The sequence below is a fragment of the Mycobacterium sp. GA-1199 genome (assembly GCF_001500045.1).
In the GTDB taxonomy this organism is placed as follows: Bacteria; Actinomycetota; Actinomycetes; order Mycobacteriales; family Mycobacteriaceae; genus Mycobacterium.
This window is the reverse complement of record NZ_LQIX01000054.1, coordinates 57,044-114,714: the sequence shown is the minus strand read 5'-3', so window position 1 is coordinate 114,714 and position 57,671 is coordinate 57,044. Positions and strand designations below refer to the sequence as shown.

The 57,671-nt window shown below is 67.1% G+C and carries 51 protein-coding genes (2 of these 51 running past the window's edge); 23 read left to right on the top strand and 28 right to left on the bottom strand.

Annotated features, from left to right (window positions below):
• From ruvB to AU198_RS22730, 4 genes are all read left to right on the top strand, one after another.
• Positions 1 to 595, top strand: partial view of a Holliday junction branch migration DNA helicase RuvB gene (ruvB, locus tag AU198_RS22745; RefSeq protein ID WP_064350840.1) — the 3' portion only. It extends 470 nt beyond the left edge of the window; the window shows 595 of its 1,065 coding nt (coding positions 471-1,065); its start codon lies beyond the left edge, outside the window; its stop codon occupies positions 593 to 595.
• Positions 596 to 606: 11 nt separating this feature from the next.
• Entirely contained in the window at positions 607 to 1,245 is a 639-nt protein-coding gene (locus AU198_RS22740; RefSeq protein WP_064350839.1) for a hypothetical protein, read from the top strand.
• Complete coding sequence (locus AU198_RS22735) at positions 1,245 to 1,631, top strand: DUF1304 domain-containing protein (RefSeq protein WP_064350838.1); 387 nt, start codon at positions 1,245 to 1,247, stop codon at positions 1,629 to 1,631. The genes AU198_RS22740 and AU198_RS22735 overlap by 1 nt, the downstream gene beginning before the upstream one ends.
• A 269-nt stretch (positions 1,632 to 1,900) precedes the next feature.
• Positions 1,901 to 2,638 carry a hypothetical protein gene (locus tag AU198_RS22730; protein WP_064350837.1) on the top strand — a complete coding sequence of 246 codons (738 nt, stop codon included), beginning with the start codon at positions 1,901 to 1,903 and terminating at the stop codon, positions 2,636 to 2,638.
• Positions 2,639 to 2,699: 61 nt separating this feature from the next.
• Here the strand turns inward: AU198_RS22730 and AU198_RS22725 are convergent, their stop codons facing one another.
• Positions 2,700 to 5,987, bottom strand: coding sequence for a LuxR C-terminal-related transcriptional regulator (locus AU198_RS22725; RefSeq protein ID WP_231744759.1), 3,288 nt, complete (start codon positions 5,985 to 5,987; stop codon positions 2,700 to 2,702).
• Between the two features lie 278 nt (positions 5,988 to 6,265).
• Between AU198_RS22725 and AU198_RS22720 the strand changes: the two genes are divergently transcribed.
• Positions 6,266 to 6,574: a cytochrome P450 family protein gene (locus AU198_RS22720; protein WP_064350836.1), complete on the top strand. Its 309-nt coding sequence runs from the start codon at positions 6,266 to 6,268 to the stop codon at positions 6,572 to 6,574.
• A gap of 68 nt (positions 6,575 to 6,642) precedes the next feature.
• Here AU198_RS22720 and AU198_RS22715 read toward each other — a convergent pair whose 3' ends face one another.
• Together AU198_RS22715 and AU198_RS26850 are read right to left on the bottom strand one after the other, a co-directional pair.
• Complete coding sequence (locus tag AU198_RS22715; RefSeq protein WP_064350835.1) at positions 6,643 to 8,085, bottom strand: gamma-aminobutyraldehyde dehydrogenase; 1,443 nt, start codon at positions 8,083 to 8,085, stop codon at positions 6,643 to 6,645.
• On the bottom strand, positions 8,082 to 8,207 hold the full coding sequence (locus AU198_RS26850) for a hypothetical protein (protein WP_286141480.1): 126 nt from the start codon (positions 8,205 to 8,207) through the stop codon (positions 8,082 to 8,084). The genes AU198_RS22715 and AU198_RS26850 overlap by 4 nt, the downstream gene beginning before the upstream one ends.
• Before the next feature lie 296 nt (positions 8,208 to 8,503).
• On the opposite strand from AU198_RS26850, the gene yajC reads away from it, so the two are divergent.
• The 7 genes from yajC to AU198_RS22680 all read left to right on the top strand — a co-directional run bounded on the left by yajC (position 8,504) and on the right by AU198_RS22680 (position 17,097).
• Positions 8,504 to 8,839 carry a preprotein translocase subunit YajC gene (gene yajC, locus AU198_RS22710; RefSeq protein WP_064350834.1) on the top strand — a complete coding sequence of 112 codons (336 nt, stop codon included), beginning with the start codon at positions 8,504 to 8,506 and terminating at the stop codon, positions 8,837 to 8,839.
• A 78-nt stretch (positions 8,840 to 8,917) separates the two neighbouring features.
• Entirely contained in the window at positions 8,918 to 10,720 is a 1,803-nt protein-coding gene (gene secD, locus AU198_RS22705) for a protein translocase subunit SecD (protein ID WP_064350833.1), read from the top strand.
• Positions 10,721 to 10,723: 3 nt separating this feature from the next.
• The gene (gene secF, locus AU198_RS22700) at positions 10,724 to 12,004 is read left to right on the top strand and encodes a protein translocase subunit SecF (protein WP_064350832.1); all 1,281 of its coding nucleotides are present in this window, start codon (positions 10,724 to 10,726) and stop codon (positions 12,002 to 12,004) included.
• A 3-nt stretch (positions 12,005 to 12,007) separates the two neighbouring features.
• Positions 12,008 to 13,699 (top strand): ABC transporter substrate-binding protein, encoded by a 1,692-nt coding sequence (locus AU198_RS22695; protein WP_082691164.1) that lies wholly within the window; start codon positions 12,008 to 12,010, stop codon positions 13,697 to 13,699.
• A complete protein-coding gene (locus tag AU198_RS22690) occupies positions 13,666 to 14,232 on the top strand; it encodes an adenine phosphoribosyltransferase (protein WP_064350831.1) in 567 nt (188 codons plus the stop codon). Before AU198_RS22695 ends, AU198_RS22690 begins: the two co-directional genes overlap by 34 nt.
• 83 nt (positions 14,233 to 14,315) lie before the next feature.
• Complete coding sequence (locus AU198_RS22685) at positions 14,316 to 16,670, top strand: RelA/SpoT family protein (RefSeq protein ID WP_064350978.1); 2,355 nt, start codon at positions 14,316 to 14,318, stop codon at positions 16,668 to 16,670.
• 133 nt (positions 16,671 to 16,803) lie between these two features.
• Positions 16,804 to 17,097: a DUF4333 domain-containing protein gene (locus AU198_RS22680; protein WP_064350830.1), complete on the top strand. Its 294-nt coding sequence runs from the start codon at positions 16,804 to 16,806 to the stop codon at positions 17,095 to 17,097.
• 4 nt (positions 17,098 to 17,101) lie between these two features.
• Here AU198_RS22680 and AU198_RS22675 read toward each other — a convergent pair whose 3' ends face one another.
• The 3 genes from AU198_RS22675 to AU198_RS22665 are packed head-to-tail and all read right to left on the bottom strand — an operon-like array spanning position 17,102 to position 20,086.
• Positions 17,102 to 18,085 (bottom strand): peptidylprolyl isomerase, encoded by a 984-nt coding sequence (locus tag AU198_RS22675; protein ID WP_064350829.1) that lies wholly within the window; start codon positions 18,083 to 18,085, stop codon positions 17,102 to 17,104.
• Positions 18,082 to 19,212 (bottom strand): SecDF P1 head subdomain-containing protein, encoded by a 1,131-nt coding sequence (locus AU198_RS22670; protein WP_064350828.1) that lies wholly within the window; start codon positions 19,210 to 19,212, stop codon positions 18,082 to 18,084. The genes AU198_RS22675 and AU198_RS22670 overlap by 4 nt, the downstream gene beginning before the upstream one ends.
• 4 nt (positions 19,213 to 19,216) lie before the next feature.
• A complete protein-coding gene (locus AU198_RS22665; RefSeq protein WP_064350827.1) occupies positions 19,217 to 20,086 on the bottom strand; it encodes a peptidylprolyl isomerase in 870 nt (289 codons plus the stop codon).
• Positions 20,087 to 20,190: 104 nt separating this feature from the next.
• Here AU198_RS22665 and AU198_RS22660 point away from each other — a divergent pair, with 104 nt between their 5' ends.
• On the top strand, positions 20,191 to 20,877 hold the full coding sequence (locus AU198_RS22660; RefSeq protein ID WP_064350977.1) for an MBL fold metallo-hydrolase: 687 nt from the start codon (positions 20,191 to 20,193) through the stop codon (positions 20,875 to 20,877).
• Between the two features lie 9 nt (positions 20,878 to 20,886).
• Positions 20,887 to 22,152, top strand: coding sequence for a histidine--tRNA ligase (hisS, locus tag AU198_RS22655; protein ID WP_064350826.1), 1,266 nt, complete (start codon positions 20,887 to 20,889; stop codon positions 22,150 to 22,152).
• An 84-nt stretch (positions 22,153 to 22,236) separates the two neighbouring features.
• On the opposite strand, the gene AU198_RS26765 is transcribed toward hisS, so the two are convergent.
• From AU198_RS26765 to urtA, 7 genes are all read right to left on the bottom strand, one after another.
• Positions 22,237 to 22,779: a hypothetical protein gene (locus AU198_RS26765; protein WP_064350825.1), complete on the bottom strand. Its 543-nt coding sequence runs from the start codon at positions 22,777 to 22,779 to the stop codon at positions 22,237 to 22,239.
• Positions 22,776 to 23,306: a hypothetical protein gene (locus AU198_RS26500; protein ID WP_197416198.1), complete on the bottom strand. Its 531-nt coding sequence runs from the start codon at positions 23,304 to 23,306 to the stop codon at positions 22,776 to 22,778. Before AU198_RS26500 ends, AU198_RS26765 begins: the two co-directional genes overlap by 4 nt.
• A 103-nt stretch (positions 23,307 to 23,409) precedes the next feature.
• Complete coding sequence (gene urtE / locus AU198_RS22640) at positions 23,410 to 24,102, bottom strand: urea ABC transporter ATP-binding subunit UrtE (RefSeq protein WP_064350824.1); 693 nt, start codon at positions 24,100 to 24,102, stop codon at positions 23,410 to 23,412.
• The gene (urtD, locus tag AU198_RS22635) at positions 24,102 to 24,920 is read right to left on the bottom strand and encodes an urea ABC transporter ATP-binding protein UrtD (protein ID WP_064350823.1); all 819 of its coding nucleotides are present in this window, start codon (positions 24,918 to 24,920) and stop codon (positions 24,102 to 24,104) included. Before urtD ends, urtE begins: the two co-directional genes overlap by 1 nt.
• Positions 24,917 to 26,035: an urea ABC transporter permease subunit UrtC gene (urtC, locus tag AU198_RS22630; RefSeq protein WP_064350822.1), complete on the bottom strand. Its 1,119-nt coding sequence runs from the start codon at positions 26,033 to 26,035 to the stop codon at positions 24,917 to 24,919. The genes urtD and urtC overlap by 4 nt, the downstream gene beginning before the upstream one ends.
• Positions 26,032 to 26,916, bottom strand: coding sequence for an urea ABC transporter permease subunit UrtB (gene urtB / locus AU198_RS22625; protein WP_064350821.1), 885 nt, complete (start codon positions 26,914 to 26,916; stop codon positions 26,032 to 26,034). Before urtB ends, urtC begins: the two co-directional genes overlap by 4 nt.
• Positions 26,917 to 26,923: 7 nt before the next feature.
• The gene (urtA, locus tag AU198_RS22620) at positions 26,924 to 28,189 is read right to left on the bottom strand and encodes an urea ABC transporter substrate-binding protein (RefSeq protein ID WP_064350820.1); all 1,266 of its coding nucleotides are present in this window, start codon (positions 28,187 to 28,189) and stop codon (positions 26,924 to 26,926) included.
• A gap of 254 nt (positions 28,190 to 28,443) precedes the next feature.
• Here urtA and AU198_RS22615 point away from each other — a divergent pair, with 254 nt between their 5' ends.
• On the top strand, positions 28,444 to 28,863 hold the full coding sequence (locus tag AU198_RS22615) for an Rv2576c family protein (protein ID WP_120271057.1): 420 nt from the start codon (positions 28,444 to 28,446) through the stop codon (positions 28,861 to 28,863).
• Between the two features lie 27 nt (positions 28,864 to 28,890).
• Here AU198_RS22615 and helR read toward each other — a convergent pair whose 3' ends face one another.
• A complete protein-coding gene (gene helR, locus AU198_RS22610; protein ID WP_197416197.1) occupies positions 28,891 to 31,065 on the bottom strand; it encodes an RNA polymerase recycling motor ATPase HelR in 2,175 nt (724 codons plus the stop codon).
• An 81-nt stretch (positions 31,066 to 31,146) separates the two neighbouring features.
• On the opposite strand from helR, the gene AU198_RS22605 reads away from it, so the two are divergent.
• A complete protein-coding gene (locus tag AU198_RS22605) occupies positions 31,147 to 32,166 on the top strand; it encodes an Rv2578c family radical SAM protein (RefSeq protein ID WP_064350818.1) in 1,020 nt (339 codons plus the stop codon).
• Between the two features lie 27 nt (positions 32,167 to 32,193).
• Here AU198_RS22605 and AU198_RS22600 read toward each other — a convergent pair whose 3' ends face one another.
• From AU198_RS22600 to AU198_RS22585, 4 genes are all read right to left on the bottom strand, one after another.
• Positions 32,194 to 33,456, bottom strand: a complete 1,263-nt coding sequence (locus AU198_RS22600) for an acyl-CoA dehydrogenase family protein (RefSeq protein WP_064350817.1) — start codon at positions 33,454 to 33,456, stop codon at positions 32,194 to 32,196.
• Positions 33,453 to 34,601, bottom strand: coding sequence for an acyl-CoA dehydrogenase family protein (locus tag AU198_RS22595; RefSeq protein WP_064350816.1), 1,149 nt, complete (start codon positions 34,599 to 34,601; stop codon positions 33,453 to 33,455). Before AU198_RS22595 ends, AU198_RS22600 begins: the two co-directional genes overlap by 4 nt.
• Positions 34,602 to 34,674: 73 nt before the next feature.
• The gene (locus AU198_RS22590; protein WP_064350815.1) at positions 34,675 to 35,898 is read right to left on the bottom strand and encodes an amidohydrolase family protein; all 1,224 of its coding nucleotides are present in this window, start codon (positions 35,896 to 35,898) and stop codon (positions 34,675 to 34,677) included.
• 110 nt (positions 35,899 to 36,008) lie between these two features.
• The gene (locus AU198_RS22585) at positions 36,009 to 36,659 is read right to left on the bottom strand and encodes a TetR/AcrR family transcriptional regulator (protein ID WP_064350814.1); all 651 of its coding nucleotides are present in this window, start codon (positions 36,657 to 36,659) and stop codon (positions 36,009 to 36,011) included.
• A 76-nt stretch (positions 36,660 to 36,735) separates the two neighbouring features.
• On the opposite strand from AU198_RS22585, the gene AU198_RS22580 reads away from it, so the two are divergent.
• Entirely contained in the window at positions 36,736 to 37,620 is an 885-nt protein-coding gene (locus AU198_RS22580) for an acyl-CoA thioesterase (protein ID WP_064350813.1), read from the top strand.
• Positions 37,621 to 37,722: 102 nt separating this feature from the next.
• Here the strand turns inward: AU198_RS22580 and AU198_RS22575 are convergent, their stop codons facing one another.
• The 5 genes from AU198_RS22575 to ypfJ are packed head-to-tail and all read right to left on the bottom strand — an operon-like array spanning position 37,723 to position 42,595.
• Positions 37,723 to 38,550, bottom strand: a complete 828-nt coding sequence (locus AU198_RS22575; RefSeq protein WP_064350812.1) for a mycofactocin-coupled SDR family oxidoreductase — start codon at positions 38,548 to 38,550, stop codon at positions 37,723 to 37,725.
• A gap of 13 nt (positions 38,551 to 38,563) precedes the next feature.
• Positions 38,564 to 39,310 (bottom strand): SDR family oxidoreductase, encoded by a 747-nt coding sequence (locus AU198_RS22570; protein ID WP_064350811.1) that lies wholly within the window; start codon positions 39,308 to 39,310, stop codon positions 38,564 to 38,566.
• 56 nt (positions 39,311 to 39,366) lie between these two features.
• Complete coding sequence (locus AU198_RS22565; RefSeq protein ID WP_064350810.1) at positions 39,367 to 40,041, bottom strand: MBL fold metallo-hydrolase; 675 nt, start codon at positions 40,039 to 40,041, stop codon at positions 39,367 to 39,369.
• A gap of 9 nt (positions 40,042 to 40,050) precedes the next feature.
• The gene (locus AU198_RS22560; protein WP_064350809.1) at positions 40,051 to 41,709 is read right to left on the bottom strand and encodes a DUF885 domain-containing protein; all 1,659 of its coding nucleotides are present in this window, start codon (positions 41,707 to 41,709) and stop codon (positions 40,051 to 40,053) included.
• Positions 41,702 to 42,595, bottom strand: a complete 894-nt coding sequence (gene ypfJ / locus AU198_RS22555; RefSeq protein ID WP_064350808.1) for a KPN_02809 family neutral zinc metallopeptidase — start codon at positions 42,593 to 42,595, stop codon at positions 41,702 to 41,704. The genes AU198_RS22560 and ypfJ overlap by 8 nt, the downstream gene beginning before the upstream one ends.
• 31 nt (positions 42,596 to 42,626) lie before the next feature.
• On the opposite strand from ypfJ, the gene AU198_RS22550 reads away from it, so the two are divergent.
• Positions 42,627 to 44,132 (top strand): carboxylesterase/lipase family protein, encoded by a 1,506-nt coding sequence (locus AU198_RS22550; RefSeq protein WP_064350974.1) that lies wholly within the window; start codon positions 42,627 to 42,629, stop codon positions 44,130 to 44,132.
• Between the two features lie 71 nt (positions 44,133 to 44,203).
• On the opposite strand, the gene AU198_RS22545 is transcribed toward AU198_RS22550, so the two are convergent.
• From AU198_RS22545 to AU198_RS22535, 3 genes are all read right to left on the bottom strand, one after another.
• Positions 44,204 to 44,704 carry an SRPBCC family protein gene (locus AU198_RS22545; RefSeq protein ID WP_064350807.1) on the bottom strand — a complete coding sequence of 167 codons (501 nt, stop codon included), beginning with the start codon at positions 44,702 to 44,704 and terminating at the stop codon, positions 44,204 to 44,206.
• A gap of 19 nt (positions 44,705 to 44,723) precedes the next feature.
• Positions 44,724 to 47,876 (bottom strand): ATP-binding protein, encoded by a 3,153-nt coding sequence (locus AU198_RS22540; protein WP_064350806.1) that lies wholly within the window; start codon positions 47,874 to 47,876, stop codon positions 44,724 to 44,726.
• 72 nt (positions 47,877 to 47,948) lie between these two features.
• A complete protein-coding gene (locus tag AU198_RS22535; RefSeq protein ID WP_064350973.1) occupies positions 47,949 to 48,836 on the bottom strand; it encodes an oxidoreductase in 888 nt (295 codons plus the stop codon).
• Between the two features lie 78 nt (positions 48,837 to 48,914).
• On the opposite strand from AU198_RS22535, the gene aspS reads away from it, so the two are divergent.
• Together aspS and AU198_RS22525 are read left to right on the top strand one after the other, a co-directional pair.
• Positions 48,915 to 50,681 carry an aspartate--tRNA ligase gene (gene aspS / locus AU198_RS22530; RefSeq protein ID WP_064350805.1) on the top strand — a complete coding sequence of 589 codons (1,767 nt, stop codon included), beginning with the start codon at positions 48,915 to 48,917 and terminating at the stop codon, positions 50,679 to 50,681.
• Positions 50,682 to 50,727: 46 nt separating this feature from the next.
• On the top strand, positions 50,728 to 51,594 hold the full coding sequence (locus AU198_RS22525) for a DUF8686 domain-containing protein (RefSeq protein WP_064350804.1): 867 nt from the start codon (positions 50,728 to 50,730) through the stop codon (positions 51,592 to 51,594).
• On the opposite strand, the gene AU198_RS22520 is transcribed toward AU198_RS22525, so the two are convergent.
• Both AU198_RS22520 and AU198_RS22515 read right to left on the bottom strand, forming a co-directional pair.
• Entirely contained in the window at positions 51,595 to 52,389 is a 795-nt protein-coding gene (locus AU198_RS22520) for an SDR family NAD(P)-dependent oxidoreductase (RefSeq protein WP_064350803.1), read from the bottom strand.
• 54 nt (positions 52,390 to 52,443) lie between these two features.
• The gene (locus AU198_RS22515) at positions 52,444 to 53,625 is read right to left on the bottom strand and encodes a thiolase family protein (protein ID WP_064350802.1); all 1,182 of its coding nucleotides are present in this window, start codon (positions 53,623 to 53,625) and stop codon (positions 52,444 to 52,446) included.
• 94 nt (positions 53,626 to 53,719) lie between these two features.
• Here AU198_RS22515 and AU198_RS22510 point away from each other — a divergent pair, with 94 nt between their 5' ends.
• The 3 genes in view from AU198_RS22510 to AU198_RS22500 are tightly spaced (at most 53 nt apart) and all read left to right on the top strand, a layout consistent with a single transcriptional unit that may run on beyond the window.
• Positions 53,720 to 54,187, top strand: a complete 468-nt coding sequence (locus AU198_RS22510; RefSeq protein ID WP_064350801.1) for a winged helix-turn-helix transcriptional regulator — start codon at positions 53,720 to 53,722, stop codon at positions 54,185 to 54,187.
• 37 nt (positions 54,188 to 54,224) lie between these two features.
• Positions 54,225 to 56,885, top strand: coding sequence for a circularly permuted type 2 ATP-grasp protein (locus AU198_RS22505; RefSeq protein ID WP_064350800.1), 2,661 nt, complete (start codon positions 54,225 to 54,227; stop codon positions 56,883 to 56,885).
• Positions 56,886 to 56,938: 53 nt separating this feature from the next.
• Positions 56,939 to 57,671 carry the 5' portion of a transglutaminase family protein gene (locus tag AU198_RS22500; protein ID WP_156431727.1) on the top strand. 143 nt of this gene lie beyond the right edge of the window, so 733 of the gene's 876 nt are visible here — the first part of the coding sequence; its start codon is at positions 56,939 to 56,941; its stop codon lies beyond the right edge, outside the window.

Sequence of the window (57,671 nt, the reverse complement as noted above, 5' to 3'; positions counted from 1 at the left end):
GCTCGATGTCGCACCGTTCACGCTCGTGGGGGCGACCACCCGTTCGGGCGCGCTGACGGGGCCCCTGCGTGACCGGTTCGGTTTCACCGCCCACATGGACTTCTACGAGCCCGCCGAACTGGAGCGGGTTCTGGCGCGTTCGGCGGGGATCCTCGGTATCGAGTTGGGCGCCGACGCGGGCGCGGAGATCGCGCGCCGGTCGCGGGGCACGCCGCGCATCGCCAACCGGCTGCTGCGCCGGGTCCGCGACTACGCCGAGGTGCGCGCCGACGGGGTGATCACCCGCGATATCGCCAAGGCGGCGCTGGAGGTCTACGACGTCGACGAGCTCGGGCTCGACCGCCTCGACCGCGCCGTGTTGTCCGCGCTGACACGCAGTTTCGGCGGGGGACCGGTCGGCGTCTCCACGCTGGCGGTCGCGGTCGGCGAGGAGGCGACGACCGTCGAAGAGGTGTGTGAGCCGTTCCTGGTGCGCGCCGGGATGATCGCGCGCACGCCGCGGGGACGCGTGGCCACCGCGCAGGCTTGGACGCATCTGGGACTGCCCCCGCCGAGCGGAGTCACGGGTCTCGGGCAAGTGGGTCTTTTCGACTGAGGAGGGCGGCGATGGGCAGCGGCACGATCCGGCTGGGCGGGTTGTTCGGCGTGGCGTGCGCCGGGGCGGCCGTACCGGCGTATCTGGTCGGCTCGCCGGAGACGCCGAAGGACGCCGCCGGGATAAACGCGTATTTCGACAGCGCAGCAACGTTTCTCACACTCAACGGCACGCTTCCACTGCTGCATCTCCTGTTCGGCCTGCTCTTCCTCGGCGTGCTCGTGTCGATGCTGCGGTCGGCGGCCGGGCCCACCGGTGCGGTGTACACCGCGGCGATCGGTGGAACGGTGTTTCTCGCACTGACCGCGGCCGGTCTTGCCGCCGAGGTCGCCGTGCCCGCAGCGATCGTGCGGTTCGACGACTTGACCGTGACGTCGTATTCCCAACCGTTCCTCGGCCTGGCGGTCTGGCTGTACCACTACAGCCACATCGGTTCGGCGGCAATGATATTCGCCGCCGCGTACATCGTGTGGCGTACCGGTGTGCTGCCGAAGTGGTCGGCAGCGCTGGCCGCGCTCGGCGTGCCCGCGCTGCTGCACACCTGGATCGGGCTGCCCGGTGCGTACTGCGTGGTGGCCTGGATCGCGTTGACCGGCCTGGTGATGTTGGCCATACCGCCGGTGGTGCGAGTGGAAAGCGTGGTGGCGTAATGGGTTTCGTCGGGCTGTTCTTCGCGGGTCTTGCGGCCCTGCTGCACATCTACATCTGGGTGATGGAGTCGCTGACGTGGACGTCGGCGCGCACCAGAGCGACCTTCGGTCTGACCGAGGAAGAAGCGCTGGCCACCAAGGAGTTGGCCTTCAACCAGGGTTTCTACAACCTGTTTCTCGCGGTCATCACTCTTGCTGGAATCGTGATCGGCGCCATCGGCTACAACTGGGTCGGCATCGCGTTGATCTTCGCCGGCGTCGGCTCGATGCTGGCCGCGGCGTTGGTGCTTCTGCTGTCCTCACCGGACAAGGCGAAGGCCGCTGTCACCCAGGGCATCTTCCCGCTGATCGCGATAGTGCTATTGGCGGTGGCGGTCACGCTGTAGCCGCGTGCGTCGCCTCACAGCAGCCCAACAGTTCCAGGTCGGTGGCGTACTTGACGATGACCTCGCGCGTCACGCGCGGAGTGTTCTTGCCAGGGCCGCTCTTCGCATCCTGCGGGGGCGCCGTGCGTCCACCAAGAACATCGATAGCCGATAAAACTATTCCCAGCCTGGCTGGGAGCTTGCTATGAGTGCCGGCAGTGCCTTTCCCGCTGACGCCGGTTACGGATGCGTCAGCGCGGGTAACCACGCTTCACGACCAAGGAGGCATCATGACCGATACGCAAGTACGCCCCCGAGGTGGGCGTATGCGAATGCCGCGCAGCCGCGGCGCCACGAGTGGATTCCTGTTGATCTTGTTGGGCGCGTGGGGCGCACTGGCTCCGTTCATCGGGCCCCTGTTCAACTTCGCGTACAGCCCCGACCAGGCGTGGACGTGGACGACCGGCCGGGGTTGGCTGGAGGTACTACCGGGCGTGGTGACCGTGCTGGGCGGCCTGCTCCTGCTGATGTCACGAAACCGTGCGACCGCATCGCTCGGCGGGTGGCTCGCCGTGGCAGGCGGCGTCTGGTTCATCATCGGCCGCGCGATGGCGGGCCCGTTGGGGATGGGTGACGCGGGTGTGCCCGTCGCCGCCACCGAGGGCAAGCGCATCGCACTGGAGCTGACGTTCTTCTACGGCCTGGGAGCGCTGATCGTGTTCCTGGGCGCGGCGGCGCTTGGACGCATCTCGGTGCGAAGCGTGCGCGACGTCGAGTGGGCAGATCGCCCGGTGGCCGCGCACACAGTCGCCGACGAACCCGCGCCGGCCACCGCCGCTCCGGTCGCTGCGGCCGAACCCGCTCCGGTCGCCGGCCACACTCCCCACACCGCAGGGCAGCCGGCGATGGCGGAGCAGCGAACCGAGGTCATCGGGCCCACGGCCGAGGCCGCAAAACCGCGTCGCCGCGGCTTGCTTGACAGGTTCCGCTCTCGCGGCCATCGCGGCGGCCGGCTCGCACACCGGTAAGCATCAGTGCGACCACAAAGCGCCCCACAACCTTGTGGGGCGCTTTGCGTCTGATCGCTTCTCAGTGGCGGCCCGCCTCCTGAGCGAGCTGCACCCTCGACCTGACGTCGAGCTTGTCGTAGATGTGGCGCAAGTGCGACTGGACGGTGCGAGGCGAAACGAACAGGCGTGAGGCGATGTCCTTGTTGGACAGTCCTTCCCGCACCAGGCCGGCAACCTGAAGTTCGGTGGGAGTGAGGGCGGCCCAGCCGCAGGACGGCCGCTTACGGTCGCCGCGTCCGCGGAGCGCATACGCGACCGCCTCATCGACCGTCATCGCCTGTCCCTCTGTCCACGCGGTGTGGAAATCGGAGTCGCCCAACGCATTCTGCAGCTTGCTGGCCAGCGAGCGGTGCGGCGAATCGAACGCTGGGAAGCGGGTCACGCGCATCGCTCGACGTGCTGCGTCCGCGGCGGCCAGCAACCGCACCGCGTCGCGGTGACGATCCCCTCTGCAGGAGAGCTCAGCGACGCAGTCGAGGGTGTCGGGAACCGTGATGCGGGCCCCGGCCTTCGCAGCAGTGTGGAGCGCCTCGTAAGCGTCCGACTCAGCTTGGTCGAGATTGCCTGTCGCAAGGTGTAGCTGAGCGCGCGTGGTCGATGCCGCTGACAACCACCAACCCTGCACGGTGCTGACAGCCTCGTCGAGCCAACGCAGGGCGGTGGCAAACTCGCCGCAAGCGAGCCCGATCTGGCCGAGCAGCGCTCTGTTGGTCATCTCGGCCGGCGGATTCATCGGCAAAGTCAGCGATTTCTGCGCGGCTTCCCACGCCGCAACAGTGTCGCCGGCCGCCAGATGAGCCAAGCCAATGGTGACGTGGATGCCCTGGTCGAACACACCGGCCATCTCCTCGCTGACGTGCAGTGCCCGCCTACCGGCCGCGAATGCGCCAGCGAAGTCGCCGTGCCAGGCCCGCAGGGTGGTTCCGTTCATCAGGCCGATCACACTGTTTACCGGGTCATTCGCGGCGGTGGCCTCGGCGATGAACTCTGCGTTCTGCTCGAGCGCGCCCACCAGATCACCCCCGATGGCCTGGGCATTCACCAAGACCCATCGGCACTGACGGGCATTGAAGCGGTCCCCGATGGTCTCGGCGACCTCGCGTCCCTCCAGTCCGACGGGTTCGATCGCATGCACATCGCCCGCCATGAAGGCGCCATAAGCCTGACGGCTGAGAATCTGGCTCAGCCGCCACGAATCGCCCAGTGCGCGAGCCAGCTTGGTCGCCTCCGCGAAGTATGGCTGTGAGCGTGCGGGGTCATGGGCGGTGATGCAGGCGCATGCGGTCAGTGCTCGGGTGGTCAACGCCGGGTCGTCGACCTCGCGGGCGATCTGAAGCGCCTCCAGAGCATGATCGAGGCTGGTGCTGATATCGAGCCATGAACTCAAGACGGCCTTGTCGGCCAGCGCACGGGCGCGCACCGCGGGATGGCACGCGCGGCGGCTCTGGCCGTGGGCTGTGAGCGCGGAGTCGAGCCATGCCTGCCCCTCGACAAGGCGACCTCGCGTCAGCCATAGTGGCTGAAGCGAGGAGGCCAACTCCAGACACCCTGCGGGGTCATCGCTTTCGTAACTCCACGTGAACGCCGAACGCATGTTGTCGATCTCGAGACCGACTTGCTCGACGAGTCGTTCGTAGTCGTCACGGGCGGGTGTGTCCAAGCGTCTTGCCATCGCGGTGTAATGCGCGCAGTGTCGATCACGCACATCGTCGGCCTCGCCGGACTCGCCGAGCTTCTCGAGGGCGTACTGACGCACCGTTTCCAGCAGCCGGTAACGCGTTGGGCCGCAATCGGACTCCGCGACGACGAGAGACTTGTCGACGAGCAGACTCAGTTGGTCGAGGACTTGAAAGCGCTCCACTTCGGTGGACGCTGCGACAGCTTGGGCCGCGGAGAGATCAAATCCGCCCATGAAAACGGCCAACCGGCGGAACAGCACACGTTCAGGGTCGGTCAACAGCGCGTGAGACCAGTCGACCGAGGCGCGAAGCGTCTGCTGTCGCCGCACCGCGGTGCGGGCGCCACCGGTCAGGATCCGGAACCGGTCGTGCAGACTGTCGGCGATCTCAGTGAGCGACAACGCCCGGACCCGCGCCGCAGCGAGTTCGATGGCCAACGGCATTCCGTCGAGACGACGGCAGATTTCGGCGACGGTCGCGACTGTCTCATCGCCTTCGTCACCGAGCGTGAAGGTCGGTCGCGCCCGGCGCGCCCGGTCGGCGAACAGTTCGATGGCCTCGTCGGCGATCGCCAACGAGGGGACGCTCCAGTTCACCTCGCTGGGGACCAGTAGCGGCTCACGGCTGGTCGCCAGAACCGTCACGGTCGCACATGCGGCCAAAATGTCGCCGACAAGTTCAGCGCAGGCCTGTAGGAGGTGTTCACAGTTATCCAACACCAGCAACAGATGACGGTTGCGGAGGTATCCCTGCAAGGTGTCGCTGATCGAGCGGCCCGGTTGGTCCGGCAGTCCGAATGCTCGAGCGACGGAGACCGGAACCACTTCCGCATGCGTCACCGGCGCGAGGTCTGCGTACCACGCCCCATCCGGGTAGCGCGCGGCCAACCGCGCCGCGACTTCGATGGCGAGCCTGGTCTTGCCGGCGCCACCAGCACCGGTCAACGTCACCAGGCGGTTGTCGTCCAGGAGCTCGGCGATCTCGTCCATCTGGGCTTCGCGGCCGACAAACGTGGTCAACTGTGCGGGAAGATGTTGTGTCGCAACGTTGGACATCGTCCGCAGTGGAGGGAAGTCGTTGCGTAGATCGCCGTGGCATAGCTGAGCGATGCGTACCTGCTTGGCGAAATCGCGCAAGGCATGCTCACCGAGATCGGTCAGCCAAGCTCCTTCGGGCAGTCGGTCTTCGACCAATTCCTCGGTGACGCTGGACAACACCGTCTGCCCACCGTGGGCCAGATCGCGTAACCGGGCAGCCTTGTTGATCGTGCGCCCGGCATAGTTGCCTTCGTCGCGCAACTGAACTTCGCCGGTATGCAGCCCGATGCGTACCCGGATCGGCCCGAGGTCCGTCCGCTGGAGCGTGAGCGCACACGCCAGCGCGTCGCCGGCACATGCGAAGGCCGCCACAAAGCTGTCACCCTCACCCTGTTCAACAGGTCGAACCCCGGCGTAGTGGGGGATGAGCGCATCGACGGTCGCGTTCAGACGTGCGATGGCGTCGGTCATCGCCGCAGACTGGGTTTCCCACAGTTGCGTTGAACCCTCGACATCGCCGAGCAGCAGCGTGACCGTTCCGGTCGGAAGCAGCTCGGCCATCTCAACCTCGCTCAATTCGGCTGTGCTCATGGTGCCAGCATGGGGAGGTCGATACCGGTGAAACATCCGCCTTATGGCGCATATTGGTTCGTCCGCGACACATGCGGCGTCTGCACCGCGGGTGACGCGCATCTCTACCTGCCGCTCATGCGACGAGATTCACGCAGACGTTGTGAGCTACATGACTGCCTGCGCGCCCGGCTGAAGATAGCCTGGCTATCTAACCATTTCGGAAATGCGCCGCTCGGCGGATGAAGTCTGCAGGCGGTCATTCGATAGTGACTTAAGTCTTTGTCAGGAGGCCACCCATGTCCGACAGGCCTGGTATCACCGATTCCACTGTCGCGCGCCAGAATTCGGCTACCGCGGTGTGTGAGGCGTTCGGCTTCCCCCAGGAGGACTGGCCGCTGTTCGCGCGGTTGGCCGGCGGCCCGACGACGCCACACGACGAAGAGGCGCTGTACCAGTACATCGACGTCAAGATCGCCGAGCGTTGCTGGAAGCCGACCGACGACCTGTTGTCCAACTTGATCGACGTGGAGGTGGACGGCATCGAACTGACCGTCGACGACATCTACCGCTTTGTCTCCACGCTGATCGGCGTCAGGGTCTTCTGACCCATTGGCGATTCGTGGAGCCGCACCGGCGGTCAGCGCCGCTGACGCTCCACAAATCGCGCGGAACGTCAGCCCGTGTAGGCCATGACGTGCTTGATGCGGGTGTAATCCTCGAACCCGTACATCGACAGGTCCTTACCGTGGCCCGACGACTTGAACCCGCCGTGCGGCATCTCGGCCACCAGCGGGATATGCGTGTTGATCCACACGCAGCCGAAATCGAGGGCAGCCGAAACCCGTAGCGCGCGCGACACATCGCGCGTCCACACCGACGATGCCAATCCGAATTCGGTGCCGTTGGCCCACGCGATCGCCCCATCCTCGTCGGAGAACGCCTGCACCGTGATGACCGGCCCGAAGATCTCCTGCTGAACCAACCTGTCGTCCTGCCGCAGGCCGCCGATCACCGTCGGTTCGACGTAGAAACCCCTGTCGCCCTGGCGTCCTCCACCGACCGCGACCGAGGCATGTGACGGCACGTCTCCCAGAAACCCGAGCACCCGCTCCAACTGAGCGGAGTTGTTCACCGGCGGCACCCACGCGTCCTCGTCGTCGGCGGGCCTGCCGTACGTCGTCGTCGCGGCGCGCGCCTGCTCGGCCAGCGCCTCGGTCAGGTCCGTGGCCACCCGCGCCGTTGCGAGCACGCGTGTTGCCGCTGTGCAGTCCTGTCCGGCGTTGAAATAGCCCGCCGTCGCGATGCCTTCAGCGGCCGATGCGATGTCGCTGTCGTCGAACACGATCACCGGCGCCTTGCCGCCCAACTCCAGGTGCGTGCGCTTGAGGTGTCCGCCGGCGCTGACCGCCACCGCACGCCCCGCGGCGACCGAACCGGTGATCGACACCATCTGCGGAGTCGGGTGCGCCACGACTGCGGCGCCCGTTTCCCGGTCTCCGCAAACGACATTCAGCACTCCGGGCGGAAAATGCCTGGCGGCGATCTGGGCCAGCATCACCGTCGTCACCGGGGTGGTGTCGCTGGGCTTGATGACGACGGTGTTGCCCGCCGCAACGGCGGGCACGAACTTCCAGATCGCCATCATCATCGGGTAGTTCCACGGCGCCACCTGCCCGATGACCCCGACCGGTTCGCGGCGGATCCACGAGGTGTGGTTCTCCATGTACTCGCCGGCGGACTTGCCTTCGAGCATTCGCGCCGCGCCCGCGAAGAAGCGGATCTGATCCACCATTGGGGGAATCTCTTCGGCCATCGTCACGTGGTTGGGCTTACCGGTGTTGCGTCCTTCGGCCTCGACCAGCGCCTGGGCACTTGCCTCGACGTCGTCGGCGAAGTCGAGCAGCGCCTTCTGCCGCACCGACGGCGTAGTGCGCTTCCAGTCGGTGAACGCCTTCGACGCGGCGGCGTACGCGTTGTCGATGTCGGTTTCGTTGGAGATCGGTGCGGTGCCGTACCGCTCACCGCTCGACGGATCGACCAGCGGCATGGTGGCACCGCTGACCGAGTCGACGTTCTCGCCGCCGATGAAGTTCTGGACTTTGAAGTCGCCGGTCATTCGATCCTCTCTTCGGTACCGGGTTTGGAGCGCATCCGCTGACGGTCGTCGACCGGTACGTCGCTGGTCGTCAGGGGCGGACGGGAGCGCAGCGCATCGCCGAAGGTCCGCGAGACAACCACCGGCTCTCGTCGACGGTGCTCATCGAGCAAGAGCCTAACCAAGACGGCACCGATACGGTTGATAACGACGGGCGAGTGCGGGGTGATCCGCGGTTACACGGCGCGAACACGACGGAATTCGTTGAACACGGGTGTCTCGGAGCGCTCCGGCCCGGTCGCGGCAGAGACGATTCACGGTCTCATCGCGGTGGGCTGGTCGCCGCGGAAGCCCGCAATGGCACACTGGTCACTTATGGGTGCGCGCCTGAACCGGCGCTGCGCCGTGACCATATGACCTAACGAAAGACTCTGCCGCCATGGATTTGGTTGTCTTCCTTCCCCTGCTCATCGTGCTGGGCGCATTCATGTTCTTCGCGTCCCGCCGACAGAAGAAAGCCATGCAGGCCACCATCGACCTGCACGAATCGCTCCGGATCGATGACCGTGTGCACACCACATCCGGTCTGGTCGGAACCGTCAAGGGCATCACCGACGATGAGGTCGAACTGGAGATCGCGCCCGGTGTCGTGACCACCTGGATGAAGCTGGCGGTGCGCGACCGCATCAGCGATGACGACGAGTTCGAGGTCGACGAGCCCGAGTCGACCGCGACCGAGCTCACCGAAAGCCCCAACACCAAGACCGACGGCTGAGTCCGCGGGCATCTTCACAGCCCGAGCCCGTAGTCTCTGCGGTGCTGACGAACCGATTCCGAGGAGACCTGACAAAACGTGGCATCGTCTTCGACGCCGGTGCACCCTGCCCGCTACCTCTCGCTCTTTTTGGTGTTGCTCGTCGGCGCCTACTGCCTGGTCTTTTTGACCGGAGACAAGAAGCCCGAACCCAAACTCGGCATTGATCTGCAGGGCGGTACGCGCGTCACCCTCACCGCCCGCACGCCCGACGGGTCGCCTCCCACGCGCGAGGCGTTGGGCCAGGCGCAGCAGATCATCAACGACCGGGTCAACGGTCTCGGCGTGTCGGGCTCCGAGGTGATCATCGACGGCAACAACCTCGTCATCACCGTTCCGGGCAGCGAGAGCAGCGACGCCCGCAACCTCGGCCAGACGGCACGCCTGTACATCCGCCCGGTCGTGCATGTGATGCCCGCCGAGGTGCCGGGCGAGCAGCCGCCGACGGAGGGGCCTGCGGGTGCGCCTCCGGGCGGTCCGATTCCCGGGATGCCGGGCGGAGTGATTCCGGGTATGCCGGGCACCGAACCGCCGCCCGGTGAGCAGCCTCCCGCCGGCCAGCAGCCGCCGGCCGAGCCCGCCGCTCCACCGGCTCCGCAGCCGCGTCCGTATCCTCAGGAGCCGCCCGCGCAGCCCGCACCGGAGCCGCCTCCGACACCGGGCAGCCCAGAGCCGTCACCCGCGCCGGAGGCTCCCGAACCGACGACCACGCCCACGTCCCCCGAGGACATTCCGCTCGCGCAGCGCATCGCCGACGAGAAGCAGTTGCGGCAGAGCACCGAACAGCAGGTTCAGATCCTGGCATTGCAGTTCCAAGCCACGCGCTGCCACGAGGACGACGTGCTCGCGGGTAACGACGACCCGAACCTTCCGCTCATCACCTGCTCGGCCGACGGCAGGGAGGTGTACCTGCTGGACAAGTCGATCATCAACGGAGAGCAGATCCAGGACGCCACCTCCGGTCTCGACCAGCAGCGCGGTGAGTACGTCGTCGACCTCCAGTTCAAGAGCGACGGGGCGAAGATCTGGGCGGATTTCACCGCCGCGAACGTCGGGACGCAGACCGCGTTCGTGCTCGACACGAAGGTGATGAGCGCACCCGAGATCCGGGAGCCGATCCCGGGTGGACGCACTCAGATCAGCGGCCAGTTCACTCAGCAGTCGGCCCGCGAGCTGGCCAACGTGCTCAAGTACGGTTCGCTGCCGTTGTCCTTCGAGTCGTCGGAGGCTGAAACCGTCTCCGCCACATTGGGTCTGTCGTCACTGCGCGCGGGCCTGATCGCCGGTGCGGTCGGGCTGGCGTTGGTGTTGGCGTACTCGTTGCTCTACTACCGGATGCTGGGCGTGTTGACCGCGCTGTCGCTGGTCGCTTCCGGTGCAATGGTTTACGCGATACTGGTGCTGCTCGGCAGGTGGATCGGCTACACGCTGGACCTCGCCGGTATCGCCGGTCTGATCATCGGTATCGGTATGACGGCCGACTCGTTCGTGGTGTTCTTCGAACGCATCAAAGACGAGATCCGCGAAGGGCGTTCGTTCCGGTCGGCGGTGCCCCGCGGTTGGGCGAGGGCCCGCAAGACGATCGTGTCCGGCAACGCGGTGACGCTGCTCGCCGCGGCGGTGCTCTACGTCCTCGCGGTCGGACAGGTCAAGGGCTTCGCGTTCACCCTGGGGCTGACCACGATCCTCGACGTGGTCGTGGTGTTCCTGGTGACGTGGCCGCTGGTGTATCTGGCGTCGAAGTCGCCGACACTGGCCAAGCCTTCGCTGAACGGCCTCGGTGCGGTGCAACAGATCGCCAGGGAGCGACGAGCGGCCGCGCACGCGACGGGACGGGACTGACATATGGCGCCCAAACAGTCATCGGACGAACCGCAAAGCACCGCCGTGGAGGCGCCGGACCTCGAGTCCGCCACGCCTCGCCACGGCTTCTTCGTCCGCCTCTACACCGGCACCGGGGCCTTCGAGGTCATCGGCAAGCGCAAGCTGTGGTACGCGGTCAGCGGTGCGATCGTCCTGGTCTGCCTGGCCAGCATGCTGCTGCGCGGCTTCACCTTCGGCATCGACTTCGAGGGCGGCACCAAGGTGTCGATGCCGACCGCGACCGAATCGGGCACCGTGACCACCCAGCAGGTCGAGGACGTCTTCAGCCAGACGCTGGGCAAGAGCCCGGAGTCGGTGGTCGTGGTCGGCAGCGGCGGATCGGCCACCGTGCAGATCCGGTCCGAGACGCTGACCAACGAGGAGACCGAGGAGCTGCGCACCGCGCTGTTCGACGCGTTCAAGCCCAGGGGGGCGGACGGGCAGCCCAGCAAGCAGGCCATCAGCGATTCCGCGGTGTCGGAGACGTGGGGCGGGCAGATCACCCAGAAGGCGCTGATCGCGCTGGTGGTCTTCCTCGTGCTGGCGACCATCTACATCATGCTGCGCTATGAGCGCTACATGTCGATCGCGGCGATGGCGACGCTGGTGTTCGATCTCGTGGTCACCGCCGGCGTCTACTCACTCGTCGGCTTCGAGGTCACCCCGGCCACGGTGATCGGCCTGCTCACGATTCTCGGCTTCTCGCTCTATGACACCGTCATCGTGTTCGACAAGGTCGAGGAGAACACCCACGGCTTCGAGCACACCACGAGACGCACCTTCGCCGAACACGCCAACCTCGCCGTCAACCAGACCTTCATGCGGTCCATCAACACCAGCCTCATCTCCGTGTTACCGATCGTGGCGCTGATGGTCGTGGCGGTGTGGCTGCTGGGCGTGGGCACGCTGATGGACCTGGCGCTGGTGCAGTTGGTCGGCGTCATCGTCGGTACCTACTCGTCGATCTTCTTCGCGACCCCGCTGCTGGTGACGTTGCGCGAGCGCACCGACCTTGTGCGCAACCACACCCGCCGGGTGATGAACCGTCGCAAGAACGCGGCGGCCAGGGCCTCCCAAGCAGAGGGAGCGGACGAAGACTCCGACGAGCCCGAGACCGTCGGGGCCACCGCGTCCGCGCGTGTCGAGGCCGCCACGCGGACTACGCCGCCGCCGGACAAACCCGCGCCGGGGGCGCGTCCTGTGCGACCGACCAGCAGCCGGACCGGACGTCCGTCGGGTAAGCGCGACACGCGGCGGCGGTAGGGGATGAGCGCCGGCAAGCGGGCGGGCACACAGCCCGCGAGGGCAGTGAACCCGATCCGGCGTTGCGGTGTCCTGGCGGCGGTACTGGTGCTCGCGGCGTCGTTGGCGTCGGCGTGCACGCGCAGCCCTGCCGACAGCATCGACTACGCCGTCGACGGCACGCTGATCACCTACAACACCAACACCGTCGCCGGCGCCGCTTCGGCGGGTCCGCAGGCGTTCGCCCGGGTGCTGACCGGCTTCAACTACCACGGACCCGACGGCCAGATCGTCGGCGATCACGACTTCGGGACCATCTCGGTGGTCGGCAGACAACCGCTGGTGCTCGACTACGAGGTCAACGCGAATGCGGTGTACTCCGACGGCAAACCAATCACCTGCGACGACGTCGTGTTGGCGTGGGCGTCGCAGTCCGGGCGGTTCCCGGACTTCGACGCGGCCAACCGCGCGGGCTACAGCGATATCGCGACGGTGGACTGCACGCCGGGGCAGAAGAAGGCGCGGGTGTCGTTCGCCCCCGATCGTGGTTTCGTCGACTTCGGGCAGCTGTTCTCCGCGACGTCGATGATGCCGTCGCACGTCATCGCCGACCAACTGGGTTTGGGCGACGGCGGAGTCACCCGGGCCATTCTCGAGAACGACGGCGCCGCGGTGGAGCGCATCGCCGCGGTCTGGAACACCGGCTGGGACCTCAAGCCTGATCTCGACCTGAAGCGGTTTCCCTCGTCGGGGCCCTACAAGCTGGACTCGGTGACCGAGGACGGGGCCGTGGAGCTGGTGGCCAACGACAGGTGGTGGGGCGCCGAGCCGGTCACCAAGAAGGTCACCGTGTGGCCGCGCGGCGCCGACATCCAGGAGCGCGTGAATCAGGGCGCCTACGACGTCGTCGACATCGCCACCGGATCATCGGGCACGCTGAACATGCCCGATGACTACGTGCGCACGGATGCTCCGTCGGCCGGCATCCAACAGCTGATCTTCGCGCCGCAGGGGCCGTTGGCGGCCCCGCCGGCTCGCCGCGCGCTGGCCCTGTGCACGCCGCGCGACGTGATCGCCCGCAACGCCGAGCAGCCGATCGCCAATTCGCGGCTCAATCCCGCGACCGAGGATGCCTACAGCGGGGCCGAGGCCGGTCCCGAGCCCGGACAGTTCGTCGCGGCCAACCCCGACGCCGCCCGGGCGGCGCTCAACGCGCGCCCCCTGACCGTGCGCATGGGGTATCAGAGCCCGAACGCGCGGTTGGCGGCGACCGTCGGCGCCATCGCCAAGGCGTGCGCGCCGGCCGGGATCACCGTCGAAGACGCTGCGGGCGACGCCGTGGGCCCACTGTCGTTGCGCGACAACAAGATCGACGTACTGATCGCCAGCACGGGCGGCGCCGCGGGCAGCGGGTCGACCGGCTCGTCGGCGATGGACGCCTATCAGTTCCACACCGGAAACGGCAACAACCTGCCGCGCTACTCCAATCCGCAGGTCGACCGGGTCATCTCGGCGATAGCGATCACCAACGATCCCAAGGAGATGGCGCGGCTGCTCGGCGAGGGTGGCCCGGTGCTGTGGGCCGACATGCCGACGCTGCCGCTGTACCGCCAGCAGCGCACGGTGCTGACGTCGAAGAAGATGTTCGCTGTGAGCAGTAGTCCGACGCGGTGGGGCGCGGGATGGAACATGGACCGTTGGGTGTTGGACCGGTGAGCGCCGACGGAGAAGACATCTCGACGCTGATCGCGAGGATGATGCGCGAAGTGCCCGACTTCCCCGAACCGGGCGTCGCGTTCAAGGACCTCACCCCGTTGTTGGCCGACGCGCGTGGGCTGGCCGCGGTCACCGATGCGCTCGCCGACATCGCCCGCGGCGCGGACCTGGTGGCGGGCATCGACGCGCGCGGCTTTTTGCTCGGCGCGGCGGTCGCGTTGCGGCTGGGGACCGGTGTGTTGGCGATCCGCAAGGGCGGCAAGCTACCGCCGCCGGTGTTCAGCGAGACCTACGCGCTCGAATACGGCACGGCCACGCTGGAGATTCCGGCCGACGGGATCGACCTCGGCGGCCGCAAGGTGCTCATCGTCGACGATGTGCTGGCCACCGGCGGCACCGCCGCCGCGGCGGTCAAGCTGCTGCAGAACGCGGGTGCTTCGGTGCCGGGCGCCGCGGTGCTGCTCGAGCTGACCGCGCTGGGCGGCCGTGAAGCGCTCGATCCGTTGCCGGTCACGTCGCTGTACCGGGTCTGAGGGATATCCTCGAAGGCGCACGTTGCGACGCCGCAGTCGACACCGATGAGCGCTTGCGTGAACGATCAGACCGGGAGGTGACCATGGCTGAGGAACCCGGCACGGGCCAGGCCGTGCAGTCAGCGCCGCCCGGCGCCCAGATCCCCGAGACGCAGCCGCTGGAGATGCCGAAGCCCTCCGCGAGCGCGTCGCGCCGCGTGCGAGCCCGGTTGGCGCGCCGGATGACGTCGCAGCGCAGCGCGATCAACCCGGTGCTGGAGCCGCTGGTCGCCGTCCACAAGGAGATCTACCCGAAGGCCAATCTGCAGTTGCTGCAGCGGGCCTACGAGGTGGCCGAGCAGCGGCACGCCGATCAGCTGCGCCGCTCGGGTGATCCCTACATCACCCATCCGTTGGCGGTGGCCAACATCCTGGCCGAGCTCGGCATGGACACCACGACGCTGATCGCGGCGCTGCTGCACGACACGGTCGAGGACACGGGATACACCCTGGAAGCGTTGACCGAGGAGTTCGGCACCGAGGTCGGCCATCTGGTCGACGGCGTCACCAAGCTGGACAAGGTCGCGCTGGGCACCGCCGCGGAGGGCGAGACCATCCGCAAGATGATCATCGCGATGGCGCGGGATGCGCGCGTGCTGGTGATCAAGGTCGCTGACCGGCTGCACAACATGCGAACGATGCGTTTCCTGCCGCCCGAGAAGCAGCAACGCAAGGCGCGCGAGACGCTGGAAGTCATTGCCCCACTTGCGCATCGGCTGGGCATGGCGACGGTCAAGTGGGAACTCGAAGACCTCGCCTTCGCGATCCTGCACCCCAAGAAGTACGAGGAGATCGTGCGGCTGGTCGCCGATCGTGCGCCGTCGCGCGACACGTATCTGGCCAAGGTGCGCGCCGAGATCACCGCGACGCTCAACGCGTCGAAGATCACTGCGGTGGTGGAGGGCCGCCCCAAGCACTACTGGTCGATCTATCAGAAGATGATCGTCAAGGGCCGCGACTTCGACGACATTCACGACCTCGTCGGCGTGCGCATCCTCTGCGACGAGATCCGCGACTGCTACGCGGCTTTGGGTGTCGTGCACTCGCTGTGGCAGCCGATGGCGGGACGGTTCAAGGACTACATCGCTCAGCCGCGCTACGGCGTGTATCAGTCGTTGCACACCACCGTGGTCGGGCCCGAGGGCAAGCCGCTGGAAGTGCAGATCCGCACCCACGACATGCACAAGACGGCCGAACTGGGCATCGCCGCGCACTGGCGCTACAAGGAAACCAAGGGCCGCAACGCCGTTCCGAACCAGCACTCGTCGGCAGAGATCGACGACATGGCGTGGATGCGACAGCTTCTGGACTGGCAGCGAGAGGCCGCCGACCCTGGTGAGTTCCTCGAATCGCTGCGCTACGACCTTGCGGTGCAGGAGATCTTCGTCTTCACCCCCAAGGGTGATGTCATCACGCTGCCGACCGGGTCGACGCCGGTGGACTTCGCCTATGCGGTGCACACCGAGGTCGGTCACCGCTGTATCGGCGCACGGGTGAACGGCCGCCTCGTCGCGTTGGAGCGCAAGCTCGAAAACGGGGAAGTGGTCGAGGTTTTCACGTCGAAAGCGCTGAACGCCGGACCGTCGCGCGACTGGCAGACCTTCGTGGTCTCGCCGCGCGCGAAAGCCAAGATCCGGCAGTGGTTCGCCAAGGAACGCCGCGAGGAGGCGCTCGAAGCCGGTAAGGACGCCATCGCCCGCGAGGTTCGTCGCGGCGGACTTCCGTTGCAGCGCTTGATGAACGCCGAGTCGATGGGGGCGCTGGCGCGCGAACTGCGGTACGTCGACGTCTCGGCGCTCTACACCGCGGTGGGCGAGGGGCATGTCTCGGCACGGCACGTTGTGCAGCGGCTGGTCGCCCAGGTCGGTGGCGACGAGGAGGCCTCCGACGAGCTCGCCGAACGTTCGACGCCCGCGACGATGCCGGTGCGTCAGCGCACCAACGACGACGTCGGGGTGGCCGTGCCGGGTGCTCCCGGTGTGCTGACCAAGCTCGCCAAGTGCTGCACGCCGGTGCCCGGCGACAACATCTTGGGTTTCGTCACCCGCGGCGGCGGGGTCAGCGTGCACCGCACCGACTGCACGAACGCCGGGTCGCTGCAGCAGCAGTCGGAGCGGATCATCGACGTGAAGTGGGCGCCGTCGCCGTCGTCGGTGTTCCTGGTCGCCATCCAGGTCGAGGCGCTCGACCGGCACCGGTTGCTGTCGGATGTGACGCGGGTGTTGGCCGACGAGAAGGTCAACATCCTGTCCGCATCGGTGACGACGTCCAACGACCGGGTGGCCATCAGTCGGTTCACCTTCGAGATGGGTGACCCCAAGCACCTGGGCCATGTGCTCAATGTCGTGCGCAATGTGGAGGGCGTGTACGACGTCTACCGGGTTACGTCCGCGGCGTGAGCCGCAATCGGGCAGAAGCGGCGTGAGCCGCAATCGGGCAGAAGCGGCGTGAGCCGCAATCGGGCAGAAGCGGCGTAGCCCGCAAATTTCGCTGAAGCGCGTCAATTTTTGCTCGTTCTGGGATACTGCGACGATGCGGCCCGCGGTATTCGTCCTTCTCGCCTCTCTGGGACTCGCGGTGGCTGGTTGCGGGTCGACGATCAAACCGGAAGCCGCTGCTCAGTCCGTCGTCAACCTCGTCTCCGAGCAGACCGGCTTCACACCGACCGACGTGAAGTGCCCCGAGGACGTCGAGGCCAAAGAAGGCGCGAAGTTCGAATGCACGTTCACTGGACCCGAAGGGATGCCGTACACCGCGAACATGCGGGTCACCAAAGTCGAGGGCGAGGACGTCGAGTTCTACATCGAGACCGCGCCGGCCGAGTAGTCGCTCAGTCCAGTCGGATCGACTCGACGACGACGTCGGCGACGGGCTTGCCGTCCTCGCTGCCGTCGGCGACTCCCTCCGCCGCGATCTTGTCCAGCGTCGCCAGACCGGTCTGGTCGATCGTGCCGAACACCGTGTACGTCGGCGGAAGCTGCGAGTCCTCGTAGACGAGGAAGAACTGGCTGCCATTGGTGCCGACCCCCGCGTTGGCCATCGCCAGCGTCCCGCGCGGATAGCGGACCGGCGATCGGAGCGCAGGATCGCTTAACCGGTACTGGTTGGTCGGGTATTCGTTCGGGAACTGGTACCCGGGTCCGCCGGTGCCGGTGCCAGTGGGGTCGCCACACTGCAATACCCCGAGATGCACGGCCGTCGTCAGCCGGTGGCAGGGGGTGTCGTCGAAGAAGCCCTGCTGGGCGAGGCTGGCGAAGTTGTTGACCGTACACGGGGCCTTGGCGTTGTCCAGCTGCAGGCCGATGTTGCCCTGGTTGGTGGTGACGCTTGCGCTGACGCGTGCGGGGTTCGTCGGCACGCGGCCCGTGCGCGGCGGCGTGGCCGGCTCGCTCGACGGTTCGGGGCTCCGCAGGTACTGGCAGTTCGACCCGAGTGTCGCGGGAGGGTCGAACTTCGGGAGTTCGTCGACCGCCAAGCCCCCTGTGGCGGTGTCGTCGGGAATTACAGCGTCGAACCTCGCGAGGTCGCGCCCTACCGCCGCGAGGACGACGACGCTGACGACGACGACCAGCACCGCCAAGATCGTCACCAGATACCCGATGACCAGCCCCGCGATCGCCAGCCCGCGGCCGTCCTCGCCGGACTTCTTGATCTGCGACAGCGACACGTGCCCGAACACGATGCCCAGCGGCGCGAACACGAACGCGCACACCAGCGCCGCGACGGCCAGCGAGTTGGTCTGCCTGGGCGGCGGATACGGTGGACAGCCCAGCGAGTATCCGCCGTAAGGCGGTGGTTGCGGCGGCGCGGTCATCGAACTGCTCCCGAGGCCGTGCGGTGGCGCACCACATACACGACGGCACCGACGAGAGCAGTCGACAACACGACCCCACCGGCAAGCAATCCGATGCGTAGCGGTGTCGAACCCGGTTGCCCCGGAACCGTTTCCGGCTTTGACGACTCGAATTTCAGGGAAACAGGCAGGGCGTCATGGCTCAGGAGGCTCGCCAGCGCACGGGCGTTGCCGGCCGTGAACTGACCGGTGATCTGGGTGCGCCCGTCCGGGATGGGTTCGCCGATCTCGGGTGCGCTGACCACCTTCGTGTCCAATACGAACGCGGCCCGGGCACCGGTGTTTGCGGCGGTGAAGTCGGCCCACACCTCGCTGCCGACGCCGTCGAACTGAAGGTCAACGACATACTCGCCCCGCTTTACGTCCAGGTCAGCGGTGGCGTCCACGATCTGCTCACTGTTGATGATCGCCTTGTCGAGCAGATACACCTCTTCGCTGTCTTGCGAGCAGGTGATGAGGGGCAGATTCGGGTCGTCATGGCCGGCCAGATCGTCATCGTCCGTGCACCGAGTCGCCTGGAACTGTAAAGCCAACAGTTGGATCTGCTCGTCGGTGCTCTGTCGCAACTGTCGCTCGTCGGCGATACGCTGCGCCAGCCCGGGGTCGGGCGGCTGCGGCGCCGCGGGGGTCGCAGTACTGGGCTCTGCCGGGATCGCATAGATCACCGGACGGATGTACATCCGTCCGATCCGGCCGACGGCACGTACCGCGTCGGCGTCGCCGGGGGCGGTCACGGTCAAAGCGTCGCCGTCGGAGGTCACCTGCGCATTCGGTAATCCCATCTCGTGCGCTCGCGCGACGACCATGTCGCGCGTCTGGGACAGCGCCTCGGGGGAAGGCGCTGATCCGTCCAGCGCGTGCACGCTGAATGTGGCCTGCGTGCCGGCCCGTGGGCCGGTACCCATCCATTCCGCCCGCGTCAGAATCGCTACCGCGGCATACGCCATGATGAGCACGGCCAGCAGCGACAACACGAGGTACGGCCCGGCGAGTGACGGTCGTTTGGGCGGTGGGTAGCCGTAGGAGTACGGCTGCGCCGGATAGCCGTACGGCGGCGGGGGACCGCCGTAGGGCGGGGGCGCGGTCACGGCGTCAGTCCAACAGGATGGACTTCACGGTGACCGGGGTGGCCGGCGCGCCGTCCTGACCGCCGCCGTCGACCCCGCCCTGCGCGATCTTGTCCAACGTGGCCAGCCCGGTCTCGTCGATGCGGCCGAACACCGTGTAGTTCGGCGGCAGCTTGGAGTCCTGGTACACGAGGAAGAACTGGCTGCCGTTGGTGCTTGGGCCGGCGTTGGCCATGGCCAGGGTGCCGCGCGGATAGGTGACCGGCTCCTGGAGTTTCGGGTCGTCGGGCTGGAACTGGTTGGTCGGGTACTCGTTGGCGAACGAGTAGCCCGGCCCGCCGGTGCCCTTCCCGGTCGGGTCGCCGCACTGCAGCACCTTGAGCTGTTCGGCGGTGGTCAACCGGTGGCAGGGGGTGTTGTCGAAGTAGCCCTGCTGGGCGAGGCTGGCGAAGCTGTTCACGGTGCACGGCGCCTTGGCGTTGTCGAGCAGGAGGCCGAGGTTGCCCTGGTCGGTGGACATGCTGGCGCTGATCTCCGCGGGCTCGGTGGGCACCTTGCCGGCGCGGGGCGGATTCACCTGCTTGCTGGCCTGCTCCGCGGACGCCGGGTACTGGCAGTTCTCGCCGAGCCCGGCCGGGGCGGCGAACGCGGGCAGCGAGCCGGGCGCCGACGGCGCGGCCGAGGTGGGGGAGGTCTCGGTGGCGGCTGCGGTCTGGCTCTCGGAATCACGGTTGGTGACGACGACCGCGACCACCGCGGCGATCACGACGATCGCGCCCGCGACCGAGCCGATGATCGTGTACAGGCGCCGCTTGCGTGCCTTCTCCGCGCGGCGCTCCAACTGCCGCTCGAGCTTGCGCTTCGCCGTCGCCCGCCGCTGTTCGTTGGTCGGCACCGCTGATGTCCTCCTCTTTGTCGGTCGATCGGAAACGAGTGTGCCAGGCATTGCTGAGTGTGGCGCCGCCACCCACGCCATCGCGTGGTGGGAAACTGGACGTCGTGTTCATCACCGGGTTTGCCGCCGGCATGCTGGCGTGCAACTGCTACGTGCTGGCCCCGCGGGCCGGAGCCGACGCCATCGTCGTCGACCCCGGCCAGCGGGCGATGGGGCCGTTGCGCCGGATCCTGGACGAGAACCGCCTGACACCTGCGGCGGTGCTGCTGACGCACGGACACATCGACCACATCTGGTCGGCGCAGAAGGTCGCCGACATGTACGGCTGCCCGGCGTACATCCATCCCGAGGACCGCTTCATGCTGACCGATCCGATCAAGGACTTCGGGGGCGGCTTCATCGGGGGGCTGGCCAGCTCGGCGTTCGGCGTGTTGTTCCGCGAGCCCAGGCAGGTCATCGAACTGGACAAGGACGGCGACAAGGTGGAGTTGGGCGGTGTGACGGTCGCCATCGACCACACGCCCGGACACACCCGCGGGTCGGTGGTGTTCCGCGTCGAGGAGGGCTTCGGATCGGGGCCGGGTGCGGTCGCGTTCACGGGCGATACCCTGTTCCGGCAGTCGGTGGGCCGCACGGACCTGCCGGGCGGCAGCGGCCGGGACCTGCTCGGCTCGATCGTCAACAAACTGTTGGTGCTCGACGACGACACCGTGGTACTACCGGGGCACGGCCCGAAGTCCACGATCGGCGTCGAACGCCGCACCAACCCGTTTCTCGAAGGCTTGACCTAGTGAGCTCCAGTGAGTGAATTTCAGGCGCCCAAGGGCGTCCCGGACTACCTGCCACCCGATTCGGCGCAGTTCGTCGGTGTGCGCGACGGTCTGCTCGACACCGCACGGCGCGCCGGCTACGGCGACGTCGAACTGCCGATCTTCGAGGACACCGCGCTCTTCGCGCGTGGGGTCGGCGAATCGACCGATGTGGTGTCCAAGGAGATGTACACGTTCGCCGACCGCGGCGACCGCTCGGTCACGCTGCGGCCCGAGGGCACCGCGGGGGTGATGCGCGCCGTCATCGAGCACGGCCTGGACCGCGGGCCGCTTCCGGTGAAGCTGTGCTACTCGGGGCCGTTCTTCCGGTACGAACGTCCTCAGGCCGGCCGCTACCGTCAGCTGCAGCAGGTCGGGGTGGAGGCCATCGGCGTCGACGACCCGGCGCTGGACGCCGAGGTGATCGCGGTCGCCGATGCGGGCTTCCGATCGCTGGGGCTCGACGGTTTCCGCCTCGAGATCACTTCGCTGGGCGACGAGACCTGCCGTCCGCAGTACCGGGAACTGTTGCAGGACTTCCTGTTCAAGCTGGACCTCGACGACGAGACGCGGAGGCGCGCCGAGATCAACCCGCTGCGGGTGCTCGACGACAAGCGCCCGAAGATGCGTGAGATGACCGCCGATGCGCCGGTGATGCTCGACCACCTGTCGGATGTCGCCAAACAGCACTTCGACACCGTGCTGGCGCACCTGGACGCGTTGGCGGTGCCGTACGTCATCAACCCGCGCATGGTGCGCGGGCTGGACTACTACACCAAGACGACGTTCGAGTTCGTCCACGACGGGCTCGGCGCCCAGTCGGGTATCGGTGGCGGCGGACGCTACGACGGCCTGATGGCGCAGCTCGGCGGAAAAGACCTGTCCGGCATCGGGTTTGGGCTGGGTGTCGATCGCACGTTGTTGGCGTTGAATGCCGAGGGCAAGACCGTCGGCGGGACGGCGCGCGTCGATGTGTTCGGTGTTCCGCTGGGGGAGCAGGCCAAGGTGACGCTGTCGGTGCTGGGCGCGCGACTGCGGGCGGCGGGTGTGCGCGTCGACCTTGCCTACGGCGACCGCGGTATCAAAGGCGCGATGCGCGCCGCGGACCGCTCGGGTGCGGCGCTGGCGCTGCTGGCCGGTGACCGCGACATCGAAGCGGGCACGGTCGGAGTGAAAAATTTGGCCACCGGCCAGCAGACGGATGTGCCGGTGGACGACGTGTTGACCGAAGTGCTGGCCCGCCTCAACCGCGCCTGATTTGTTGCGCGAGCGTGCGTGTTTGCGCACGACATGCCGCGAAATTCCGCTATTTTGCGCACGCTCGCGGGCCGGCGAGCGTGCTCAAACGCGGTGCACGGCAGCGGTGAGCACCCGTTCGAGCATCCCGACGCCGCCGCTGAACACGTTGCCCCGCATAAGAGTTCGCGTCGACGACGGGGTGACCGCGACCAGACTCGACGTCAGCAGTCGCGAACGTCGCTCGAACCGCACCTGGTTCAGCGGGGCCACGATCTCACCGGCGCCGTCGCGGTAGGTCTGGTGTCGGCGGTCGAAGACGGCCACCGGGGGATATGCGCTCAGCGACGTCATCCGCATGTGTCGAAGTGCCGCGCCCCCGCGAATCATCGCCCTGAAGGCCGCAATGCCGATCATGAGGAGTCCCGCGCCGATCGCCGCCGAGGGCCACATCATCGAATACGCGAGCGCGTAGAAGATCGACACGGCGCCGAAGCCGCCGAAGATCAACGCCGACACCGTCAACAACAGCACCGTCATCTCCGTCGGCGCCCGTCCGCGGTCGATGAGCAGGACCTCGGGTCCCCGTTCGGCCACCACCACCGCGCCCTGATCCGCCAGCGGGATCGGCTCGAGCGGTGTGCTCACGCAGAGCCGCGGGCGACCGAGTTGAGGAGTTCGTCGATGTGCCCGACCCCGCCGTCGAACGGGTTACCCCGCTTGAGCGTCTTCGTGCCGCCGGGGGTGACAGCGACCAGTTTCGGTGAGCTGGAACCGATTTGGAACTTGCGCGCGAAACGCACCTGATCCAACTGCACCAAGGCGCCGCCGCGGTAGCTGAACAGTTCGAGCTTGCGATCCAGCACCGCGGCGGGCCGGCACTCGTGCAGCGGTCGGCTGCGGTACCGGCGGATTCTGCGGACGACCAAGAATGCGGCCACCGCCAACGCCACGCCGACGGCCAGGAAGGCGGCGCCCAGCGCCCGCGACGGAACACCGCCGATCACTGCGACCAGCCCGAACCCGGCCACGACGAGCGTCAGGACGCCGAGTACGAACGCCAACACCGTCAGCGCACCTGTGCCTCGATCCACGACGAGCACCCGACGGCCGTCGTCGGTGACGACAAGACCGCCGGTGTCGGCCAGTACCTGTGGCTCCGAAGCTGTGGTCACGGGTGCACTGTGCCACTTCGGCGGCCGCGAGCGTGCGCAAACTGCTGGAAATCTGCGGCGTGTCGTCTGCAGACTCGCACGCTCGCGCAACAAAGGGAGGGCACTAGATGGCCATGGCGGCGCGGACGTCGGCCTCGGAGGCCGAACCGCCCGCACCGTCGGAGGTCACGCGCCCGGACTCGAGAACGTAATAGTGCTGCGAGGACTCCAGCGCGAAACCGATGTGCTGTTCGACCAGCAGCACGCCCAGGTCACCCCGCCGGGTCAGCGACGTGATCGCGGCCTCGATCTCGGCGACCACCGACGGCTGAATACCCTCGGTCGGCTCGTCGAGGATCAGGCACTTCGGCGTGGTGATGAGCGCGCGGGCGATCGCCAACTGCTGGCGCTGACCGCCAGAGAGCAGACCGGCGCGGCGGGTCAACAACTCCCGCAATGCGGGGAACAGGTCGAGTTGTTCGTCGATGAGCCGCTTGCCGTTCTTGCGTCCGTCCGCGACGACCTGCAAATTCTCCATCGTGGTCAGCTGACCGAACGACTGCTGCCCCTGCGGCACGTAGGCCAATCCACGCGCGACGCGCGCGCTCGGCCGCAGCCGGCTGATGTCGTCACCGTCGAAGAGCACCTTGCCGGCACTGCATTTCAGCAACCCGACGGCGGCGCGCAGCAGCGTGGTCTTACCCGCGCCGTTGTGGCCCATCACCGCGGCGACCCCGTCGGAGGGCACATTCACGCTGACTCCGTGGATGACCTCGGAACGACCATAACCGCAACGCACGTCGACCAGTGACAGCATCAGGGCTCCTCGATGAGTTCGGCGGGCACATCGGCGGTCCCGGCCGCTGCGGTGCCGAGGTAGACCTCTTGAACCTTCGGGTTGGCCTGCACCTCGGCAACGGTGCCCTCCGCGATCACCTGCCCGCGGGCCAGCACGCTCACCGACGTGGCGAACGCGCGCATGAAGTCCATATCGTGTTCGACGACGACGACTGTGCGCTGGGCACCGATGCGGCGCAACAGCTTTCCAGTCTCCTCACGCTCCTCGTTGCTCATGCCGGCGACGGGTTCGTCGAGCAGCAGCACCTCGGCGTTCTGCACCAGCAGCATGCCGATCTCCAGCCACTGCTTCTGCCCGTGGGCCAGCACCCCGGCCGGCTTGTCGGCCAGGTCGCTCAGCCCGATGGTGTCGAGCGCCTCTTCGATGGCGGGCAGCACACCCTTGCGTCGACGTAACAGCGTCCACGCCGACCGTCCCGCACCCGCGGCGATGTCGAGGTTCTGCAACACGGTCAGTTGCTCGAAAACGGTGGCCGTCTGGAACGTGCGCCCCACCCCGAGTCGGGCGATCTGATGCACCTTCTTGCCCAGCAGTTCGACGCCGGACTTGTTGACCGACCCGGCGGCGTTGACCAGGCCGGTGATCGCGTCGATGACCGTCGTCTTGCCCGCACCGTTCGGGCCGATCAGGAATCTGAGGTCACCCTGGAACAGGGTCAGATCGACATCGCTGACCGCTTTGAAACCGTCGAAATCGACTGTGAGACCACGTACTTCGAGGTACTCGGTGCCCATACCGACGTTGCCGCCCGCAATCGGCTCCGCTTGAAGGGTCATGTGGCTGCGCCCACCTTCTCGGTGTCGGGATCGGTCTGCGGTTCGGGTTCGGGTTCGACGGGCTTGCTGCGCCGGCGGATCCGGCGCCGTTTGAACAGCACACCCAGCCCGGCCAGTCCCGCCGGGAAGAAGCCGACGACGACGATGAACAGCAGACCCTGCGCGTAGGTCCACTCGGACGGGAAGCGTTCGGAGAACAGGGTTTGCGCCCACGCCACCCCGATCGCGCCGAGTACCGGCCCCAGCAGCGTGGTGCGCCCACCGATCGCCACGCCGATCAGGAACGCGATCGAAGGCAGGATGCCCACCTGCGACGGCGCGATGAACCCGACGATCGGTGCGAACAGCGCACCGGCGATGCTGGCGAACAATGCCGCCACGGTGTAGGCGACCACCTTGATGTTCGCCGGGTCGTATCCGAGGAATCGGACGCGCTCCTCACCGTCGCGGACCGCCACCAGCAGCTCGCCGTACCGGCTCTGCATGAGTTGGCGGACCACCGCGACGACGGCCAAAAGCACACCGGCGGCGATGAAGTACAGCATTCGCCGGTTGGCCGGGTCGTTGAGGGTGAACCCGAAGAACGTGCGAAACCTGTTGAGCCCGTTACTGCCACCCAAGCTGGTCTGCCCGACGAGCAGGATCGCCAGCGCGGCCGCCAGCGCCTGGGACAGGATCGCGAAGTAGGCGCCCTTGACGCGGCGTTTGAACACACCGAGTCCAAGTGCGGCCGCGATCGCCGTCGGCACCAGCACGATCGCCGCCACGGTGAAGGCGGGGGAGGCGAACGGCTGCCAGTAACCGGGCAGTTCGCGCACTCCGGCGATCTGCATGAAGTCGGGCACATCGTCGCCGCGCAACTGCGCGTCGGCGATCTTCAGATGCATGCCCATCATGTAGCCGCCGAGCCCGAAGAACACGCCCTGACCCAACACGAGCATGCCGCCGCGGCCCCAGGCCAGCCCGATGCCGACCGCGACGATCGCGAAGCACAGGAACTTGGCCAGTAGGCTGAGCCGGAAGTCCGACAGCACCGCGGGCGCCACGGCGAACAGCAGCACCGCGGCCACCGCGAAACCGGCCCAGGTCTGCCAGCGGCCAACGAAGGTTCTCACGCGAGACTCCTTGTCCGGACGGTGAACAGGCCCTGCGGCCGTGCCTGCAGGAAGATCACGATGATCACGAACACGATCACCTTCGCCAGTGATGCGGTGGTGTTGTATTCGATGAACGAGTTCAAAAAGCCCAACGCGAACGCCGCGATCACCGTGCCCTTGATCTGGCCGAGTCCACCGACCACGACAACCAGGAAGGCGTCGATCAGATAGCTCTGCCCGATGGTCGGGCTGGTCGAACCGATCAGCGTCAACGCGACACCGGCCACCGCGGCCAAGCCCGAGCCGATGAAAAACGTTGTGATGTCGGTCTTGCGGGACGAGATCCCACTGGTTTCGGCGAGGTCGCGGTTCTGCACGACGGCCCGTATCCGCCGTCCCATCGGGCTGACCTTGAGGGCGGTGGCCAGCGCCGCGACGCAGACCACGGCCAGCACCAGGATGAAGATCCGCGTCTTGGGCACGACCGCCCCGAACATCTCCACCCCGCCCGACAGCCACGCCGGCGCCACCACATTGACTGCGGGGGCTCCGAAGACGTCGCGGGCGACCTGCTGCAGGATCAACCCGACACCGAAGGTGACCAGCAGTGTGTCCAGCGGGCGGTGATACATCCGGCGGATCAGCGTTGTCTCCAGAAGAGCGCCCATCGCGCCGCCGATCACAAATCCGACGGCCAGCGAGATCAACAGCGACGCACCGGCGCTCGACACGATCTGCTGCACCACGTAGGCGGTGTAGCAGCCGGCCATGATGAACTCACCGTGCGCCATGTTGATGACGCCCATCTGGCCAAAGGTCAGCGACAACCCCAGCGCGGCCAGCAACAGGATCGAGCCGAGGCTCAATCCCGTTGCCAGCTGCCCGATCAGGACATCCATAGGTGGCTCAGCTGGACAGGCCGGCTGCCCACGGATAGGACTTGAGGTAGGGGTCGGGTTCGATCGGCCCCGGCGACTCCCAGATTGTGTAGATCAGCCCGTCGGGACGGATTTCGCCGATGCGTGCGGTCTTGGTGATGTGGTGGTTCTCGCCGTCGATGGTGACCAGACCTTCCGGCGCGTCGAACGTCACGCCACCGGCATTGTCCTGAATCGCCTTGACGTCGAACGACTTTGCCTTTTCGACCGTGTTCTTCCACAGGTACACCGACACGTAGGCGGCCTCCATCGGATCCGACGTCGGCTTGTTGGCGCCGTATTTGTCCTTGTAGGCCTTGACGAACGCCTTGTTGACCGGGTTGTCGACGGTTTCGTAGTAGTTCCAGGCGGTGAGCTGGCCGGTGATGTTCTGGATACCGATGCCGCCGACCTCTTCCTCGGCGATCGACACCGATACCACCGGCATGGCCTCCGGGGTCAGGCCGACATTGCGGTACTCCCGGAAGAAGGCCACGTTCGAATCACCGTTGAGGGTGTTGAACACGGCGTCGGCGCCCGCGGTGCGGACCTTGTTGACGATGGTCGAGAAGTCCGTCGAGCCCAGGGGCGTGTAGTCCTCGCCCTTGATCTCGATGCCGTTGGCGCCCGCGTACGCCTTGATGATCCGGTTGGCGGTCTGCGGAAACACGTAGTCGCTGCCGACCAGATAGAGCGACTTGACGCCCTTCTCCTTGAGGTAATCCAGGGCGGGCACGATCTGCTGGTTGGTGGTGGCGCCGGTGTAGAAGATGTTCTTCGACGACTCCAGACCCTCGTACTGCACGGGGTAGTACAACAGGGAGTTCGCGCTCTCGAAGACCGGCAGCATCGCCTTGCGCGACGAGGAGGTCCACCCGCCGAACACCGCTGCCACACAGTCACTGCTGATCAGTTTCTCGGCCTTCTCCGCGAACACCGTCGGCTCGGATGCGCCGTCCTCACCGACGAGTTGAATCTGCTTGCCCATCACACCACCGGAGGCGTTGATCTGCTCGACCGCGAGGTCGATGGCGTTGCGAACGGTCACTTCCGAGATGGCCATGGTGCCCGACAACGAGTTCAGCGCACCCACTTTGATCGTCGAGCCCGAGGTGTCCACACACGATTGGGCGTTCGCCGAGTCCGACTCGGTCGCCTTGCTTCCGCAGCCGGCCAGCACCAGGCTCGTCGCAGCGACGATTCCGCCGGCAACAAGGGCTGAACGTCTCACGGAGGACCGTCGTGGTAGTCGCATGAACAGCCTTTCCCTATATATCCGCAGCGCACATCGGCGATGAGCGTCGAGCCGGGCGCGTGGTCCCGACATCGCGTGGTTGTCGAATCGGGACGTTAGAGCGGTGGTGTTTCTGGGAAATGTCTGCGTGTGACGAACAAATTAACCTGTGACTTCTCCGCAGGTCGTTCGCCATTCACTGGCGGATGGAAGGCGCTCGCCAGCGGCGATGCCGTGGCTGTAACGGTTTGGTACCGTCCGGCGATGTGACGAACATGCGAACAGCTACAGCCAAGGTCGGGGCGGCACTCATGGTGGCGGCGGCGTCAGTCGCGGTCAGCCATGCGACGGCCAATGCCCAGTCGGAAGGCCACGTGGTCCGGTACACGCTGACGTCAACGGCCCCTGCCGACTTCCAACTCAACTATCTGACGGCTCAGCCTCCGAGCAAGGAGGCCTACAACGCCGACGCGTATGCGTACCTGAAGAAGGAAGAAGTGGTCCTGCAGCCGGGCGTGCCGTGGGTGTTCGAGACGACGATGGCCGACCCGCAGTGGGCGATCCTCACCGCGAGCACCGGCGTACACGCCATGCAAGCCTCCCCGAACCCGCACTGCGAGATCGCGATCGACGGTCAGGTGGCGGTGCAGCAGGACGGCACCTACACGGTGCAGTGTCAGCTCAGCCAGTGGTGACCGCACCGCAGTAGGTATCACGGCCGCTCAGTCGGCCACACTCTGCAGTTCGCACAATTTCAACGTGGGTGGCAGCGGCTCGGTGTGCAGCACACCGAGCCGCTGTGTCGCTCGCGTGAGCGCCACGTAGAGGTCGGCCGCTCCGCGCGGACCGTCGGCCAGGATGCGGCCCGGCTCGACGACGAGAACCGCGTCGAATTCCAATCCCTTGATCTCCGACGGTGACACCGTCCCGGCCATTCCCGAAGGTCCGATCACGACGCTGGTCCCTTCGCGGCCGTCCTCATCGCGGCGGAACTGCTCGATCGCGACGGGCAGCTCCTCGTCGTCGACAAGGCGCGCCCATGGCCGAACACCGCATGCGCGAACCGATTCGGGTGGCCGCACGTCGGGAGCGAACTCGGCGAGCAGGCCGGCGGCGACGTCCATGATCTCGGCGGGCGTGCGGTAGTTCACCGACAGCGGCCGGTAGACCCAGCGCCCGGGCACATACGGATCGAGCATCGAGCCCCATGACGTGGCGCCCGCGGCCGATCGGCGCTGCGCGAGATCACCGACCACGGTGAAGGACTTGCTGGGACACCGACGCATCAGCACCCGCCAGTCCATCTCCGAGAGTTCCTGCGCCTCGTCGACGACGACGTGCCGATACGTCCAATCACGGTCTGCGGCAGCACGTTCGGCGAGCTCACGGTTGTCGCGCTCGACGAACCGCTCGGCGAGATCCTCGGCGTCGAGCAGGTCGGCGGCGATCAGGTGGTCCTCGTCGTCCATCAGGTCCTCGCGGGCCACCATCAGATCCAGCACGCCCGCGGCGTAGGCGGCCTCCTCCCGGCGTTGCGTCTCGGCCGCGGCGTCGGGTTCGACCCCGCCCAGCATGTCGACGAGCTCGTTGAGCAGCGGCACGTCCGACACCGTCCACGCATCTCCGTGCGCGCGCAACAGGGACTCGTCAGCGCCTGCGGCAGTGAGCCGTTCGGCAGACTCGTAGAGCCCGGCCAGCAGAGCCTCCGGCGTCAGCTGCGGCCACAGATCGTCGAGGGCGGTGTTGAACGCTTCGTGGTCACCGAGCTCGTCGAGAAGCTCGGCTCGCAGGTGTTCCCACGCCGCCTTGTCGTCGCGCGTCAGCCAGCCCTTGCCGATGCGGGCGATCGCACGCTCGGTGAGGACCCAGGTGATGACGTCGACGAACACCGCGCGCGCGTCGTTGTGCGGTAAGCCGCTGTCACGGGCCTCCTGGCTCGCCCACTCGGCCGTCTCGGCGTCGATCCGGACGGTGACGTCGGCCAGCTTGATCGGCACCGGTTCTTCGGGAACCCGTTGCCGGTCGGCGATCGCCGCTGCCAGCACGTCCAGCATCGTCAGCGAACCCTTCGCCCGCGCCGCGTCGGGGGAGTCCTCGGCGGTGACCCGCAGGCCGGGAACGAGATCACCGGTCGTCATGAACACGACGTTCGTTTCGCCGAGCGAGGGCAGCACCCGGTCGATGTGGCGCAAGAACGCGGTGTTCGGGCCGATCACCAGCACGCCATGGCGTTCCATCCGCTCCCGCTGCGTGTAGAGCAGGTAGGCGACGCGGTGCAATGCGACGACGGTCTTGCCCGTGCCGGGGCCGCCCTCGATCACCAGCACGCCCGGGCGCTCGAGCCGGATGATCTCGTCCTGTTCGGACTGGATGGTCGCGACGATGTCGCGCATGCCTTCGCCGCGAGGCGCGTTGACCGCCGCGAGCAGTGCGGCGTCACCCTGCGCGCCTTCGGTGGGTCGGCCCAGGGTCTCGTCGGTGAAATCGGTGATGCGACGCCCGATGGAGTGGAACTGGCGCCGCCGGCGCATACCCTCCGGGTGGGCCGCGGTGGCGACGTAGAAGGGGCGCGCCGCGGGAGCCCGCCAGTCGAGGAGCAGTAGCTCGTACTCGTTGGCCTCGTCCAGCAACCCGATGCGACCGATGTAGAGACGATCGCCCGTGACGCTGTCCAGCCGACCGAAGCACAGACCGTGGTCGGCGACGTTGAGCCGGTTCATCCGCTTGGCCACCGCGCGCACCTCGGCGTCCCGGTCGACCAGCGAGCCGCCATCACCGCGCAGCGCAGCGTCGTAGTGCTTGCGCACGCGGGCGCGTTCGGCGTCGAGTCGCGCATACAAGCCGTCGATGTAGCGCTGTTCGGATGCCAGCTCGTCCTCGTGGCCCTCGATCGGCACACTGCCCCTCTCTGTCGGGTCACCGCCGGCTCGCGCGCGTCGACCTTGACATCCTATCGAACGTGAGTTCGAATCGAATGTATGCGGTGGGATGGGCAGGGTGTCAGCGTCGACGACGGCGCGCTGCCCGGACTGCAGCGTATCGGTTTAGTGCGCAGCGTGCGGACGCCGCAGTTCGAGGGCATGACCTTCCATGAAGTGCTGTGCAAGTCGGCGCTCAACAAGGTGCCCAACGCGGCCATGCTGCCGTTCCGGTTCACGGTCAACGCCTACCGCGGATGCTCACACGCCTGCCGTTATTGCTTCGCGCGGCCCACGCACGAGTATCTGGATCTGAACTCCGGCAGCGATTTCGACAGCGAGGTCGTCGTCAAGACCAACGTGGCCGACGTGCTGCGCCGCGAACTGTCGCGACGGTCGTGGCAACGCGAGACGGTGGCCCTGGGCACCAACACCGATCCGTACCAGCGGGCCGAGGGCCGCTATGCGCTGATGCCCGGGATCCTCTCGGCGCTGACCGATTCCGGTACGCCGTTTTCCATCCTCACCAAGGGCACCCTGCTGCAACGCGATCTGCCGCTGATCCGCGAGGCCGCCCGCCAGGTGGACGTCAGCGTGGCGGTTTCGCTCGCCGTCGGAGACCCCGTGCTGCACAGGGAAGTCGAACCGGGTACCCCGTCGCCGCAGGCGCGCCTCGGGATGATCGCCGCGATCCGCGACGCCGGGCTGGGCTGCCATGTGATGGTGGCCCCGGTGTTGCCGCATCTGACGGACTCGGCCGAGCACCTCGATGCGCTGCTGGCCGAGATCGCGGCGGCCGGAGCCACCGGCGTCACCGTGTTCGGCCTGCACCTGCGTGGCTCTACACGCGGCTGGTTCATGAATTGGCTGGCCGGCGCACACCCGCAGCTGGTGCCCAAATACCGCGAGTTGTATCGTCGTGGCGCCTATCTGCCGCAGGACTACCGGAAGATGTTGCACGACCGGGCGGCACCGCTGGTCGCCAAGCACGGCCTGGCGCCCGACCGCCGCTCGTTCCGCGCCGCGGACACACCGCCGGCGCCGTCACCCGTCCAGACCCTGCAGCCCACTCTGTTCTAAGCGCAACGGTTGCGGTCGCACGGAAAGTCAGCCGCGGTTGCGCTTGACCTCTTTGAACGGCACATCGCGATCGGCGGCGGGTTCGCGTGGGAAGCCGAGCACGCGCTCGCCGATGATGTTGCGCGCGATCTCGGTGGTTCCGCCGCCGAGAGCGGCGGCCTGCCGGCCCAGATACCGTTCGCCGTAACGGATCAGGTCATCGTCGACATCGACGACGCCCGCGCTGCCGGTGATGGCCAGGGCGGTGTCGAACTCCAGATGGTGGACGTCGGCGTGCGCGATGCGGATGATCGACCCCGCCGCCGGAGGCAGCGATCCGTCGAGGACGCCGTGATACACGTGGTCGATCAGCTGTTCGCGGACCGCCCGGTGCACCAGCGCGCGGCCGGCCATCGCGCGCAGCCGCTCATTGTCCGGTTGGCCGACCTTCTCGAGCAGCTCGACGTAGTTGATCGGCACATCGGATTTGCCCTCGGCGCCGATACCGCTGGCGAACTCCGAGCCGCCGCCGACCGCGCGCCGCTCGTGGTAGAGCTGGCGCGACGCCACGTGCCAGCCGCCGTTGACCTCACCGACGACCGCGTCGTCGCCGAGTTCGAGGTTGTCGAAGAACTCCTCGCAGAACTCGACCGACCCGTTGACCTGCTTGATGCGGCGAAGTGTGATGCCGGGGCTGTTGATCGGCACCAGGAACATGGTCAGGCCCTCGTGCTTGGGCACATCCCAGTCGGTGCGCGCGAGCATCAATCCGTAATCAGCGGCGAAAGCGCTTGTACTCCACGTCTTTGCGCCGTTGATCACCCACCTGTCGCCCTTGCGGTCCGCGCGGGTTATCACGCCGGCGAGGTCGGAGCCGCCGCTGGGTTCCGACAGCAGCTGCACCAGCACCTCGTCGCCGCGCAGGGCCGCAGAGATGTGCTGACGTTTCTGTTCTTCGCTGCCGGTGTCGAGGATGGTGGCCGCGCAGATCGTGAACGTCGGCGTGTTCAGGATCACCGGCATCTCGTAGCAGCGCGACACGTTGTCGAACGCCTTCTGATAGGCGATCGGCAGACCGAGCCCGCCGTACTCCTTCGGGAAGCAGATACCGGCGAATCCGCCGTCCCACAACCGTTTCTGGAGTTCCCGCGCGCGCTGCCACGGTTCCTCTTCACCGCGGTCGTGCTCGGGCGGGTTGTTCGGGTCGATGGAGGGCATGTTCTGTGCCAGCCACGCCTGAGCCCGGGCGGCGAACTCTTCGACGGACTCCGCGGTGGCCGGCGCGGCCGGGGCCGACGTCGTGTCGGTCATGACGCTTGCTCCAGGTTTTCGGTGAGGGCGTAGACGCGCAGGTTGTGGTCCTCGGGGGTGCCGAACATCGAGCGGTTCACCGTGGTTCGACGCAGGAACAGGTGCAGGTCGTGCTCCCACGTCACCCCGATGCCGCCGTGCAGCTGCACACACAGCTGCAACATGCCCGGTGAGTATTCGCCCACATAGGATTTCGCGACGCTGACGGCCATCGCCGCGCCGGGAGTCCGCGCCGCCACCTCGGCCACCGCGGCGTTGGTCGTGGCCCGGCACCCTTCGAACCAGATCTTCAGGTCGGCGTACTTGTGTTTGAGCGCCTGATACGAGCCCAGGGGGCGACCGAAGCTGTGTCGGTCGAATCCCCACTGAATCGTGAAGGCCAACACGGTATCCAGAATGCCGACGACCTCGGCGCACTGCAGCACGGCGGCGATCTGGGCCTGGCGCTCGATCAGCGCTGGTGTCACCTCGGCCGTGCCGACCGCCGCGCCCGCGTCGACCTCGACCCCGTCGAAGTGCACGCGCGCGTAACTCTTGACCATGTCGATCGAACGCTGTGGCTCCACACGCACACCTGGTGTGTCCGCGGGCACGAGGAACTGACGGACACCGTCGTCGGATTGTGCTGTCACCAAGAACAATCCGCTGTGCGCACCGGCCTCGACACGGTCCTTGACGCCGTCGATGCGGAAACCGGTCGCGGTGGCGGTGGCGGTGACCGACGGGGTCAGGGGAGACCATGACCGGCCGGGTTCATATACCGCCCAGCTGGCCACCGCATCCCCGGCGACCAGCGCCGCGATGGTGTCCTCGTGGCCGGAGGGCGCGTCGACGAGTCCGGCGAGCACGGTGCTCACCGGGTGCAGCGGCCCCGGAGCGACGGTTTTACCGGCGATCTCGGCGACCAGTGCCAGATCCTTGACGCCGTTGCCGGACACGCTGCCGCCGCCGAGTTCCTCGGGCACCAGCAGGCTGGTCCAGCCCAGTTCGACGGCTCGACGCCACCAGTCGGCGTCGAACGAGGTTCCGGCGTCGTGCATCTGCCGTATACGGCTCAGCGGGACTTCCTTTTCGAGGAACGACTGTGTGGTCGAGGCGAAGAGCAGTACCTCAGGATTCGTGCCGTTGTTCGCGCTGTCGCTCACGGGCTCTCTTTCGTAATCGTGCGAACGTGCGTGTCGACGGATCGACACGCACGTTTCGCGACGGTGCCTGAACTCAGGCGGGGATGACGAGCGCGGGCACGTCGGGGTTGTGGACGATCTCGTTGGGTACCTTGAACAGCTCGATCATGTTGCCGCCCATGACCTTCCGCTGGCCCTCCTCGTCGAGGCCCTGCAGGTCGTCGATCAGATGCGTCGGCTCGGCCAGGCCCTCGGGGTGCGGCCAGTCCGATCCGAAGATCACCCTGTCGACACCGATGAGGTCGGCCATCTTGGCGAAGTCGTCCTCCCAGAACGGCGCGACGTACACGCCGCGCTTGAACGCCTCGATCGGATTCTCGGGGAACTCCTGCGGCATCTTCTTGTAGACGCCCTCGAACTGCTTGAACAGGTAGGGCACCCAGTCGGCGCCGTTCTCGATCGACAGGATCCGCAGATCGGGGTTGCGGGTCAGCGCACCGTGGCACACCAGTGCGGCCATCGAATCCTCGATCGGCCGCTTGCCCATCGACACCATCCGGAACGCGGTCGGCTTGAACGGCAGGTACTCGTCGGCCGGTTCCCAATCGTTGAGGTACTCGGCGTAGCCGGAGTCCGATGCGTGCATCGACACCGGGATACCGGCCTTGACGCAGGCGTCCCAGAACGGATCGAACTCGGGCAGCCCGAACGAACGCGTGCCCTTGAGCCCGGGCACCGGGGCGGGGCGGACGAGTACGGTCTTGGCGCCGCGCTCCAGGCACCACTCGAGTTCCTCGAGCGCGCGGTCGACGATGCCGAGGTTGATCACCGGTGTGGAGAAGATCCGGTCCTCGTAGTTGAACTGCCAGGTCTCGTACATCCACTCGTTGAGCGCATGGATGACGTCGAGGATCAGCTCCGGATCGTCCTTCATCCGTTCCTCGACCAGGCTGGCCAGGGTCGGGAACATCAGCGAGTAGTCCAGGCCTAGGCCGTCCATGACCTCGAGTCGCGCGGCGGGTTCGCGGAAGGCCGGGATCGCCTTCATCGGCTTGCCCATCACCTCGCGGAAGCTCTTGCCGCCGCTGCCGTGCTTGAAGTACTCCTCCTGGGCGCCGGGGCGCGCGACGACCTCGAAGGTGGGGTTCGGGATGTAGTCGCTGACCTGGTTACGCACCATGATCTTGGTCCGCCCACGCACCTCGATGTAGTCGATGACGTGCTTGCGGTGGTCCGGGAGGAACTTGGTCAGCGCCTCTTTGGGCTCGTAGAAGTGGTTGTCCGCGTCGAAGACGGGATAGGGAAGCTGGCGTGTCATGTTCGCCTCCTGCAAGTCTGATTGGCTGTGAGTGGTAATGACATTACCACTTTCAGACCAGCATAAACAGCCGCCCTGGAGAGGCTGGTTCTCGGCTTGTGCGGTGCAGGTCAAGCGTGCTTGTCCGGGCCGGTGAGCCCGCTGAGGCAGAAGTCGTAGATGTCGTCGGCGCCGACCGGTATCCCGCTGAGTTCCGCACCGAGCACCTGCAGCCGGATCGCGCCCAGCGCGGACTGCATGATCAGCGCGGCCCGCGCGTCGACGTTGAGGTCCGACCGGAAAACGCCCTCGGCGATGCCGCGGTTGATGATGTCTCTGATCAACTCGTAGACCGGGGAGAGCACGCGGGAGTACTCACGCGGCAAGGTCTCTGCGAGGCGGTCGTTGTAGTTCGTCAGACCCCGGTTGACCTTGTCCTGTGTGGTGGTCTCGGGCGGGGTGCAGATCCGGTCGATGAGGACGCGAAGGGCCGTGGCGGCCGGTAGCCCGTCAGTGTCCTCGCGCCAGCGGCGCGTCGACTCGGACATGATCTTGTCGACCAAGGCGAGGAGCAGTTCGTCCTTGGTCGAGAAGTGTTGGTAAAAGGACCGCAGCGACGTCTTCGACCGCTCGACCACCTCGAGCACGGTGAAGTCGGTGCGCCCGGTCTCGCCGAGGATCGCCAATGCCGACTTCATGAAGCGCTTGGGCCGGGAATCGCCATCGGCAGCGTCGGCCGTGCGGGTACCGCTCGCGGCGGGGCGCCCGCTCGGCTTGGCCATGGTCGTCACCTTCCGGCTCGTGATTGACTGGTAACGACGTTACCGCTTTTGTAGAGGCTCGGTTACTGTTCCTTGCATGACCACAGACTCAGCGCAGCAACAGTGGACCGTCGACACCCTGCTCGACCTGTTCGACGTCCGCTCGGACGGGGAGAACCGATTCATCGCCGAGACCGGGCCCGCCGGTGAGGAGGACCGGCAGGTTGTCGAGGGCACCCAGGTGCTCGCCCAGGTGATCGTGGCGGTGGCCAAGCGATTCGAGGGTAAGTCGGTTCGATCGGTGCATGCGGTGTTCTCGCGGGCGGTCATGGTCGCTGCTGGACCGGTCGAGTTGGAGATCGACGTCGTCAACGAAGGCCGTTCCACCGCAACCGCTGTCGTCGCGGCCAAGCAGAACGGCAAACGCTGCATCACCGTCACCGTGCTGACGGACGTCCCGACCGACGACGTCATCCGGCATGCGCTGGCGCGACCCGACGTGAAGCCACCCGCGGAAGCCAACGATGCCGGCATGGCCATGGCCGGTCGCGAGATCCGGCTCGTCGATATCGTCGACGTCAACAGCCCCGACGAGGTCGGCCCGCCGGAACTGTACGCCTGGGTGCACTACGACAAGACCCCCGACCGCGACGAGCTCGCCAAGGCTCTCGTCGTGTATCTGACCGGGCACCTTGGTATTTCGACGACGATGCGCGCGCACGAGGGGATCGGCACCGCGCAGTCGCACATCACCGTGTCGACCGCGCCGATGACGGTATCGGTCAGCTTCCACGAGCCGTTCGGCTGGGACGGGTGGCTGCTCTACAGCCACGAGAGCACCCAGGTGGGCGCCGGCATGTCGTACGTGCGCGGCACGGTGCACACCGAGGCGGGTGAGCTGATCGCATCCTTCACCCAGGACGCGCTGATCCGGCCGCTGCGCACCAGTGATACGGCGATCAAGGAGCAGTCCCGGCTCTGACGGAGGCGGTGCCCGGGCGCCGGCGGTGGCCGGGCGCCGAAATTGAACTTCTGCACGAACATTCGTTGAAATTTGGCGCACAAGTTCAGACTCGCGGCACGCTCAGATCTTGAGATAGCCTTTGTCAGCGGGGATTTGCGCCGCGGTCAGCAGTGACGAGGCGTCGCTGGCCAACCAGACCACGATGTCGGAGATCAGATCCGGGTCGGCCAGCGACTCCGTCGGCAGCGCGCCGGGGGAGAAGCTGTGGATGTAGGTCTGGTGGTCGGCGAAGATCTGGTACATCGACGTGTCGTTGCCCATCGGGGTGTCGGTGCCGTACGGATGCACCGAGTTGACCCGTATGCCGAACTCGCCGAGTTCGACCGCCAACGAGTTGGTGAGCCCGACGACGCCGAACTTGCTGGCGCAGTAGTGACCGCAGCCGGGGACGGCCTTGATGCCGGCTGCCGAACTGATCGTGATGATCGACCCGCCGTTGCCCGCCTCGATCATCGCCGGTACGGCGGCCTTGATCGTGTTCCACACACCGGTGAGGTTGATGTCGAGGACTTCCTGCCACTGTTGCGCCGAAATCTCCCACAGCCGGCCCCAATTCATCACACCGGCGTTGACGACGACGATGTCGAGGCGGCCGAACTGCTCGATCGCGTCGGAGACCACCCGCTGTTGGCCCGCGAGATCGCGGACGTCGACCCGGTCGGCGACGATCTTGCGGCCCTCACCTTCGACGAGGCTCACCGTTTCGGCGAGATCCTCCGGGCCCGCGGGCGGATAACCGTTGTGCGCGGCGACCGGACCGCACGCGTCGATCGCGACGATATCGGCGCCGGCGCGGGCCAACCGCACGCAGTGCTGACGGCCCTGGCCACGGGCGGCCCCCGTCACGTAGGCCACCCTTCCGGCCAGCGGGGTGTCGAGGTTGGTCATCCAGTCCTCCTGATCAGTTGGCGCCGGCGGCGAGCCAGTCGTCGAACGTCGTCGGGGCGATGCGCGCATTCTCGCCCGGCAGCAAGACATTTCCGGCCATCGAGAGCCCGAACATGCCCGACCAGGTCGGGACGAGCTTCACCTGCCTGCCCCTGGCGGCCAGCGTCCGGCGTGCCATGTCGACGAGGTCCTGTGTCTCGGGCCCCGCGACATCCACATACCGGCCCTGCGGTTGACCGACCGCCACCTCGGCGAGGACCTCGGCGATGTCATCGGGCGCGATCGGCTGCACGAGCAGCGGGGCGATGGTCGACACCCCGTCCTGTTCGAACCAACCGGCGACCATGGCCGCGAAGTCGTGAAACTGGGTGGCGGGCACGATGGTCCACGGCACCGGTCCGTCGGCGACGAGCCGTTCCTGTTCCCGCTTGCCCGAGTAATGCGCATTGCCTTCGATGGCGTGAATGCCGACGATCGACAACAGCACATGGTGACCGACACCGGCGCGCTGCTCGGCGGCGAGCAGATTGCGTGTGGTGGTGCCGAAGTACTCGATGGTGCGGTCCCGGTCGATGGGCGGCGCGCTGACGGCGTCGACGACGGCGTGCACGCCGGCGAGCGCGGAGTCCAGGCCTTCACCGGACAACAGGTCGATCCCGAGTGAGCGGCTGATGCGGACGACCTCGTGGCCGTCGCGCTCCAGCGCGGCGGCGGTGCGGGCGCCGATGTTTCCCGTCGCTCCTGCGATTGCGATGCGCATGAGTGTCTCCTTCGACCCCGGTGACGGTACTCGCTGGGCGATTCGGATGGGGCCGGTCAGCTCAGCGTGGCCGCGACCTCCCGAAGCCGTGCGCCCGCACCGGAGGTGATCGGTTCGCCGTGCCCGAAACACGCCGTGTCGATGTCGAGCGCGGCGAGGCGGCGGAATGACGCCACCGTGCGCACCCGGTCCTGGTTGAAGGTGCCGAGCATGAGCGTACCGACGTTGGCGATGGTGTCACCGGTCAACAGCACACCGTGGCGGGGCAGATGGATCGCGATGCTGCCCTCGGTGTGGCCCGGTATCGACAAGATCTCGGCGCCGCCGCCGAAATCCAGGATGTCGCCGTCGCGCAGTTCCCGGGCGACGGGGACGGGGTCGGCCGCATCGGGCAACCCCGCGGCGACGCGCGCGTGGATCGGCACCTCCCAATCTTCGAACACCGGTGGGGGCAGCGCGACGCCGTCACGAATGGCCGCGGCGTCGCCGGCGCCGGCGAGGACAGGGGCCCCCGTCGATGTGTGGAGTTCGGCCGCCGAGCCGACGTGGTCGACATGCCCGTGCGTCAGGATGATCCGATCGACTCCGGGTACGGCGTCAGCGATGGCCGCGCCGGATCCCGGTGCCCCAGTGTCGATCATCGTGACCGAGTCACCGTCGCGCCAGGCGTAGACCTGCCATCCGCTGACGACGAGCATCGTCAGGTTCGGCGTGACCGCGACACACTCCATGCGTTCACGCTAGCCCGAGGCGAAATCACTCGTCAGCGCCGACCGCAGCACGTCGAGCGGCAGTCCGCCGAGGTCCAGCGCGCGATCGTGGAACTCCTTGAGCGACACACCGCTGCCCAGCATCTCGTCGCGTAGCCGTTGCCAGATGCGTTGCCCGATCGCGTACGACGGCGCCTGGCCCGGCCAGCCCAGGTAGCGGTCTAGCTCGAACTGCAGGTGCTCCTCGTTCATCGCACTGTGGGACACCAGGAACTGCCACGCCTTGTCGACATCCCACACGGTGCCGTCGGGCGCGGTCATACCGCAGTGCACCCCGATGTCGATGACGACGCGCGCGGCCCGAAAGCGTTGCGCGTCCAGCATTCCGATGTGGTCGCCGGGATCGTCGAGCCAACCGAGTTCGGCCATCAGCCGTTCGGCGTACAGCGCCCAACCCTCGCCGTGACCCGACACGAAGCAGCCCAGCCGCCGCCACCGGTTGAGCTGGTCGGCGCGCACGACCGCGCGGCCGATCTGCAGATGGTGTCCCGGAACGCCCTCGTGGAACACCGTCGTCGTCTCCTGCCACGTGTGGAAGGTGTCCACGCCGTGCGGAACTGACCACCACATCCGGCCCGGCCGGCTGAAGTCTTCCGACGGACCGGTGTAGTAGATGCCGCCGGTGTGCGTCGGCGCGATCCGGCACTCCAGCTCGCGCAGTGGTTCGGCGATGTCGAAGTGCGTGTCGGCGAGTGCCTCGACAGCGCGATCGGACAGGTCCTGCATCCATGCCTGCAGCGCGTCGACGCCGTGGACGAGGTAGCGCTCCTCGCCGTCCAGCCGCCGCAGCGCGTCTGCGATCGACGTCCCGGGATACAACTGCTGGGCGAGCTTCTGCTGTTCGGCGACAATGCTTTCCAGCCGCTCCAGGCCCCACTCGTACGTCTCGTCGAAATCGACCTCGGCGCCGAGGAACGAACGCGAACACAACCGGTAAACCTCTCGGCCCACGGCGTCCTCGGCGCGCGCATGCGGGGCGATCTCGTCGCCAAGGATCCTGCCCAGCTCCCGGTAGGCGTTGGCGGCGTTCGCCGCGTGCTGCTGCAGGTCGTCGTGCAACGCCGTGTTCTCCGGGACCGCGTTCGCGACCATGTCGACCAGCAGGTGCTGAATGCTCGCGGCCTGTTCGATCCCGCGCACGACCTGGCGCACCGCCGGAGGATGCCCGTCGGCGACCGCGGCACGCAGGGCGTCGGCGTATCCGGCGACACGGTCGGGCAGGTGCGAGAGCCGGCGCGCGATCACCGCCCAGTCGTCGGCGGTTTGGGTCGGCATGAGGTCGAACACGTTGCGCATCGACTGCAGCGGTGAGGCGATCACGTTGAGTTCGCCCAGATCGAGGCCGGCGTCATTGAGGTCGATCACGATTCCCAGGCGCTCGCGCATCGCCGCCACCGTGACCTCGTCGACCGCGTCCGCCGGTGTGACCTCGGACAGTTCGCGCAGTGTGCGACGCGCTGCGTCGGCGCGCGCGGCGACACCGTCGGGGGAGTAGTCGGTGATCTCCTCGTCATAGTTGCGGTCGTGACCGGTTATGCCCATTTTCGTTGCGGCGCAAGGGTCGAGCTCGGCAAGGGTGTCCAGGTAGCGTTCGGCGACGGCGTCGACCGCCGTGGGCGTCCTACCCAAGGTCGCTCGTGGAGAACGTGTCGCAGGTTTTCGGGTCACCGGTGCGGTAGCCCTCGGTGAACCACTTCTGCCTCTGCGCGGCGGATCCGTGCGTCCACCCCTCCGGGTTCACCCGGCCGGTGGTCTTCTGCTGAATGCGGTCGTCGCCCACCGCGGCCGCAGCCGACAGCGCATCGGCGATGTCCCTGTCCGTCAACGGCTGTAGGAACGTGACGTCGGTACCTTCCTGCTTGGTGATGGCGGCATAGTGCGCCCAGACGCCCGCGTAGCAGTCGGCCTGCAGTTCGGTGCGCACGCCGCCGCCGGTGGGGCCCGCCGCGCCGGGGCCCTGCGAGTTCCGAAGCGCGCCGGTGAGGTTCTGCACGTGATGGCCGTATTCGTGGGCGACCACGTACTCCTGTGCCAACGGTCCGCCGCTGGAACCGAATTGGTCACGCAGGACCTTGAAGAAGCCGACGTCGAAGTAGGCGGTCTGGTCGGCGGGGCAGTAGAACGGTCCGACCGCGCTTGTGGCATGGCCGCACGCCGTGTTGACGCTGTCGGTGAAGAGGTGAACGCCCGGTCGGGTGTAGTCCGGCAGCAGTTGTGGCCAGATCGCGTCGAGTGAGTTGCCGGTGGCGAGCACGCGGCACTGGGGGATCGCGTTGGCGTCCGCGCCGGTCTTGCACTGGTTGACGTCGAAGCCCGGCGCTTCTACACCCTGGCTGTCGTACTGGCCCTGCTGGGGCACCACCGTGCTGGGGTCGACGCCAAGGAACAGCGCCACCACGAGGATGAGCAGGCCGCCGACGCCGCCACCGACCGCGATGCCCCGACCGGGGCCGCCCCCGCCGCCACTGGACGAGGCGGTGCTGGTGTCGATGCGCATACCTTCGTTGAAGGTCATGACGTTCAGCTTCGCACACTACGATTCGGTCGTGGCCACCGTTGTCGGACATTCGGCCGTCGTGCACACCGACCTCGGTGATCTCCGCGGCACAACCGAAGGCGGCGTCGGGGTCTGGCGAGGGGTGCCCTATGCCGAGCAACCCGTGGGTGAGCGCCGGTTCCTCGGGCCCGAGCCGAAGCGGCCGTGGACAGGGGTGCGCGACGGGGTCGAGCACGGGCCGCTGCCGCCGCAGGGGAAGTCGTTCGTCGGCGGTGGCCGCGACGACCCCAAGGTCCGCGACGAAGCGTGCCTGACGTTGACGGTGTGGTCGCCCGACACCAGTGCGTCACTGCCGGTGATGGTGTGGATACCCGGCGGCGCGTTCGTGTTCGGTGCCGGTCAGTTCCAGCTCTACAACGGTTCGCGGCTGGCCGCCAACGGCGACGTGGTCGTGGTCAACATCACCTACCGCATCGGCGTCTTCGGTGGCTTCGAACTCGGCGACCTCGGCGACGGGTTCGACGACAACCTGGCCCTGCGGGACCAGATCGCCGCATTGCGTTGGGTCCGCGACCACATCGCGGCCTTCGGCGGCGATCCGTCCCGCGTGACGGTGTTCGGCGAGTCCGCGGGCGGCACGTCGGTGCTCGCGCTGATCGCCAGCCCCGCCGCCGAGGGCCTGTTCAGCCGCGCGATCGCCCAGAGCCCGGCGCTGCCGCTGATCGCCGATCGGGAGCAGCGGGCCCAGCAGGCGCACGAGTTCGTGCGCCGACTCGGCGTGCCGGTCTCCGAGGTCAAGGGGCTACCGCAACGGGAGCTGCGCCGCGCGGCGGGCAGGCTGCAACTCGAAAGCGCCGCGCGCACGCCGACGTTGGCCTACGGGTTGACGTACGGCGTCGACCTGCTGCCCCGTCACCCGGTGGACGCCGCGCGCGCCGGAACCCTGCGGCGGGTGCCGCTGATCATCGGGACCAACAGTCACGAAGCGTCGATGTTCGCCTGGACCAAACCGCCGATGCTGCCGACCACTCAGGCGTCTGTGGAGGCGTACTTCGCCCGCATCGGGCCCGACGCCAAACAGCGCGTGCTGGCCGCGTACCCGCAATATCCGCGTCGACGGGCACTTCTCGAGTTCGCTTCCGACGTGATGTTCGGCGGGCCGGCGTGGGCGTTCGCCGACGCGTACAGCGGCCACGCCCCGACCCACATGTACCGCTTCGACCATTTCGGTTTCAGCCTGCGCATCCTCGGTCTCGGCGCGACCCATGGCAGCGAGATCGTGCACATCCAGCACAGCTACGCGTCATATCTCGGGCGCAAGATCCACCCGCTGGGGCGGCGGCTGCAACCCGCGGTCGGCAGGCGTATGCAGCGGGCGTGGCTCGACTTCGCTTCTCAGGGGTGGGACACGGGCGAGATTCACTGGTCCAACGGGCACGACTGGCCCGTCTACGACACCGAACGGCGCTGCACCCGGATCGTCATGAGCGCGCGCGACACGGTGGTCTCGGATCCCGACGCCGCGCGACGCGAAGCCTGGGCGGAGCTGTACTGACCGCGAAATTGCATTCCAGCAGCGAAAGTACGAGTGGACGCCTGCTGGAATGCTATTTCGGCGCCGTGAGGTCAGACCCCGAAGCGGTTGGCGGAATAGTCGCGCAGGTTGTACAGGAACTTCTGGAACAGCCAGCCCATCACGGGCTTGCCGAGCGTCATTCCGATCCGGGCGGCGGCGCCGTTGGGTTTCATCGCCATCACCCACGTCAGGTGGCAGCCCTGCGACGTCGGCACGACCCGGTAATCCTCGGCGAACGCCGCGATACTTCCGGTCGAGGCCTCGTTGAACCGAAAAGCCATGTGGCTGTAGGGCTCCCAAGCGAGAAACTCCTCGTCGCCGACGATGCCGCCGCGCATTTTCACCGTTCGGGTGGTGCCGACACCGCGTGGTTCGGGGCTGGTCCATGTGACCTCGGTGATCACGGTGGCCCAGTGCGGCCATGACTCCGCATCCGTGAGCACCTCGAAGAGCTGTTCGGGTGTGATCGCGAGGTCGACGGTGCTGACGAACCGGAACGGCGCGCTCTCAATGAAGCCCAGGTCGACGCGTTCACACTGCTGCATGGGCATACACAGTAGAGGAGGGTGTCTAGTCCATCGCGCGGGCGATCGCGATGTGGCCTTCCATGCCTGTGGACTTCGCGCGCCTGCGGTAGCTGTCGCGAAAAGCGCGGTAGGCCGAGTGATCACCGTGCGCGTGAGCCAACAACGCCCGCAGCCGCAGTAGCGGTAACTCCTGGTACGCGAGGCCCGGTTCGGCCGGGATAGCCGCCAAACGGTCGACCGCTGCCTGGGCCCGGTCGAAATCCCCCGGGCCTGCGCGGCCGAGCAGCGCTTCGACGAGGACGGTGGTGCTCCAACCGAGATTGATGTGCTCGCCGCTGCCCAGTTCCTGCGCCAGAACACGTTCGGCGAGCTCAATTGCGGCCTGATAGTCCTTAGTCCGGTTCATCTCTGCCGCTACATCAAGGTCGCGGCACCATGCCGCGATGATGGTGTACCGATGTTCGCGAGCCAACCGGGCAGCCCGCTCAAGCAGATCGAAACCGCGTTCGCGGTCAGCTTCGCCGCGGCGTACGAGCACCAGGCCGTGTGCAAATTCGGCGTTGGCCAGCGTGAAATCGTCGGCCCCCCGCTTCGCGATCTCTAATGCCTCTGCCGTGTCACGCAGCGCGACATCGTCGGCCAGCAGTGCCCAGTTCAACACCGCGATGTATTTGAACTGCACCACGCCGCAGAATGTAAATGGGTCGACGCTGCGGGCCATCGTGATTGCGCGGTCGAAATCCTCGCGCCACCCCGCGATCCCCAGACAGCACCGGGCAGATCCGCGCAACGCCAGCATGAAGGCGAGCGGCGAACCTATCACCAGGTCTCCCATCGTCGGATCGCCGTTCGAGAGATCGATTGCGTGTTGCGCGAGACGGATGGCCTCGGAGATCTCGCCGGCGTTCCACTTGGCGAGAGTTGGAGTAGTGAGGAAGCCGACAGTCAACTCCGGGTCACCTATCGAATCCAAGACGCTCGCGTACTCGGACGCGAGCCGGGACGCCTCGCGGAACTTTCCGTGAAAGTTCAGCATCTGCACCTGTCCGACCATCCCCATCGCCAGCGACCGCTTGTCATCCGCGGCGTCCGTAAGTTCGCGCAATTCATCGAATTTGACGTCCTCGAGGCCGCCGCCGACCCGCCATACCGTTGCGCACAGCCACGTTCTCGGTGCTATCCGCATCGCCGTTCGGCGGGGGTCATCGACGGGCAGGCGGTCGGCAACCTCACGTGCCAGCCCCCAACTCATCCGGGCCGCGCCGAGGTCCCGAAGCCGCGACCAGTTACCGGCCCGCATGTGCCAGCCGAAGGCCCGGTGCAGATCATCCGCCGCCTCTAGGTGGGTGGCGATGAGAGCAGCGTTCTTGTCCACCGACGATGGGTCCCGGTTCTCGAGTGCGGCGGCGACCAGGCGGTGCAGACGCGAACGGCTCGATTTGAGTTGTGACTCATAAGCGACTGCGCGGATCAGTGGATGGCGGAAGGTGAACTCGGAGGACGAGACGGGTTCGATAAGTTCGGCATCCACGAGTTCGGCGACCTCGCCAACATCGAGTGCGCTCAGCAGCCGGTCACCGAATCGAAAGCCAATTACGGCCGCCGCGTTGAGCGTTCGCTTGGCCGACGCACCGAGACGGTCGATGCGGGCCGCGATGGTGGCCTGAACGGTCGCCGGAACGCTGACGTCCCCTTCGCCGTGATAGGTGTAGGCGCCGCGGGCACCATCAAGAATTCCGCGCTCAGACAGATCACGCACGATCTCCTCGACGAAGAATGGGTTGCCTGCGCTGCGGTCGGAAACTCGCTCGGCGATGTGCGCGACCGACGGGTCCCGCCCCAACAATTCGGCCAGCAGCGTAGATGTGTGGGAGCGGTCCAGAGGGCTCAGCGAGATCATGTCGGTAATCAAGTCAGAGCCGCCTGCTCCGCTCAGCTCACCGCGATACTCCGGACGGTACGTTATGAGCACCAGCACAGGGATTTTTGGCACAGCAGAGAAAAGTTCGGTGAGCAGCGACTCACTGACGGTGTCGATCCACTGTGCATCGTCGATGACGAATATGGCGGGTTCGGTCCGTGCCAGGAAAGCCGCCTCGAGTAATCCGGTGAGCCGGCGCCTCCGGGCGTCTGGGTCGATACCACTGCCTGCGCGGTGGTCGGCGATGCCGAGGAGATCGTGCAGTAGGTCGAGATCCTCGCGGTTCGCCTTGGGAATTCTGGTTCGGATCCTGACCGCAGCCTCGGCTGGGTCCAACCCGTCAACACCGAAGAACGAGCGCAGCAGTTCGGCCGCGGCCGAAAACGGGACCTGACTGGTATGTGATTCGCAATACGTCGAGACGACGTCGAGGCCGCGTCGCGTGGCCGTTGCTACGGCTTCCTGAATGATCCGGCTCTTACCGATACCGGGAGTCCCTTCGATCCCAATGATGCGTCCGTGGCCGCTGAGCGCTTCGTTGAGCGCCGTCTCTACGAGGAGCATCTCTCCCTGTCGGCCTATCAACGGGGTCGTCCGTTGGCCCGTGCGGCGATGCTTGCCGACGGCCAGCAGACAACGTGCCGTCACCGGCTCGGTCGATCCCTTGATACGGACGGGCTGCGGATCGCTGAGCCGCGCGTCGTCTTCCACCAATCGGGCTGTGGATTCGCTGAGCATCACGCCACCAGGCGGCGCAACCGACTCCATCCGCTGGGCCATCCCCACGTGCTCGCCGACCGCCGTATAAGCAAGAGCCTCGGGCCCTATGTCGCCAGCAACAACCAATCCGGAGTTGAGCCCGATCCGCAGCTGCAGAGAGATATTGTCCCGGCGAGCGATTTCCACGGCCAAGGCACGCACCTCTCCCTGGATGTCAAGGGCCGCCAGACATGCGCGACGAGCGTGATCCTCCAACGCTCTCGGAGCACCGAACAGCGCCATGATCCCGTCCCCGGTGAACTGGTTCACGGTGCCGTCGTAGCGACGGATGATGGTTGTCGCGTGAAGCACGAGTTCCGTCATCAGTTCCCGGAGCCGCTCTGGACCCAGGGCGCTGGCGATGTCCATTGACCGAACCACGTCGGCAAATAACACCGCCACTTGTTTGTATTCGGCGACGTGAGGTTGATTCAGCGGGGTTCCGCACCCGTCGCAGAACCGGGCTCCGACACGCGCTTCGGTAGCGCACGTGGGGCAGCGCGCCGGTGCGTCCATCCGCCGCCTCCAAGAGGACGTAGCTTGGTCGGTGCCGGAAAACGATATCGCCGTGCGGCGCCGCCCGTACCGTTATCCGGGCCCGTCGCTGGCCGCCGCCAGCAGCGGCACCAGCACATCGCTGATCGGGGTGCTCAGCCCGTGCTCGGCGCCCTTGCGGGCGATCACCCCGTTGCGGATGTCCCACTCCAGCGTCCGGCCGGCCTCGCGGTCGGTCAGCATCGACGTGGTGATGTCCTCCGGGGATTTGGCGAGCAGGCCGACGATGTCGTCGATCACCTCGTCGCCCAGCGTGACGCCCTCTGCCCGCGCGACGGCGAGGCACTCGGCCAGATAACGGCGGGCAAGGCCGTCGACGTCGTCGCGCCGGAACATGCCCGAGCGGCGACCGCTGAGCACCATGAACCCCACGACCGCGTTGACCAGGAGCTTGTGCCAGGCGGCATCGAGAAAGTTCGGATCGATCTCGACCGCCACCGCGCTGCCGGCGAACAGGTCTGCCAACGTCTGCGCGCCTGCCGTGTCGGGTAACACCAGCCGCGCTCCGGTGCGCAACCAGACATAGCCCTGCGGCGTCGGCTCCGCCGAAACCCATACGGCCGCAGGCACAACCGTCGACCCGGGACAGAAGCGGCCGACGCGCTCGACCTGTTCGACACCGTTCTGCAGCGCACACACCACGGTGCGGTCGTCGCACAACTTCGCCAGCCACCCCGCCGACTGCTCGTTTTGGGTGTCCTTGACCGCCAGCAGCACGACGTCAACCGACTCGTCTATGTCGGCGGGGTCGGTCAGCACCGGACCGGGCACCACGATCGGATCGCCGTCGTCGGGCCTGACCTCGATCGAGTCGAGCGGTGTCCGTCCGCACAGCGTCACCGCGTGACCGGCCGCGTACAACAAAGCCGCCACGGTCGATCCGATCGCCCCGGGCCCGACGAGGGCGACGCGACTAGGCATGAACGCCAAGTTACCGGCGAACTGCACCCCTCTACACTTGTGCAGTTGTCTTGTCAGGCGATTTCCTCAGGAGTCTCAGTGCTGCGCAGTCATGCCGCCGGATCGTTGCGGCCCGCCGACGCCGGTCAGAAGGTGACGTTGGCCGGCTGGGTGGCGCGTCGGCGCGACCACGGCGGCGTCATCTTCATCGATCTGCGCGACGCGTCGGGGGTGTCGCAGGTCGTGTTCCGCGAAGCGGCTGTCTTGGAGTCAGCGCACCGGTTGCGCGCCGAGTTCTGCATCGCCGTCGACGGCGTCGTGGAGATCCGCCCCGAAGGCAACGCCAACCCCGACATCGAGACCGGCGAAATCGAGGTCAACGCGACGTCGCTGACCGTGCTGGGGGAGAGCGCACCGCTGCCGTTCCAGCTCGACGAGCAGCCCGGCGAAGAGGCGCGCGTGAAGTACCGCTACCTCGACCTCCGGCGCGATGAACCCGGCCACGCGATCCGGCTGCGCTCCAAGGTGAACGCCGCCGCCCGCGAGGTGCTCGAGCGGCACGACTTCGTCGAGATCGAGACCCCGACGATGACGCGCTCGACCCCCGAGGGTGCCCGCGACTTCCTGGTGCCCGCGCGGCTGCAGCCGGGATCGTTCTACGCGTTGCCGCAGAGCCCGCAGCTGTTCAAGCAGCTGCTGATGGTCGCGGGCATGGAGCGTTACTACCAGATCGCGCGCTGCTACCGCGACGAGGATTTCCGCGCCGACCGCCAGCCCGAATTCACCCAGCTGGACCTCGAGATGAGCTTCGTCGACTCCGAGGACGTGATCGCGGTCTCCGAGGAGATCGTCGCGGCGCTGTGGCGGTTGGTCGGCTACGACGTACCCCTGCCGCTGCCGCGGATCACGTACGCCGACGCGATGCGCCGGTTCGGTTCGGACAAGCCCGATCTGAGGTTCGGACTCGAACTCGTCGAGTGTGCCGAGTTCTTCAAAGACACCCCGTTCCGCGTGTTCCAGGCGCCGTACGTCGGCGCCGTCGTCATGCCCGGCGGCGCCTCCCAGCCCCGCCGCACGCTGGACGCCTGGCAGGACTTCGCCAAACAGCGGGGGCACAAGGGGCTGGCTTACGTGCTCGTCGGCGAGGACGGCACGTTGAGCGGCCCGGTGGCCAAGAATCTGTCGGATGCCGAACGTGAGGGCCTGGCCACCCACGTCGGCGCGTCACCGGGTGACTGCGTGTTCTTCTCTGCGGGTCCGGCGAAGAGTTCGCGGGCGCTGCTCGGCGCGGTGCGCATCGAGATCGCCAAACGGCTCGACATGATCGACCCGAACGCCTGGGCGTTCACGTGGGTGGTGGACCCGCCGCTGTTCGAGCCCGCCGATGACGCGACGGCGCACGGCGACGTCGCGGTCGGGTCCGGGGCGTGGACCGCGGTGCACCACGCCTTCACCGCGCCCAAACCCGAGTTCGAGGACCGCATCGAGAGCGATCCGGGCAGCGTACTGGCCGACGCCTACGACGTGGTGTGCAACGGCAACGAGATCGGCGGCGGCTCGATCCGTATCCACCGCCGCGACATCCAGGAGCGGGTGTTCGCGGTGATGGGTATCGACAAGACCGAGGCCGAGGAGAAATTCGGATTCCTGTTGGAGGCGTTCACCTTTGGCGCGCCGCCGCACGGGGGCCTGGCGTTCGGGTGGGACCGCACCACCGCGCTGCTGGCCGGTGCGGACTCGATCCGCGAAGTGATCGCGTTTCCGAAGTCCGGCGGTGGTGTCGACCCGTTGACCGGTGCCCCTGCGCCGATCACGCCGCAGCAGCGCAAGGAATCCGGGATCGACGCCAAGCCGAAGACCGACTGAGTCCAATCCGCGTCGGATCAGTCACAACTGAGGCTACGATCCGCGCGTGACAGGTGCGGTTCCGTCGGCGCCATCAGGCACGCCCAGGCGGCGACGGGTCACCGTCGTGACGACGGTGGTCGCGGTCATCGCCGTCTACATCGGCTCCCTGGTGGGATACGCCCTGCTGGAGCCCGAGCACCGACATTTCCAGTTCTCCGAGCCCTCGGTCACCGGCGATACCGTCGTCATCATCCGACTGCGGGAGATGAACGCCGTGCAGAACCGGTTCGTCGTCGACGTTCTGCTGCACCCCGGCCCGGGGCTGCAGACCGGCGCAACCGACGACGTCACGATCCGCCTGAGCTCGTGGACCAGTTCCGGCGAGCTGATCTACGTCCACCCCGCATTGTCCGCCAATGACACGACGACCCAGCTGGTCGCCGTCGGCGACCCCGACGACTGGCCGTTCGACAGGTTCACCACCGACATCATCGGCGTGCAGGCTTTCTCGGGCGACGGCCCGGAACAACGCCCGATCGCGGCGGGCATCGTCGTCGCAGGGCAGATCAACGGATGGGACGTCCACACCGAACAAGGCACCGCCGACGGGGTGTCCACCGTGCGTTTCACGATGGAGCGCACAAGGGGAGCGCTCGCGTTCGACGTCGGGGTCCTGCTGGTGCTGCTCGCGCTGCCGGCGGCTGCACTCTTCGTGGCGATCGAGACGGTGCTGGGACGACGAAAGTTCTTGCCGCCGTTGACGACCTGGTTCGCGGCGATGTTGTTCGCGGTGGTCCCGCTCCGGAACCTGTTGCCCGGCGCGCCACCGGCGGGCGCCTGGATCGACTTGGCGGTGGTCCTGTGGGTGCTGATTGCGCTGGCGGCGGCGATGGTGCTGTACGTCGTCGCGTGGTGGCGACAGAAGGACTGATCAGCGCGGCCAGTCGCACCCGGTGAGGTCGGCCGACGCGTCCCACAGGCGGTGCGCCATCGCCGGATCGACAGCCTTGCGTCGCAACCGGGTGACCTTGGGCCTGCCGAGCTGATTGAACAGCGGCGCCAGATAGGTCCCACTGGGCAGGTCGGTCGTGACCGCCTGCAAGGTGGCCCGGGCCCCCTGGGCGGGGGTGTGCATCAGGCGCCGGATCCGTTGATGCTCACCCATTCCGAGCGATCGGGTGATGTCGGTGTCGGTGGCGCCGGGGTCGGTGGCGTAGGCGCGCACACCCCGATTGGCCAGCTCGGCGACGAACAGGAGGTTGGCCAACTTGGATTCGCCGTAGGCGCTCCACTTCGAGTACTTGCGGCGATGCCAGTTCAGGTCGTCGAGATGCAAAGTGGCGAACAGGTACGTCGCGCTCGCCACCGAGATCACCCGGTCCGTGATCCGGTCGGCCAGCAGGCACGTCAACGCGAAGTGGCCGAGATGATTGATGCCGATGTGCGATTCGAAACCGTCGGTGGTGCGCGTCAGCGGCATGCCCATCACGCCGGCGTTGTTCACCAGCACATCAACGGATTCGACGGAATCGGCGAACGAGCGCACGCTGGCCAGGTCGGCGAGGTCGAGGGCGGCCACCTCGACGTCACGGGTCATCTCGGACGCGACCCGACGGCCCTTGTCCACATCGCGACAGGCGATGAGCACGCTGTGGCCGTCGGCCGCCAGTGCCGCCGCCGTGGCCTTCCCGACGCCGCTGTTACCGCCCGTCACGATCACCCGCATGGTTGTCGATTATGCGGATGCGCAATACCTGCGGAATACCGGGCCGTCCCTCGCTCAGAGCCGCTCGATGATGGTGGCGTTGGCCATGCCGCCGCCCTCACACATCGTTTGCAGGGCGTAGCGACCGCCACGCTGTTCGAGCGCATTGACCATCGTCGTCATGATGCGCGCGCCGCTGGCGCCCAGCGGATGACCGATGGCGATTGCTCCGCCGTTGACGTTCGTCTTGGCGAGATCGGCTCCGACGTCCTGTGCCCAGGCCAGCACGACGGGTGCGAACGCCTCGTTGACCTCGAACAGGTCGATGTCGGCGAGGGTGAGTCCCGCACGCTGCAGCACCTTCTCCGTCGCCGGGATGACACCGGTCAGCATGTAGAGCGGATCGGAGCCGACGACGGTCATCGAGTGGATGCGGGCGAGCGGACGCAGACCCAGACGCGTGGCCACCTCGCTGGTGGTGATCAGCACCGCCGCGCTGCCGTCGGACAGCGGCGACGAGTTGCCCGGGGTGATTTTCCAGCCGATCTGGCCGAACCGCTGCTCATAGGCGGGGTTGTAGAACGCCGGCTTCAGCGCGGCCAGCGTGTCGACGGTCGTGCCGGGCCGGATGATCTCGTCGGTGGTGAGACCGGCGATCGGGATCAGTTCGTCGTCGAAGCGGCCTTCCTTGGTCGCGGCCGCCGCCTTCTCGTGGCTGCCCGCCGAGAACTCGTCGAGCTGCTGACGCGACAGACCCCATTTCGCGGCGATCAACTCAGCGCTGATGCCTTGTGGCACAAGGCCTTCGGGGTAGCGCTGGGCCATCGCGCCGAACGGGTCGCTGCCGGGTAGCACGCTGGAGCCCATCGGTACCCGCGACATCGATTCCACCCCGGCGGCGACGACGATGTCGTAGGCGCCCGAGATGACGCCCTGGGCGGCGAAGTGGATGGCCTGCTGGCTGCTGCCGCACTGGCGGTCGACCGTCGTGCCCGGTACCGATTCGGGGAACCCGGCGCCCAGAACGGCGTTGCGCGCAATGTTGACGGCCTGATCGCCAACCTGGGTGACCGCTCCGGCGATGACGTCGTCGATCTGTTCCGGGTCGATGCCGGTCCTGGCCACCAGTTCCCTGAGACTGTGCGCGAGCAGGTCCACGGGCAGCACATCGTGGAGCGCCCCGTTCGGCTTGCCCTTTCCGACCGGTGTGCGAACCGCTCCGACGACGACGGCGTCGCGACCTGAGAATCTCGACATTGCTGCCTCCTGGCCTCCATGCTGAGTGAACTTGCCTATACCCAGCTATATCAGCTAGGTATAGGGAGAACAACTCAGGGGTACGGTGAATTCCATGACAGTTCTGCAGGGGAGGCTGGCCGACCGGGACGCCTGGTCGGCGGTCGGGGAGTGTCCCATCGAAAAGACGATGGCGGTGCTGGGCACCAAGTCGGCGATGCTCATCATGCGCGAGGCCTACTACGGCACCACCCGCTTCGAGGACTTCTGGCGCCGGGTCGGGATCACCAAAGCCGCCGCGGCGGCCAGGCTTTCGGACCTGGTCGAGGCCGGTCTGCTGGAGCGCCAGCCCTATCAGGAGCCGGGTCAGCGCAGCCGCGACGAGTACGTGCTCACCGAGGCAGGCCGGGAGTTCATGCCGGTGGTCTGGGCGATGTTCGAGTGGGGGCGACGCAATCTGCCCAACCGCACGTCGTTGCGCCTCGCGCACCGGGGCTGTGGCGCGGAGGCCACCGTCGAGCTCCGCTGCGCCGAAGGCCACCGCGTCCCGCCCGAGGAACTCGCGGTACGACTGAAGAGGTGAGCCACATTCGGCGATCACCGGTTACGGTTCTGCATTGATGGCACTACCGCTACACCACCCGCCCGACGACCTGCTGGGTAGGTACCGCACCGCGCGCGTTCAGCAGGCGCTGTTCGACGTGCGGCCGGGCGCGGGCAGCGGCTACGACGAGTTCGTCGACGCCGCAGGCGATATCCGCCCGGGGTGGCAGGAGCTGGCCGAATGCGTCGCCGGACGTGGCCGCCCCGGCCTGGCTCAGCTGAGTGACGTGGTGCGTAGCCTGGTCGACAACGACGGCATCACCTACGTCTCGGTCGACGGGCGCGGTTCGGTGGTCGGGCAGGGCTGCCCCGACGGCAATGAGCCCGCGGAACCGGGACCCTGGCATCTCGACGCGCTACCCCTGGTGGTCTCAGCCGATGAGTGGAACACGCTGGAATCCGGTCTGCTGCAGCGCTCCCGACTGCTCGATGCGGTCCTGACCGACCTGTATGGGCCTCAGCTGTCGATCACGAGCGGCGTGCTGCCCGCTGCGCTTCTCTTCGCCCATCCCGGCTATGTGCGGGCCGCGCGGGGCATCGACATCCCCGGCCGTCACCAGCTGTTTCTGCATGGCTGCGACGTCAGCCGTGTCGGCGACGGCGGCTATCGCGTCAACGCCGACTGGACGCAGGCACCCTCGGGGGCGGGCTACGCGCTGGCGGACCGGCGTGTGGTCGCGCACGCCGTTCCCGATCTCTACGAACAGATCGGCCCGCGGCCGGCGTCTCCGTGGGCGCAGGCGCTGCGACTGGCGCTCATCGACGCCGCCCCCGAGTCTGCCGAGGAGCCGACGGTGGTGGTGCTCAGCCCCGGCATTCACTCCGAGACCGCCTTCGACCAGGCGTATCTGGCCGGCGTGCTGGGCTTCCCGCTGGTGGAGAGCGCCGACCTCGTCGTGCGCGACGGCAAGCTGTGGATGCGCTCGATGGGAACGCTCAAGCGCGTCGACGTCGTGCTGCGCCGGGTGGACGCGGACTTCGTCGATCCGCTGGATCTGCGTTCGGACTCACGGATCGGAGTCGCCGGTCTGGTCGAGGCGCTGCGCCGCGGCACGGTTGCCGTGGTCAACACGTTGGGCAGCGGCATCCTCGAAAGCCCCGGGCTGCAGCGGTTTCTGCCCGAACTCTCGGAGGTGTTGCTCGGCGAGTCACCGATGCTCGACACCACGCCGATGTACTGGGGCGGCAATGGCGCCGAGCGCTCGCACCTGGTCGCCCACCTGTCGTCGCTGTTGATCAGGCCGGTGACCGGTGGCCGCCCTATCGTCGGCCCGGCCTTGTCCGCCGAGCAGCGCCGTCAGCTGAGCGCGTGCATCGAAGCAACGCCGTGGCAGTGGGTCGGCCAGGAACTACCCGAGTTCTCCTCTGCGCCAAGCATCGTCAATTCGGGCGCCCTGTCGGCATCGAACGTCGGCATGCGCCTGTTCACCGTCGCTCAGCGCGGCGGCTATGCGCCCATGATCGGCGGCCTCGGGTACGTGCTGGCCCCCGGAGACGCGGCGTACACACTGAATACCGTTGCGGCCAAGGATGTCTGGGTTCGGGCACCGGAGCGGGGCACCGTGGAGCGGGTTCCGCCGGTCGATCTGCCCGCGATCACGCCGAGCCCGACGCGGGCGGTGAGCTCGCCGCGCGTACTGGCCGACATGTTCTGGGTGGGACGCTACGCCGAACGCGCCGAGCACATGGCGAGGCTGCTCACCGTGACCAGGGAGCGCTATCACGAATTCCATTACCGCCGAGACATGGACGGCAGCGAATGCGTGCCGGTGTTGCTGACCGCGCTGGGCCACCAAACCGGTACCGACACCGGCGCCGACGGTGACTACGCGGAGCTGATCGCCACCGCCCAGTCGACCCTGTGGTCGTTGACCGCAGACCGGCACCGCCAGGGCTCGTTGGCGCAGTCCGTCGAACGTCTGGGCCTGCTCACCCGTTCGGTGCGCGACCAGATGTCCAACGACACCTGGATGGTGCTGGCCGCTGTCGAACGGGCGCTGCTTCATCCACCCGCGTCATCGTCCGGCCGTCCCGCCGACGAGCCGCCCGATTCGCAGGCCGAGGGCGAGGCGTTCCTCACCGCGACGGCCAGCCTGACCCTCGCGGGCATGCTGGCACTGTCGGGCGTGGCGGCGGAGTCGATGATCCGTGACGTCAGCTGGACGATGATGGACATCGGCAAGCGCATCGAACGCGGGCTGAACCTCACCGCGTTGCTGAGTGCAACGCTGACCACCGCCCGTAGCCCGGGCGCCGAACAGGCCATCACCGAATCGACTCTGGTGGTGTGCGAGTCGGCGATCATCTACCGGCGCCGCATGCTCGGCAAGGTCAGCGTGTCCGCAGTCGCCGACCTCGTGCTGTTCGACGCCGACAACCCACGCTCGCTGGCCTACCAGCTGGAGCGGCTACGCACGAATCTCAAGGCGCTGCCCGGTTCCTCGGGATCGTCTCGGGCCGAGCGGATGGTCGACGAGATCGGTACCCGGCTACGGCGACTCGACCCCGATGACCTGGAGGAGATCGTGAACGGCAGGCGGGCCGAGCTGGCCGAGCTGCTCGACGGGATGCATGCCGACCTCCGCGAGTTGGCCAACGTCATCACCGCGACCCATCTGTCGCTGCCCGGCGGGATGCAGCACCTGTGGGGCAAGGACGAGCGAAGGTTGATGCCGTGACCGCGTTCCCGGACGGCCCGACCTCGTCGGCCGCCAGCCGCATCTACCGCATCATGCACCGCACCGTGTATCGCTACGCCGCCGATGTCACCAGTTCCTACGGCCGCGGCTTCCTCACCCCGCGAGGCACCGAGCGTCAGCGCTGCCTGTCGCACGAGCTCGAGATCGATCCGCCGGCCGCGGACAGCTCCACCAGTCGCGACGTCTACGGCAACATCAGCTCGTACTTCCACGTCACCGAACGTCACCGGGCGCTGACGGTGACCAGCCGCTCGGTGGTCGAAGTCGACCCACCGCCGCCCACGCTGTACGGGGCAGGTTCGGCGTTGGCGCCGTGGGAGATCGCCCGCCCCGTCGGCGTGGACGCGGCGTTGGCGACCGAGTTCACCCTCGACCTTCAACCGCCGGAGATCACGCCGGCTATACGCGATTACGCCGCAGCGAGTTTCGAGCCGGAACGGCCGCTGATCGACGCGCTGGGGGACCTGACGCACCGCATCTACTCCGATTTCACCTACCGGTCGGGATCGACGACGGTGTCCACTCAGGTCAGCCAGGTTTTGGCGGCACGCGAAGGGGTATGTCAGGACTTCGCACGGCTGGCCATCGCCTGCCTGCGCGCCAACGGGTTGGCCGCCAGTTATGTGTCCGGTTATCTGGCGACCGATCCGCCGCCCGGGAAGGAACGGATGATCGGTATCGACGCGACCCACGCGTGGGCCGCCGTGTGGACACCGCAGAACCAGTGGTTGGGCCTGGATCCCACCAACGACCAGATGGTCGACG

Excerpts from the sequence above, each read along its gene's own strand:
- AU198_RS22740 (WP_064350839.1), top strand. The coding sequence starts at position 607 with ATGGGCAGCGGCACGATCCGGCTGGGCGGGTTGTTCGGCGTGGCGTGC.
- AU198_RS22735 (WP_064350838.1), top strand. The coding sequence starts at position 1,245 with ATGGGTTTCGTCGGGCTGTTCTTCGCGGGTCTTGCGGCCCTGCTGCAC.
- AU198_RS22730 (WP_064350837.1), top strand. The coding sequence starts at position 1,901 with ATGACCGATACGCAAGTACGCCCCCGAGGTGGGCGTATGCGAATGCCG.
- AU198_RS22725 (WP_231744759.1), bottom strand. The coding sequence starts at position 5,987 with ATGAGCACAGCCGAATTGAGCGAGGTTGAGATGGCCGAGCTGCTTCCG.
- AU198_RS22720 (WP_064350836.1), top strand. The coding sequence starts at position 6,266 with ATGTCCGACAGGCCTGGTATCACCGATTCCACTGTCGCGCGCCAGAAT.
- AU198_RS22715 (WP_064350835.1), bottom strand. The coding sequence starts at position 8,085 with ATGACCGGCGACTTCAAAGTCCAGAACTTCATCGGCGGCGAGAACGTC.
- yajC (WP_064350834.1), top strand. The coding sequence starts at position 8,504 with ATGGATTTGGTTGTCTTCCTTCCCCTGCTCATCGTGCTGGGCGCATTC.
- secF (WP_064350832.1), top strand. The coding sequence starts at position 10,724 with ATGGCGCCCAAACAGTCATCGGACGAACCGCAAAGCACCGCCGTGGAG.
- AU198_RS22695 (WP_082691164.1), top strand. The coding sequence starts at position 12,008 with ATGAGCGCCGGCAAGCGGGCGGGCACACAGCCCGCGAGGGCAGTGAAC.
- AU198_RS22690 (WP_064350831.1), top strand. The coding sequence starts at position 13,666 with ATGGAACATGGACCGTTGGGTGTTGGACCGGTGAGCGCCGACGGAGAA.
- AU198_RS22685 (WP_064350978.1), top strand. The coding sequence starts at position 14,316 with ATGGCTGAGGAACCCGGCACGGGCCAGGCCGTGCAGTCAGCGCCGCCC.
- AU198_RS22680 (WP_064350830.1), top strand. The coding sequence starts at position 16,804 with ATGCGGCCCGCGGTATTCGTCCTTCTCGCCTCTCTGGGACTCGCGGTG.
- AU198_RS22675 (WP_064350829.1), bottom strand. The coding sequence starts at position 18,085 with ATGACCGCGCCGCCGCAACCACCGCCTTACGGCGGATACTCGCTGGGC.
- urtE (WP_064350824.1), bottom strand. The coding sequence starts at position 24,102 with ATGCTGTCACTGGTCGACGTGCGTTGCGGTTATGGTCGTTCCGAGGTC.
- urtD (WP_064350823.1), bottom strand. The coding sequence starts at position 24,920 with ATGACCCTTCAAGCGGAGCCGATTGCGGGCGGCAACGTCGGTATGGGC.
- urtB (WP_064350821.1), bottom strand. The coding sequence starts at position 26,916 with ATGGATGTCCTGATCGGGCAGCTGGCAACGGGATTGAGCCTCGGCTCG.
- urtA (WP_064350820.1), bottom strand. The coding sequence starts at position 28,189 with ATGCGACTACCACGACGGTCCTCCGTGAGACGTTCAGCCCTTGTTGCC.
- AU198_RS22615 (WP_120271057.1), top strand. The coding sequence starts at position 28,444 with ATGCGAACAGCTACAGCCAAGGTCGGGGCGGCACTCATGGTGGCGGCG.
- AU198_RS22605 (WP_064350818.1), top strand. The coding sequence starts at position 31,147 with ATGCGGTGGGATGGGCAGGGTGTCAGCGTCGACGACGGCGCGCTGCCC.
- AU198_RS22600 (WP_064350817.1), bottom strand. The coding sequence starts at position 33,456 with ATGACCGACACGACGTCGGCCCCGGCCGCGCCGGCCACCGCGGAGTCC.
- AU198_RS22590 (WP_064350815.1), bottom strand. The coding sequence starts at position 35,898 with ATGACACGCCAGCTTCCCTATCCCGTCTTCGACGCGGACAACCACTTC.
- AU198_RS22585 (WP_064350814.1), bottom strand. The coding sequence starts at position 36,659 with ATGGCCAAGCCGAGCGGGCGCCCCGCCGCGAGCGGTACCCGCACGGCC.
- AU198_RS22580 (WP_064350813.1), top strand. The coding sequence starts at position 36,736 with ATGACCACAGACTCAGCGCAGCAACAGTGGACCGTCGACACCCTGCTC.
- AU198_RS22575 (WP_064350812.1), bottom strand. The coding sequence starts at position 38,550 with ATGACCAACCTCGACACCCCGCTGGCCGGAAGGGTGGCCTACGTGACG.
- AU198_RS22570 (WP_064350811.1), bottom strand. The coding sequence starts at position 39,310 with ATGCGCATCGCAATCGCAGGAGCGACGGGAAACATCGGCGCCCGCACC.
- AU198_RS22565 (WP_064350810.1), bottom strand. The coding sequence starts at position 40,041 with ATGGAGTGTGTCGCGGTCACGCCGAACCTGACGATGCTCGTCGTCAGC.
- ypfJ (WP_064350808.1), bottom strand. The coding sequence starts at position 42,595 with ATGACCTTCAACGAAGGTATGCGCATCGACACCAGCACCGCCTCGTCC.
- AU198_RS22545 (WP_064350807.1), bottom strand. The coding sequence starts at position 44,704 with ATGCCCATGCAGCAGTGTGAACGCGTCGACCTGGGCTTCATTGAGAGC.
- AU198_RS22540 (WP_064350806.1), bottom strand. The coding sequence starts at position 47,876 with ATGGACGCACCGGCGCGCTGCCCCACGTGCGCTACCGAAGCGCGTGTC.
- AU198_RS22535 (WP_064350973.1), bottom strand. The coding sequence starts at position 48,836 with ATGCCTAGTCGCGTCGCCCTCGTCGGGCCCGGGGCGATCGGATCGACC.
- AU198_RS22520 (WP_064350803.1), bottom strand. The coding sequence starts at position 52,389 with ATGCGGGTGATCGTGACGGGCGGTAACAGCGGCGTCGGGAAGGCCACG.
- AU198_RS22515 (WP_064350802.1), bottom strand. The coding sequence starts at position 53,625 with ATGTCGAGATTCTCAGGTCGCGACGCCGTCGTCGTCGGAGCGGTTCGC.
- AU198_RS22510 (WP_064350801.1), top strand. The coding sequence starts at position 53,720 with ATGACAGTTCTGCAGGGGAGGCTGGCCGACCGGGACGCCTGGTCGGCG.
- AU198_RS22505 (WP_064350800.1), top strand. The coding sequence starts at position 54,225 with ATGGCACTACCGCTACACCACCCGCCCGACGACCTGCTGGGTAGGTAC.